Annotated in this window: 70 protein-coding genes (1 of these 70 running past the window's edge); 58 read left to right on the top strand and 12 right to left on the bottom strand. The window is 72.9% G+C overall.

Annotated features, from left to right (window positions below; all coding sequences use genetic code 11):
- Positions 1-287: the 5' portion of an AAA family ATPase gene (locus ACWCYY_RS35080; RefSeq protein WP_449798360.1), read on the bottom strand. Its footprint begins 250 nt before the window's first position; 287 of the gene's 537 nt are visible here — the first part of the coding sequence; its start codon is at positions 285-287; its stop codon lies off the left edge, out of view.
- A complete protein-coding gene (locus ACWCYY_RS35075; protein WP_449798359.1) occupies positions 284-1,036 on the bottom strand; it encodes a GntR family transcriptional regulator in 753 nt (250 codons plus the stop codon). Before ACWCYY_RS35075 ends, ACWCYY_RS35080 begins: the two co-directional genes overlap by 4 nt.
- A 327-nt stretch (positions 1,037-1,363) precedes the next feature.
- Here ACWCYY_RS35075 and ACWCYY_RS35070 point away from each other — a divergent pair, with 327 nt between their 5' ends.
- From ACWCYY_RS35070 to ACWCYY_RS34915, 32 genes are all read left to right on the top strand, one after another.
- Positions 1,364-1,897, top strand: a complete 534-nt coding sequence (locus ACWCYY_RS35070; RefSeq protein WP_449798358.1) for a hypothetical protein — start codon at positions 1,364-1,366, stop codon at positions 1,895-1,897.
- 176 nt (positions 1,898-2,073) lie between these two features.
- Positions 2,074-2,484 carry a hypothetical protein gene (locus ACWCYY_RS35065; protein WP_449798357.1) on the top strand — a complete coding sequence of 137 codons (411 nt, stop codon included), beginning with the start codon at positions 2,074-2,076 and terminating at the stop codon, positions 2,482-2,484.
- Between the two features lie 363 nt (positions 2,485-2,847).
- Complete coding sequence (locus ACWCYY_RS35060) at positions 2,848-3,102, top strand: hypothetical protein (RefSeq protein ID WP_449798356.1); 255 nt, start codon at positions 2,848-2,850, stop codon at positions 3,100-3,102.
- A gap of 113 nt (positions 3,103-3,215) precedes the next feature.
- Positions 3,216-3,476 (top strand): hypothetical protein, encoded by a 261-nt coding sequence (locus ACWCYY_RS35055; RefSeq protein WP_449798355.1) that lies wholly within the window; start codon positions 3,216-3,218, stop codon positions 3,474-3,476.
- A gap of 99 nt (positions 3,477-3,575) precedes the next feature.
- A complete protein-coding gene (locus ACWCYY_RS35050; RefSeq protein ID WP_449798354.1) occupies positions 3,576-4,091 on the top strand; it encodes a hypothetical protein in 516 nt (171 codons plus the stop codon).
- 43 nt (positions 4,092-4,134) lie between these two features.
- Positions 4,135-6,225, top strand: a complete 2,091-nt coding sequence (locus ACWCYY_RS35045) for a hypothetical protein (protein ID WP_449798353.1) — start codon at positions 4,135-4,137, stop codon at positions 6,223-6,225.
- A 231-nt stretch (positions 6,226-6,456) separates the two neighbouring features.
- Entirely contained in the window at positions 6,457-6,975 is a 519-nt protein-coding gene (locus tag ACWCYY_RS35040; protein ID WP_449798352.1) for a hypothetical protein, read from the top strand.
- 1 nt (position 6,976) lies between these two features.
- Entirely contained in the window at positions 6,977-7,168 is a 192-nt protein-coding gene (locus ACWCYY_RS35035) for a hypothetical protein (RefSeq protein WP_449798351.1), read from the top strand.
- Between the two features lie 133 nt (positions 7,169-7,301).
- Positions 7,302-9,581: a hypothetical protein gene (locus ACWCYY_RS35030; protein WP_449798350.1), complete on the top strand. Its 2,280-nt coding sequence runs from the start codon at positions 7,302-7,304 to the stop codon at positions 9,579-9,581.
- A gap of 13 nt (positions 9,582-9,594) precedes the next feature.
- A complete protein-coding gene (locus ACWCYY_RS35025) occupies positions 9,595-10,131 on the top strand; it encodes a hypothetical protein (protein ID WP_449798349.1) in 537 nt (178 codons plus the stop codon).
- Between the two features lie 100 nt (positions 10,132-10,231).
- Positions 10,232-11,068: a hypothetical protein gene (locus ACWCYY_RS35020; RefSeq protein WP_449798348.1), complete on the top strand. Its 837-nt coding sequence runs from the start codon at positions 10,232-10,234 to the stop codon at positions 11,066-11,068.
- Positions 11,068-12,552, top strand: coding sequence for a DNA/RNA helicase domain-containing protein (locus tag ACWCYY_RS35015; protein ID WP_449798347.1), 1,485 nt, complete (start codon positions 11,068-11,070; stop codon positions 12,550-12,552). Before ACWCYY_RS35020 ends, ACWCYY_RS35015 begins: the two co-directional genes overlap by 1 nt.
- 79 nt (positions 12,553-12,631) lie before the next feature.
- Positions 12,632-12,826 (top strand): hypothetical protein, encoded by a 195-nt coding sequence (locus ACWCYY_RS35010; RefSeq protein ID WP_449798346.1) that lies wholly within the window; start codon positions 12,632-12,634, stop codon positions 12,824-12,826.
- A 63-nt stretch (positions 12,827-12,889) separates the two neighbouring features.
- Positions 12,890-13,561 (top strand): hypothetical protein, encoded by a 672-nt coding sequence (locus tag ACWCYY_RS35005; protein ID WP_449798345.1) that lies wholly within the window; start codon positions 12,890-12,892, stop codon positions 13,559-13,561.
- 130 nt (positions 13,562-13,691) lie between these two features.
- Entirely contained in the window at positions 13,692-14,066 is a 375-nt protein-coding gene (locus tag ACWCYY_RS35000) for a hypothetical protein (protein WP_449798344.1), read from the top strand.
- An 83-nt stretch (positions 14,067-14,149) separates the two neighbouring features.
- Positions 14,150-14,488, top strand: a complete 339-nt coding sequence (locus tag ACWCYY_RS34995) for a hypothetical protein (RefSeq protein WP_449798343.1) — start codon at positions 14,150-14,152, stop codon at positions 14,486-14,488.
- 127 nt (positions 14,489-14,615) lie between these two features.
- Complete coding sequence (locus tag ACWCYY_RS34990) at positions 14,616-15,545, top strand: hypothetical protein (RefSeq protein ID WP_449798342.1); 930 nt, start codon at positions 14,616-14,618, stop codon at positions 15,543-15,545.
- 64 nt (positions 15,546-15,609) lie between these two features.
- On the top strand, positions 15,610-16,017 hold the full coding sequence (locus ACWCYY_RS34985; RefSeq protein WP_449798341.1) for a hypothetical protein: 408 nt from the start codon (positions 15,610-15,612) through the stop codon (positions 16,015-16,017).
- 77 nt (positions 16,018-16,094) lie between these two features.
- Positions 16,095-17,297 carry a DNA polymerase III subunit beta gene (dnaN, locus tag ACWCYY_RS34980; RefSeq protein WP_449798340.1) on the top strand — a complete coding sequence of 401 codons (1,203 nt, stop codon included), beginning with the start codon at positions 16,095-16,097 and terminating at the stop codon, positions 17,295-17,297.
- A gap of 52 nt (positions 17,298-17,349) precedes the next feature.
- Positions 17,350-18,054: a hypothetical protein gene (locus ACWCYY_RS34975; RefSeq protein ID WP_449798339.1), complete on the top strand. Its 705-nt coding sequence runs from the start codon at positions 17,350-17,352 to the stop codon at positions 18,052-18,054.
- 35 nt (positions 18,055-18,089) lie between these two features.
- Positions 18,090-18,335, top strand: a complete 246-nt coding sequence (locus ACWCYY_RS34970) for a hypothetical protein (RefSeq protein WP_449798338.1) — start codon at positions 18,090-18,092, stop codon at positions 18,333-18,335.
- 90 nt (positions 18,336-18,425) lie between these two features.
- Positions 18,426-18,665 (top strand): hypothetical protein, encoded by a 240-nt coding sequence (locus ACWCYY_RS34965; RefSeq protein ID WP_449798337.1) that lies wholly within the window; start codon positions 18,426-18,428, stop codon positions 18,663-18,665.
- 141 nt (positions 18,666-18,806) lie between these two features.
- A complete protein-coding gene (locus tag ACWCYY_RS34960; protein WP_449798336.1) occupies positions 18,807-19,214 on the top strand; it encodes a hypothetical protein in 408 nt (135 codons plus the stop codon).
- Between the two features lie 136 nt (positions 19,215-19,350).
- The gene (locus ACWCYY_RS34955; protein WP_449798335.1) at positions 19,351-20,022 is read left to right on the top strand and encodes a hypothetical protein; all 672 of its coding nucleotides are present in this window, start codon (positions 19,351-19,353) and stop codon (positions 20,020-20,022) included.
- Positions 20,023-20,149: 127 nt separating this feature from the next.
- A complete protein-coding gene (locus tag ACWCYY_RS34950; RefSeq protein ID WP_449798334.1) occupies positions 20,150-20,818 on the top strand; it encodes an OB-fold nucleic acid binding domain-containing protein in 669 nt (222 codons plus the stop codon).
- A gap of 182 nt (positions 20,819-21,000) precedes the next feature.
- The gene (locus ACWCYY_RS34945; protein WP_449798333.1) at positions 21,001-21,663 is read left to right on the top strand and encodes a hypothetical protein; all 663 of its coding nucleotides are present in this window, start codon (positions 21,001-21,003) and stop codon (positions 21,661-21,663) included.
- Complete coding sequence (locus tag ACWCYY_RS34940) at positions 21,663-22,160, top strand: protein kilB (protein ID WP_449798332.1); 498 nt, start codon at positions 21,663-21,665, stop codon at positions 22,158-22,160. The genes ACWCYY_RS34945 and ACWCYY_RS34940 overlap by 1 nt, the downstream gene beginning before the upstream one ends.
- Positions 22,157-22,642, top strand: a complete 486-nt coding sequence (locus tag ACWCYY_RS34935) for a Pycsar system effector family protein (protein ID WP_449798331.1) — start codon at positions 22,157-22,159, stop codon at positions 22,640-22,642. The genes ACWCYY_RS34940 and ACWCYY_RS34935 overlap by 4 nt, the downstream gene beginning before the upstream one ends.
- A 21-nt stretch (positions 22,643-22,663) precedes the next feature.
- Positions 22,664-23,161 (top strand): AAA family ATPase, encoded by a 498-nt coding sequence (locus ACWCYY_RS34930; protein ID WP_449798330.1) that lies wholly within the window; start codon positions 22,664-22,666, stop codon positions 23,159-23,161.
- A 115-nt stretch (positions 23,162-23,276) separates the two neighbouring features.
- On the top strand, positions 23,277-23,618 hold the full coding sequence (locus tag ACWCYY_RS34925) for a hypothetical protein (protein ID WP_449798329.1): 342 nt from the start codon (positions 23,277-23,279) through the stop codon (positions 23,616-23,618).
- Between the two features lie 43 nt (positions 23,619-23,661).
- Positions 23,662-24,417, top strand: a complete 756-nt coding sequence (locus ACWCYY_RS34920; protein ID WP_449798328.1) for a hypothetical protein — start codon at positions 23,662-23,664, stop codon at positions 24,415-24,417.
- A gap of 74 nt (positions 24,418-24,491) precedes the next feature.
- Entirely contained in the window at positions 24,492-24,794 is a 303-nt protein-coding gene (locus ACWCYY_RS34915; protein ID WP_449798327.1) for a hypothetical protein, read from the top strand.
- A gap of 117 nt (positions 24,795-24,911) precedes the next feature.
- Here ACWCYY_RS34915 and ACWCYY_RS34910 read toward each other — a convergent pair whose 3' ends face one another.
- Together ACWCYY_RS34910 and ACWCYY_RS34905 are read right to left on the bottom strand one after the other, a co-directional pair.
- The gene (locus ACWCYY_RS34910; RefSeq protein ID WP_449798326.1) at positions 24,912-25,838 is read right to left on the bottom strand and encodes a hypothetical protein; all 927 of its coding nucleotides are present in this window, start codon (positions 25,836-25,838) and stop codon (positions 24,912-24,914) included.
- On the bottom strand, positions 25,835-26,635 hold the full coding sequence (locus ACWCYY_RS34905) for a ParA family protein (RefSeq protein WP_449798325.1): 801 nt from the start codon (positions 26,633-26,635) through the stop codon (positions 25,835-25,837). The genes ACWCYY_RS34910 and ACWCYY_RS34905 overlap by 4 nt, the downstream gene beginning before the upstream one ends.
- A gap of 231 nt (positions 26,636-26,866) precedes the next feature.
- On the opposite strand from ACWCYY_RS34905, the gene ACWCYY_RS34900 reads away from it, so the two are divergent.
- The 9 genes from ACWCYY_RS34900 (at position 26,867) to ACWCYY_RS34860 (ending at position 32,672) form a co-directional block, all read left to right on the top strand.
- The gene (locus ACWCYY_RS34900) at positions 26,867-27,280 is read left to right on the top strand and encodes a hypothetical protein (RefSeq protein WP_449798324.1); all 414 of its coding nucleotides are present in this window, start codon (positions 26,867-26,869) and stop codon (positions 27,278-27,280) included.
- Between the two features lie 183 nt (positions 27,281-27,463).
- Positions 27,464-27,982 carry a hypothetical protein gene (locus ACWCYY_RS34895; protein WP_449798323.1) on the top strand — a complete coding sequence of 173 codons (519 nt, stop codon included), beginning with the start codon at positions 27,464-27,466 and terminating at the stop codon, positions 27,980-27,982.
- 103 nt (positions 27,983-28,085) lie between these two features.
- The gene (locus ACWCYY_RS34890) at positions 28,086-28,874 is read left to right on the top strand and encodes a hypothetical protein (RefSeq protein WP_449798322.1); all 789 of its coding nucleotides are present in this window, start codon (positions 28,086-28,088) and stop codon (positions 28,872-28,874) included.
- Between the two features lie 230 nt (positions 28,875-29,104).
- The gene (locus tag ACWCYY_RS34885; protein WP_449798321.1) at positions 29,105-29,368 is read left to right on the top strand and encodes a hypothetical protein; all 264 of its coding nucleotides are present in this window, start codon (positions 29,105-29,107) and stop codon (positions 29,366-29,368) included.
- Positions 29,343-29,864, top strand: coding sequence for a DUF6879 family protein (locus ACWCYY_RS34880; protein WP_449798320.1), 522 nt, complete (start codon positions 29,343-29,345; stop codon positions 29,862-29,864). Before ACWCYY_RS34885 ends, ACWCYY_RS34880 begins: the two co-directional genes overlap by 26 nt.
- Positions 29,865-29,891: 27 nt before the next feature.
- Positions 29,892-30,740: a helix-turn-helix domain-containing protein gene (locus ACWCYY_RS34875; protein ID WP_449798319.1), complete on the top strand. Its 849-nt coding sequence runs from the start codon at positions 29,892-29,894 to the stop codon at positions 30,738-30,740.
- A 167-nt stretch (positions 30,741-30,907) separates the two neighbouring features.
- Positions 30,908-31,327, top strand: a complete 420-nt coding sequence (locus ACWCYY_RS34870; protein ID WP_449798318.1) for an ATP-binding protein — start codon at positions 30,908-30,910, stop codon at positions 31,325-31,327.
- Between the two features lie 80 nt (positions 31,328-31,407).
- Positions 31,408-31,542 carry a hypothetical protein gene (locus ACWCYY_RS34865; protein WP_449798317.1) on the top strand — a complete coding sequence of 45 codons (135 nt, stop codon included), beginning with the start codon at positions 31,408-31,410 and terminating at the stop codon, positions 31,540-31,542.
- Positions 31,539-32,672, top strand: coding sequence for a methyltransferase domain-containing protein (locus ACWCYY_RS34860; RefSeq protein WP_449798316.1), 1,134 nt, complete (start codon positions 31,539-31,541; stop codon positions 32,670-32,672). Before ACWCYY_RS34865 ends, ACWCYY_RS34860 begins: the two co-directional genes overlap by 4 nt.
- 33 nt (positions 32,673-32,705) lie before the next feature.
- On the opposite strand, the gene ACWCYY_RS34855 is transcribed toward ACWCYY_RS34860, so the two are convergent.
- The gene (locus tag ACWCYY_RS34855) at positions 32,706-33,224 is read right to left on the bottom strand and encodes a hypothetical protein (protein ID WP_449798315.1); all 519 of its coding nucleotides are present in this window, start codon (positions 33,222-33,224) and stop codon (positions 32,706-32,708) included.
- Positions 33,225-33,357: 133 nt separating this feature from the next.
- Positions 33,358-33,765, bottom strand: a complete 408-nt coding sequence (locus tag ACWCYY_RS34850; protein ID WP_449798314.1) for a hypothetical protein — start codon at positions 33,763-33,765, stop codon at positions 33,358-33,360.
- A gap of 297 nt (positions 33,766-34,062) precedes the next feature.
- Here ACWCYY_RS34850 and ACWCYY_RS34845 point away from each other — a divergent pair, with 297 nt between their 5' ends.
- On the top strand, positions 34,063-34,578 hold the full coding sequence (locus ACWCYY_RS34845; RefSeq protein WP_449798313.1) for a hypothetical protein: 516 nt from the start codon (positions 34,063-34,065) through the stop codon (positions 34,576-34,578).
- 7 nt (positions 34,579-34,585) lie between these two features.
- Here the strand turns inward: ACWCYY_RS34845 and ACWCYY_RS34840 are convergent, their stop codons facing one another.
- On the bottom strand, positions 34,586-35,005 hold the full coding sequence (locus ACWCYY_RS34840) for a hypothetical protein (protein WP_449798312.1): 420 nt from the start codon (positions 35,003-35,005) through the stop codon (positions 34,586-34,588).
- 218 nt (positions 35,006-35,223) lie between these two features.
- Here ACWCYY_RS34840 and ACWCYY_RS34835 point away from each other — a divergent pair, with 218 nt between their 5' ends.
- Complete coding sequence (locus tag ACWCYY_RS34835; RefSeq protein WP_449798311.1) at positions 35,224-36,162, top strand: hypothetical protein; 939 nt, start codon at positions 35,224-35,226, stop codon at positions 36,160-36,162.
- 68 nt (positions 36,163-36,230) lie between these two features.
- Here the strand turns inward: ACWCYY_RS34835 and ACWCYY_RS34830 are convergent, their stop codons facing one another.
- The gene (locus ACWCYY_RS34830) at positions 36,231-37,178 is read right to left on the bottom strand and encodes a DUF4238 domain-containing protein (RefSeq protein ID WP_449798310.1); all 948 of its coding nucleotides are present in this window, start codon (positions 37,176-37,178) and stop codon (positions 36,231-36,233) included.
- A 150-nt stretch (positions 37,179-37,328) separates the two neighbouring features.
- Between ACWCYY_RS34830 and ACWCYY_RS34825 the strand changes: the two genes are divergently transcribed.
- Positions 37,329-38,261, top strand: coding sequence for an endonuclease domain-containing protein (locus tag ACWCYY_RS34825; RefSeq protein ID WP_449798381.1), 933 nt, complete (start codon positions 37,329-37,331; stop codon positions 38,259-38,261).
- Between the two features lie 36 nt (positions 38,262-38,297).
- On the opposite strand, the gene ACWCYY_RS34820 is transcribed toward ACWCYY_RS34825, so the two are convergent.
- On the bottom strand, positions 38,298-38,849 hold the full coding sequence (locus tag ACWCYY_RS34820; protein WP_449798309.1) for a hypothetical protein: 552 nt from the start codon (positions 38,847-38,849) through the stop codon (positions 38,298-38,300).
- Between the two features lie 242 nt (positions 38,850-39,091).
- On the opposite strand from ACWCYY_RS34820, the gene ACWCYY_RS34815 reads away from it, so the two are divergent.
- The 9 genes from ACWCYY_RS34815 (at position 39,092) to ACWCYY_RS34775 (ending at position 46,822) form a co-directional block, all read left to right on the top strand.
- On the top strand, positions 39,092-39,700 hold the full coding sequence (locus tag ACWCYY_RS34815; RefSeq protein WP_449798308.1) for a hypothetical protein: 609 nt from the start codon (positions 39,092-39,094) through the stop codon (positions 39,698-39,700).
- A gap of 13 nt (positions 39,701-39,713) precedes the next feature.
- On the top strand, positions 39,714-42,140 hold the full coding sequence (locus ACWCYY_RS34810) for a helix-turn-helix domain-containing protein (RefSeq protein WP_449798307.1): 2,427 nt from the start codon (positions 39,714-39,716) through the stop codon (positions 42,138-42,140).
- Positions 42,140-42,682, top strand: coding sequence for a hypothetical protein (locus tag ACWCYY_RS34805; RefSeq protein WP_449798306.1), 543 nt, complete (start codon positions 42,140-42,142; stop codon positions 42,680-42,682). The genes ACWCYY_RS34810 and ACWCYY_RS34805 overlap by 1 nt, the downstream gene beginning before the upstream one ends.
- A 67-nt stretch (positions 42,683-42,749) precedes the next feature.
- Positions 42,750-43,472 (top strand): hypothetical protein, encoded by a 723-nt coding sequence (locus ACWCYY_RS34800; RefSeq protein ID WP_449798305.1) that lies wholly within the window; start codon positions 42,750-42,752, stop codon positions 43,470-43,472.
- A gap of 328 nt (positions 43,473-43,800) precedes the next feature.
- Positions 43,801-44,100, top strand: a complete 300-nt coding sequence (locus ACWCYY_RS34795) for a hypothetical protein (protein WP_449798304.1) — start codon at positions 43,801-43,803, stop codon at positions 44,098-44,100.
- 39 nt (positions 44,101-44,139) lie between these two features.
- Complete coding sequence (locus tag ACWCYY_RS34790; RefSeq protein WP_449798303.1) at positions 44,140-44,673, top strand: hypothetical protein; 534 nt, start codon at positions 44,140-44,142, stop codon at positions 44,671-44,673.
- 261 nt (positions 44,674-44,934) lie between these two features.
- The gene (locus ACWCYY_RS34785) at positions 44,935-45,852 is read left to right on the top strand and encodes a hypothetical protein (RefSeq protein ID WP_449798302.1); all 918 of its coding nucleotides are present in this window, start codon (positions 44,935-44,937) and stop codon (positions 45,850-45,852) included.
- Between the two features lie 134 nt (positions 45,853-45,986).
- On the top strand, positions 45,987-46,307 hold the full coding sequence (locus ACWCYY_RS34780) for a hypothetical protein (protein ID WP_449798301.1): 321 nt from the start codon (positions 45,987-45,989) through the stop codon (positions 46,305-46,307).
- Between the two features lie 323 nt (positions 46,308-46,630).
- Positions 46,631-46,822 (top strand): hypothetical protein, encoded by a 192-nt coding sequence (locus ACWCYY_RS34775; RefSeq protein ID WP_449798300.1) that lies wholly within the window; start codon positions 46,631-46,633, stop codon positions 46,820-46,822.
- 92 nt (positions 46,823-46,914) lie between these two features.
- Here the strand turns inward: ACWCYY_RS34775 and ACWCYY_RS34770 are convergent, their stop codons facing one another.
- Genes ACWCYY_RS34770 through ACWCYY_RS34760 form a run of 3 tightly spaced genes read right to left on the bottom strand, consistent with a single transcriptional unit; the run spans position 46,915 to position 48,346 of the window.
- Positions 46,915-47,382 (bottom strand): helix-turn-helix domain-containing protein, encoded by a 468-nt coding sequence (locus tag ACWCYY_RS34770; protein WP_449798299.1) that lies wholly within the window; start codon positions 47,380-47,382, stop codon positions 46,915-46,917.
- 44 nt (positions 47,383-47,426) lie between these two features.
- Complete coding sequence (locus ACWCYY_RS34765) at positions 47,427-47,747, bottom strand: hypothetical protein (RefSeq protein WP_449798298.1); 321 nt, start codon at positions 47,745-47,747, stop codon at positions 47,427-47,429.
- Between the two features lie 56 nt (positions 47,748-47,803).
- The gene (locus ACWCYY_RS34760) at positions 47,804-48,346 is read right to left on the bottom strand and encodes a hypothetical protein (protein ID WP_449798297.1); all 543 of its coding nucleotides are present in this window, start codon (positions 48,344-48,346) and stop codon (positions 47,804-47,806) included.
- 290 nt (positions 48,347-48,636) lie between these two features.
- Here ACWCYY_RS34760 and ACWCYY_RS34755 point away from each other — a divergent pair, with 290 nt between their 5' ends.
- The 5 genes from ACWCYY_RS34755 to ACWCYY_RS34735 all read left to right on the top strand — a co-directional run bounded on the left by ACWCYY_RS34755 (position 48,637) and on the right by ACWCYY_RS34735 (position 51,843).
- Complete coding sequence (locus tag ACWCYY_RS34755) at positions 48,637-48,975, top strand: hypothetical protein (protein WP_449798296.1); 339 nt, start codon at positions 48,637-48,639, stop codon at positions 48,973-48,975.
- Entirely contained in the window at positions 48,965-49,525 is a 561-nt protein-coding gene (locus ACWCYY_RS34750; RefSeq protein WP_449798295.1) for a bifunctional DNA primase/polymerase, read from the top strand. Before ACWCYY_RS34755 ends, ACWCYY_RS34750 begins: the two co-directional genes overlap by 11 nt.
- A gap of 271 nt (positions 49,526-49,796) precedes the next feature.
- Positions 49,797-50,255 carry a hypothetical protein gene (locus ACWCYY_RS34745; RefSeq protein WP_449798294.1) on the top strand — a complete coding sequence of 153 codons (459 nt, stop codon included), beginning with the start codon at positions 49,797-49,799 and terminating at the stop codon, positions 50,253-50,255.
- A gap of 404 nt (positions 50,256-50,659) precedes the next feature.
- Positions 50,660-51,373 (top strand): hypothetical protein, encoded by a 714-nt coding sequence (locus tag ACWCYY_RS34740; protein WP_449798293.1) that lies wholly within the window; start codon positions 50,660-50,662, stop codon positions 51,371-51,373.
- On the top strand, positions 51,370-51,843 hold the full coding sequence (locus ACWCYY_RS34735; RefSeq protein ID WP_449798292.1) for a MarR family transcriptional regulator: 474 nt from the start codon (positions 51,370-51,372) through the stop codon (positions 51,841-51,843). Before ACWCYY_RS34740 ends, ACWCYY_RS34735 begins: the two co-directional genes overlap by 4 nt.
- Positions 51,844-53,111 lie beyond the last annotated feature (1,268 nt).

Here is a 53,111-nt window from a genome sequence, read left to right as displayed (position 1 = left end):
TCCCTCCACTCGGTGCGCTCGGCTGGCGTCCAGAGCCCGTGGTCGAAGACAACCGGGTGGCCTGTGGCCAGTGCTTCGGTCAGATCGCCAGCCAGGTCGTCCAAGACAGGTCGCTCCCGGACGAGGTACTCGCCGCGGGGGAAGTCCGTCCCGTAGTGACCGTGCCTTCGGAACATCTCCTCATCTGGGCAGATCCGTTTCATCCCTGCGGACTCCAGGGCTCGGGCGAGGCTGGTTTTGCCGGAACCGGGGAGGCCGGCCATCAGCACGCAGGGTGCGCTGGTCATGGGAGCAACTCCGACGACTCTTCGCGGGTACGCCCCGGTGCCCCGAGGTCGACTCCGTACTCGAGGACTCGACCGTCACGGTCGATGAAGCTCGCGGTCATAACGAGGATCGCAGCCACCGTGTTCGGGCCCAGCTCCAGCAAAACCAGGTCTTCCGCCGTAGCGATGCGTGCCCCTGTTCTGTCGCGGCGCTGCTCAGCACGGCGTCCGGTCGCGCGGGCGATGAGGTCCAAGGACGTTCCGCCCTGCAGGCGCTCGCCTCGGGCCAGCTCGGGAACTGCAGCGGCGAGCTCGCCCGGGATCCAAGAGGTGGAATGTGCGACGACTCCGTGGCTGTCGCGGTACACGCGGGTCCTGCGGACCGTCGAGTCGCCGGCCTTGATACCGAGCGCCTGGGCCACATCCTCGGGAGCCGGGACCAGGGCGCCGGTGTGCGAGTCCGACCGCTCGCCGGTCCCCCAGGATGATCCCGTCTGCTGGCCCCGGTCTTGCCGCTGCGAGCCAGAAGAGAGGGTCACGGGGTGCCCGATCACCTCGGTGCCAATGCCGTGGATGCCCCGTACGAGCCCCTCTGTGCGCAGCTTCGCCATGGCCTTTTCGACGGTGCCGGGGCTCACCTTCCACTCGGCCGCCAGGATCTTGTTGCTCGACAGCATGGTCCCGGCCGGGAGAGCGCCAGAGGCGATCAGATCCCGGTAGTGCGCTGCGATGCGCTCGTTCGGTGGTCGATTGTCGACCGGGTCAGCCATAGCCCTAGTTCCTCTGCGACTCGAAAAATGCGCCCTTCGGAACCCCACTGTACCGCTTGACACCGTGGGATGCCATGGGGCACCGTGGGGTACCACAAGGCAGTGACCGAGGCAGTACGAGCGGTCACCTCTTGTGAGATCCACCAAGTGCGAAACATCTACATAGTTCGACCTGCGCCGACTGACGGTGAAGACCAGACCCTGGGGTCGCGCAGGAGCTCCACCCATCAGCAGCTGTGCTGCCCAGGCCCCACAGGCGATTCGTCGCTCGTGAGGTGTGGAGAACACAGCCGCAAGCCTCCGCCCCTTCGTACTCGGGAGACCGTGATGCGCAGCAACACCCGGCCGGCTCTTCGGCTCAGCACCTTTCGCCCCCACCAGCTCGAGATGTCCCCCGGCCTGCCGGCCTCCCTGGTCTGCCCCGACTGCGGGGTCTGGCGCCGGATTAACCGCAGCAAGATCCAGCCGCACACCCTGGACGACGAGACGACGTACTGCCCGGCCAGCGCCCAGCGCGTCGAGAAGGACGTCACTGCCGAGCAGTGGTCGCTGGCGATCTCGGAGGGCGTCGCGGACAACGCCTCCCGGCGGCCGACCACGGTGCTCAAGAAGGTGAAGGCGCCGGCCCCCAAGGCGGTCCTCCACATCGCGCAGCGGCGCTCGGACGACCCGGCCGGGTCCGCCAGGCAGCTCGCCAAGCGGCGCACCCGCGAGTGGGCCCGCACCCTTCGGACGGTTCAGGACATCGACACCAAGCGGGCTGAGTCGGTTGAGGGCGCTCGTAGCCCGATCTTCCCGCTGACCATGCCGGAGCACACGCCCACCGAGCCGCTGACGCTGCCGAGCGGGCGTATCGCCTGACCAACCAGCAGCAGCACGAACGACCACGGCCGCCGCCCACCCCCTGAGCACGACGGGGTGGGCGGCGGCCGTGGCTGCTCGTACGCAGCACAGAGCAGCAGAAGGCCCCGGGGGCGCAACCCCGGGGCCTTCAGTCGGTCGCTCAGCCCACCAGCAGTGACGAGAGGAAACGACCTGTGGACACCATGATGGCACTCTCCGTCGACACCGCGGAGACCTCGAACACCGACTTCGACGACCTGTACGGCCGGTACTCCACCGCGCTGCTGGCCGCCGCCGCCGAGCAGCTCGCCGCGATCAGCCCCGCCGCGACCGACCTCGACGAGGAGCTCGCCGACCAGGTCTGGGACGCGGTCGAGGCCGGCCACTACCCCGACGGGCACCGCGGCCTGGATGGCCTGCTCGTCCTGCTGCGCCAGCTGGTCCGCCGCGTCCGGGCCCGGGCGGCCGCCGCCACCCAGGCGATCCGCTCCGTCGTCATCGACCTCGACCTCCTGGCCGACGCCGACACCCGCACGATCGCGACCACCCCGGCCCTGCCGGCCACCGTCTCCGCCGCCGTCCGCTACCTCGCCCTGGCCGGGTGACCCCGTGGCGTCCGACGCGCTGATCCAGCTGCTCCTCGCCAAGGCAGCTAACAAGGCCGCCGCCCAGGCCGCCAAGGCCGCCGCCGCCGCGCTCAAGAAGGCCACCTCGGGAGGCACCAAGTGACCGTCACCGACCCCAGCATCTGCCGCTCGTTCATCGGCGGCGGCACCCCGACCACCACGCCGTCCGTGCCGCCGACCCCGCCCGCCCCGGCCCCGACCGGCGGTGGCCGATGAGCGCCGACGACGACGCCTGGACCAGCCAGCAGATGGACGAGCTGCTCCGCAGGGCCCGAGAGATGCACGCCAAGGCCAAGGCCGAGAAGCAGCAGTAGCCACCACCACGACTGAGAGGACCCCGCGATGTTCGACGAGGACTCGTACGCCGCCCGCCAGGCCGAGCTGGAGCAGATGCACGCCGACTACGAGGCCGCCGACCAGGAGGAGTACCTCGCCTGGCAGATCGAGGTCGACGCCGACGCCATCCGGTACCGGGTGGACGCCTTCCTGGAGCAGCCGGCCACCGACGGCGCGGTCCTGGAGCAGCGGCACGTGCTGCACGAGGCCGCCTACCCGGAGCAGGTCGCCGCGCTGCGGCGCCTGGCCGCCCTGGCCTGACCGCCTCGGTCGCTGTCGTTCGCCACCGCGCCCGCCCCGCACCGGGGGCAGGGCGCGGCGGTGTTCGAAGGTGCCCGACGCACCCCACCACCGTCACCGCGAAGGAGAACGGGATGTTCGAGAAGCTGCGCGCCGCCGTCACCGGCACCGTCATCGACCTCACCGGTCAGCACCAGTTCACCAAGGACATCAAGGCGCAGATCGCGGGCGGCGACCAGGAGGCCGCCGCCGCCTTCCGCACCGGCACGCTCGCCGCCGCGCTGACCGAGCGGGGCCGCGAGGCGCGCGGCCAGGAGGTCGTCGACTACGTCCAGGCCGTCCAGCAGGCCGACGGCGGCAGCGCCGACCGCGTCAGCTGGTTCTTCCGCCGCTGACCGCACCACCTCACCGACCACCGCGCCGCCGTGCCCACCCCGGATTCCGGGACGGGCACGGCGGCGCACCTCTCTCCCCTATATACGGAGGCCACACCGATGCTGACCATCACCTCCCGCCGCACGCTCAAGACGCTGCGCGACCGGGCCGAGCAGGCCGAGACCAAGCTGAGCGAGACGGCCGCCGCGCTGGAGACGGCGCTGACGCTCACCGCGCCGGCCGACTGGACGCCGGCCGAGCCGCCGGTCGACGGCGACCTGGACGCCGTCCTGCGCTACATCGACGCGGGGGTCCGCGACGAGGCCGCCTGCCGGGCCGCCGACTTCGCCGAGCAGAACTCCGACTCGGTGAACGTGCTCGGCCTGGCGCTCGCCGAGCGCTGGAGCGGCCTGCCGGACGGCAGCGCCGTCCACTACCTCGGCGCCGGCCAGTGGCTGCACTACCACCCCGGCCGCTCCCGGTCCGGCACCGCCCGCTCCGGCCACTACCCGGCGGCCGAGCGCATCGGCCTGCTCACCGCCCGCTCCGTCGACTACGACGTCCAGCCGCTGAGCAGCCTGGCCGACCTGCTGGAGCGGCTCACCGCCCGCGCCACCGCCGCCTACCGCGTCTGACGACCGCCCGCGTTCCCCGCGCACGTATATAAGGAGAGCCCCTGTGGCTGCCCGCACCCGCACCCCCGCCCGCCGCCCGGCGGCGAAGACCCCCGCGAAGACCACCGCCACCACCGCCCCGGTGGCGGCCGACACGGTGCCCGCCCCCCGCGAGCCCGACGCCCCCGCCACCGACCAGGCCGCGGTCGACACCCTGCTGGAGAGCGCCCGCACCGAGGCCGACCAGCTGCGCACCACCGCGCAGGCCGACGCGGACCAGCTGCTCGCCGACGCCCGCCAGAAGGTGGCCGACGCCGAGCAGGTCCGGGCGGAGGCCGGCACGGTGCTGGCCGACGCCGAGCAGCTGGCGAAGGCGACGGCGGCCGAGCTGGAGGAGCGCCTGGCGCTGGCCCGTGACGAGCTGGCCGACGCGATCCGCCAGCGCACCGCCGCCGAGCAGCAGGTCGCCCGGCTCGCGGCGCTGACCGAGCAGCAGATCCAGGCCGCCGAGCAGACGGTGGCCCGGGCCCGCGAGATCGCCGACGGCGACCTCGCCGCCGCCGAGCAGACGGTCGCCCGCCGCCGCCAGGCCGCCGAGAAGCTGCAGGCGGAGGCGGAGGCCGAGGGGGAGCGGATCGTCGGCGCGGCCCGGGAGCGGGCGCGGCAGATCCTCGCCGACGCCGAGCAGGTCACGGCGCAGGCCCGCGTCGAGGCCGAGCAGGTCGCCGAGCACGGCGAGCACCTGGTCGCCGAGGCCAAGAAGCAGGCGACCTCCTTGGTGGAGGCCGCCGAGCAGGACGCCGCCGCCCGCCGCCAGTCGGCGGCGACGGCGCGCAGTGAGGCCGAGACCGACGCGGAGCAGCTGCGCGGTCAGGCCCGGGCGGCGCTGGACGCCGCGGAAGAGGAGGCAGCGCAGATGCTGGACAGCGCGAGGGAGCAGGCCGACTCGCTGGTGAAGAGCGCCGAGGAGCAGGCGCAGGTGCTGGAGCGGGAGGCGGAGGAGGTGCTGGCCGCCGCCGAGGGCCAGGCCGCCGAGGCGGTCGCCGGGGTGAAGGCGATGGCGGAGGCGCAGGCGTCGGGGGTGATCCGCAGTGCGGAGGCTGCTGCGGCCGAGCGGCTGGCCGGCGCGGAGGACCAGGCCGGGCAGCTCGTCGGCGACGCCGAGGTGCGGGTGCGGGAGGTGCTCGGCGCGGGCGCGAAGCAGCAGGCCGACGCGCAGGCCCGGCTGGCGGCGATCCGCGAGGAGGCCGAGGAGGCGGAGGCCCTGGTCGCCAAGACGCGGGTGCGCCAGGCGGTGGTCGACAAGTGGGGCCCGAGGGTCGCGCTCGCCGCCACCATCGTCCTCACCGCCAGCGGCGAGTTCGCGCTCGCCCGGATGTCCGGGTGGCCGTGGCAGGTCGCGTGGGCGCTGCCGCTGTCGATCGACGTGTACGTGGTGCAGAGCTTCCGTCGGCACCGGGACGTGCTCGGCGCGATCATCCTGATGGTCGCGGCGAACGCGGTCTATCACTTGGCGGCGGCCGGCCTGGTCGGCGTGCACACCTCCGGCCCCGACAAGGGCAAGCCGCTGTGGTGGCTGATTGTGACGGTCGCGGCCATCGCGCCGTGGGTGATGTGGCGCCTGCACCAGATCACCTCCACCGGTGAGAGCGGCCACGGCGACGACAAGCCCGGCCCCGGTGAGAGCGAGACCGCGCCGGGCGACAGTGAGACCGACGAGTCGGTCTACGTCGATCTCAACGACGACCTCGCCGCCCTCACTCCCGCGCCGGACGACGGCGCGGACGACGGGCGAGAGCGCCGTGAGATCGAAGCCGGGCCCGGTGAGAGCGGCCACCGTGAGACCGGCCGCCCGATGCGACTGGTTGAGACCGGCGGCGGCGAGCGTGAGACCGGCAGGTCAGCGCGTGAGACCGATCGTGAGAGCGGACCCGGCGCGGCACTCGCCAAGCGCGGCGGTGAGACCAAGAAGCGCGCCGCCGCCCAGGACGCCGAGATCGAGGGCGAGATCACCGCGCTGCTCAGTCTCATGCACCGCCGGGGCGGCACCGACCAGGTCTCACTGGAGGACGCCGAGAAGGTCACGGGCAAGAGCCGGGCGACGTCCGCCCGGCGCCTTGAGACCGCGCGCACCCGCTTCCGCAAGACCGGCTGAGACCGGACCGCCCGCCGACACCCCGCCAGGGCACGCGGTGGCCGGCCCGGTCTCACCACGGCAGTAACTGAGAGCAACCAGCGGAGTCGGACTCTCCGGTGGCCACCAGAGCACGCCTAATGCCCTGGTGACCGCCGAAGGCGCCGACAGCGCCGAGCACCACCGTAGCGACCCGGCCATCCGGCCGGAGCCCGGGTCGAGCATCCATCACCTGCACACCTGGAGGACGGCATGTCCCAGCTCAACCGGAACGGGTGGACCTCCGACCACCTGCTCAAGCCGAACGGAACGGCGCTGTTCGCCGACCAGCAGCGCGAGCGGCTGCGGCAGATGGCCAACGAGGTCCAAGGGCTCCTGCACGAATACCGGGCGTCGCTCGGTGAAATCCGGCTCGACGGCGACAAGCCCTGGGACGCCAAGACCCGGGCGAAGCGCGCGGCCAAGCCGATGGCCAGCCTGGAAAAGCACCTGCGGGAGGCGGTGGTCGACGCCGAGCGGATTCACACCGCCTACACCCGCTACTACGTCGAACTGCCCATCAAGCGGGCCGAGCGCGCGAAGGCGAAGGAGCTCAAGAAGGCCGCCAAGGCCGGGGTCCGGAGCGGTCAGGAGCAGCAGTCGCTGAACACCGCGTCTGCCCTGCACGGAATCGGTCAGGGAATCTACGTCGATCAGAACGGAAACGCCCCCGGAAACCCGGAGAAGACGGAATCCATTTCGTTCCTGAGTTTCCTGGAAAAGGGGGCGTGAAATGCCGATGACGCGCGGCCAGATCGAATACTGGCAGCGGCATCTGGCGGCGACGGAGACCAGCCCCGACCGGGCCCGGGCGCTGTGGGACCTGGCCCGGTCCCTGGCCGGCGAGGACGAGGCGGCGTGGGCCGACCTGGTCCGGCTCCTCGGGGCCTGGACGCAGGAGCGGGCGAACGCCCAGAACCGCTGAGCCGGGCGTGACGCTCCGCGCTCAGTTTTCCGGCGGGATGCGCCGATCCGGGGTCGCCACGTACGCGTACGTACGCGTACGCGAGAGGCCCCGGATCGGTGACTGACAGTGACGAACGATTGGAGGCGGCCCGATGGCCGACGAGACCACCGAGGGCGGGACCGTGCTCGGCTTCCCCGCCCTGCTGGTGCCCGGCGCCGTGACCGAGGCGGCCGGCACCCCCACCCTCGCCCCCCTCACCACGGACTACGGGCCGCCCGCGTCCCTCTCCGTCCCCGCCAATCCGGTGATTTCCGGGATGGCGGAAAACGCCGCCGCCATGGAGGCGGCACCGGCCGCCGGGCCCGGATCGCTCGGCCAGGTCGCCGCTATGTCGTCGGTCATGATGGCCGGAATCACGGTCGCGGCCCTGCGCGGTGCCTACCATGCGGTCAGCTACGTAAAGGCTCGCGCGGAGCACTTCAAATCCGTTCGGGACCAGCAGGAAGCCACCACCGGAAAGGCCAACGCCGAACTGGAGAAGGCCCGTCTGGGCGTTTTCGCGGCGCAGCAGAAAGGGCGGGTGCCGTCCGGCCAGGAATCGGGTCGGACTTCGAAGGGGCCCGGCCCGGTTTCCTCCCAGAATTCGGGCCGGACGAATTCCATGCCGCCCGCCGGACCCAAGCCCGCACCGCTCGGCAAGCAGTCCGGCGACCCCGGCAAGAAGCCTGACGCGGGCCGGAGCGGGGCCGTGGGCGGGCGAGGAGGCTCCGGGGTCACCCCGGGGCCGGGCAAGGTCTCCGACGCCCGCAGGAAGGCTCTCGAGGACTCCGGGCGCAGCCCCCGCCCGGACCGCAATTCCGGGTCGGAAAAGGGCCCCGGAAAGGGGCCCGGGAAGCAGAACGCCGCCCCTGACACGATGCGGGGCGCGGCCCGGCAGCGGGCCGCCGAGCGGATCGCGAACGGGCCCGCGCCGAAGACGCCGAAGGTGCCCAGGCAGCCGGCCGGGCCGGACACGATGCGGGGCGCGGCCCGGCAGCGGGCGGCCAACCGAATCACGAACGGGCCCACGCCGAAGACGCCGAAGCCCCCGAAGACGCCCAAGCAGCGGCCCGGCCCGGACACGATCCGCGGCGCGGCCCGCCAGCGGGCCGCCGACCGGATCACCAACGGCAACTGGAAGCCCGCCGGGCCGAACGCAGTGCGGGGCCCGGACACCATCCGGGGCGCCGCGCGCACCCGGGTGGCGGGCCGCATCCTCAACGGCAAGAAGCCCAAGGGAACCTCCGCCCAGACCCCGCCGACCACCGGGCAGGCCACCCCGGGGGCCACCGCGCCTCCCGGCCCGAAGGTGAACCTGACCAAGCAGCCGAAGCCCGCCGCCGGCACGACCGGCTCGGCGGCCGGTACGACCGGGACGACCGGAGCGGGCGCGACCGGGACGGCCGGGACGGCCTCGGGCGGTGCGAGCGGCTCCGGCCGCAAGCGGCGCGGGGGCCGCCGCTCCCCGTACATGAAGCGGGTCAACAAGACCAAGAAGAAGGCCGGCCGGGCCAAGGCCAAGGCCCGCTCCCGGGCGAAGGCCCGGATGAAGAAGGCCGGAGGCCGCCGCCACAGCGGCAGCAAGCAGAACCTGTGGCAGCGGGCCGCCACCCGCCGCAGCAGCAAGAGGAAGAACAAGACGAAGGGCAAGAGCGGCACGGCGGGTGCCGGGGCGACCGGCACAAGCTCCACCGGCACGGGCTCCACCGGGGCGCAGTCGGCCCAGGGCGGGTTCGGTCCGCCGCCCGGCTGGGGCCACACCCAGGGCCCGACGACCTTCGTCTCCCGGGCCGACAAGCCCGGCCCGCACACCGCCGGGGCGATCGCCCCCGGCACCGCCGCCCTGCCCCGCGCCCCCTACGCCAGCCCGCACGTCCGCCCCGGGACCTCCGGGCCGGATCCGACCTCACCCGCACCAACTGCACCGACCGCCGGAGGACCGCCCGTGACCGTTCCCGCACCCCGCTCGCCCGCGGCCCCGTCCGGCACCGCGCCGCGCCCGCACGGCACCCAGTACGCCGACTCCGACCTGACCATCGGCGACGTCATCGAGGCCGACGCCGACATGGGCGAGGAGATCCGCCAGGGCGCCGAGGACGCCCTGGAGGCGGCCGACGCCTGCGAGAAGTTCGTCGGCCGCCTGGAGGCCCTGCACGCCAAGATCGTCGAGCTCAAGGTGCCCGGCGTCCTGGAGGGCCTGGTCCTGATGCTGATCGACAAGACCGGCGAGGTGAAGGCCAGGGCGGAGGCCATCGCCGAGGCGATCCCCGCCGCCGCCGAGGCCATCGAGAACGCCGGCCACAACGCCGAACGCCGGGACAAGAACGTCGCCGACGTCACCCGCGACCAGGGCCACATCGCCCCGGCCGAGCGCGAGTACCACGACCAGTAGGAAGGAGAACCCGATGTCCGACAGCGATCTCGTCCCGGTCAGCACCAACGAGCCGACCACCACCTCGGCCGCCGTCAGCACCAGCGCCGCCCCGGCCGACACCGGCGGGGCGGAAGTGTCCGGCGGCGCAGCGGTCTCGGCCGGCGGCGGCATCCTGGCGGCCACCGCCGAGGTGATCACCGAGGCCGTCAAGTACGCCATCGTCGTCACCCAGCTCACCCTCGCCGGAGCCAAGCTGCTGTTCCTCGCCGAGCGGGTCCGCGCGACCTACGCCTACGTGGAGAGCTGCGCGGAGTCGGTGGAGCGCCTGGCCGACCAGGCCGCCGGGATGAACGTGGACCTCGACACCGTCAACGAGCACCGCGAGGCCGCGACCGTCATGCGCGCGGTCCTGGAGGAGGCCGAGGCGATGGCCGCCGCCACCGAGGACCTCAGCACCGCGTTCCAGCAGACCGCCGACGCCCACGAGTCGGACTACGGCCCCGTCGCCGACGCCATCGCCACCAAGGAGGGCGCGATGGCCGACCGCGAGTTCTACAGCAACCGCTGACCCAACCCAAGGGGCGGCCGGTGCCGCCCCGACCCGGGCGCGGCTCGGCCGCCCTTCACCCCGCCGCTTCCCCCGGCCACCGTGAAGGAGCCCCATCACCATGCTGACGCTCGGCCCGCTGCGCGGGCGCATCGCCGTCGCCCGCGGCCACCTGGGCCGGGCCGCCACCGTGGCCTGCGCCGCCGGCCTGGTCACCAACACCTTCGTCACCGCCGAGGCGTGGCCCTACGTCGCCACCCTGAGCGGCGCCGGAGCGGCCACCGCCTGGGGCCTGATCTGGTCCGCGACCCTGCCCAAGGGCCGCATCCGCGACATCTCCACCACCCTCTACTGCGCGCCGCCCGCAACCGCCGCCGTGCTGCTCGTCGCCGAGCGCCTGGTCGACGGCGTGCACTGGTGGGAGCTCCTGCTGGACGCCGCCTGGCCGGTCCTGGTGTGGAAGTTCCGCCCCGGCCGCACCGCCCGCGTCCTCGCCAGCCGCGAGCGCTCCCTCGCCCCCGAGGCCGTCGAGCAGCACCAGGAGCAGCAGGCCGCCGGCCTGGTCCCCGTCGGCTCCTCCCACCCGATGTCGCTGTGGTGGGCGCAGCACGTCGCCGTCGACGGCGGCGCAGCGCCGGGCACCGTGCTGCTGCAGGTGGAGCAGACCGGCCCGGCCTCGCTCCAGGCGATCATCGCCGCCGCCGTCCCCGGCACGCCGGTGCCGACCATCTCCATCACCGCGCTGTCCGCGCGTCTGGACTGGGACGAGGACGAGATCAAGGTCAGCAAGGTCGCCGGGCACGGTGCCGGGGTCCGGCGCCTGAGCATCGGCACCCCGCCGGCGACGGCCGAGGACCCGCACACGCGCTGGGCACAGCACATCGCCCCCAAGGGCATGCCCGGCACCTGGATCACCGACGTACGCATCGTCGACACCGACACGAAGGAACTCACCTGATGGGCAAGATCTACGAGCTCACCGTCCGGGTGCCGGCCGGGGACGTCATCACCTACAACCTCGAACGCCTCGCCGACGCGATGGACATCAAGGACCCCGCCCGCCTGGCGGTGGAGATCAACGGCAGCCAGGGCCTGGTCACCATCTACCCCGAGGACCCGCTGGCCGACGTCGTCCTGACCGACCCGGCGGACCTGGCGATGGACGCCACCGGCCGGATCTGGGTCGGCCGCCACCACAACGGCCGCAAGACCCGGGTGCGGCTGTACGACCCGAAGTCCGGCTCCGCGCAGCGTCTGCTCCTGTTCGGCACCACCGGCGCGGGCAAGAGCACGGGCGGGCAGATCCTGCTGGCCGGGATGAAGCGAAGCGGCGTCACCGTCTTCTACGCCGACCTCAAGGGCGGCCAGTCCGCGCCCGAGGCCCGCGCCAACTGCGACTGGTGCACCTTCACCCAGGAAGGCGCGATCGCCCAGCTGCGCACCTTCTGGAACATCATGAAGGAGCGCGAGGCCAGGTACGCGGCGGCCGGCCGCTCGAAGTTCCTGATGAACCGGCCCGATCCGCTGATGTACATGATCGTGGACGAGGCCAACCGGTTGCTGGAGAAGGGCGCCCCGTACCGGGACGAGGCGACGTTCTACATCAAGGACATCGGCCGCACCGGCCGCTCGCTCGGCATGGGCATCGCGCTGTTCGCCCAGGCCGGTCACCTCGAGGAGCTCGGCGGCTCCGACACCCTGCGCTCCATGCTCAAGGAGGGCGAGGTGATCCTGCTGCGCTGGACCTCCAACCTCATGAGGCAGCTGGTCTCGGACGGGCTTCTGCCCGCCGGGCAGAAGCTCATGCCCATCCCCAAGTACGCCGGGGCCTTCGAGCTGAAGTCGCAGTTCGACACCACCGAGACGGACGAGGACCGGCCCGGCACCCAGGGCAACGGCTACCACCTGTCCGGCACCAACCCCACCAGCCGGATGCGCTTCTTCAAGGTCGGCTCGGTGATGCCGACCGACGGCCTGGACCCCGAGATGCTCGCCCTGTACGGCGACGGCCCGGTCGCCACGCTGGAGGAAGCCTCCTGGGAGGCGGCCGGTGAGGCCTACGCCGGCCGCCTGGACGGCCTGGCCGCCTACCAGGCCGCCTGCCCGGAGAAGTTCGAGGAGCCCCAAGCCGGGGCACCCGGCCGCGGGAGGTCCGGCAGCGGCACCGGGGGCGTGCGGACCGCGCCCACCCCCGGTGCCGCTGCCGCGCGCACCGTCCCGGTGCCGGTCATCCCGGTGCCCGAGCCGGAGGAGCCGGCCAGGCCGCGGCGCCTGACCGTCGGCGACCGCGTCGCGGCCGTCCTGGAGAACACCGACGAGCACCTGGACATCTACGCGATCCTCGACGCCGTCAACGCCGACGGCGGCAAGCCCGTGAAGCTCGGCTCCATCAAGGCCGCCCTGACCGGCCTGAACACGGCGAACCGCACCGACCAGGAGTAGCCGCCGCCCATCCGATCAACCCGAAGGGCCTGCCGGAACTCCGGCAGGCCCTTCCCACACCCGCCACCAGGAGCTCCCCGTGGTCGTCTCCGCCTCCCTCGCCGTCGCCCTCGGCATCGTCGTCATCATCTTGCGCCGCAACGGGGCCTTCACCATCCCCACCGGCCTGGCCTTGAGTCTGTTCGGCTTCACCCTCGCCTCCACCGGCCTCGGCCCGACCATCAACAACCTGCTCACCAGCCTGGTCGGCCTCATCGGCAGCATCCGGTTCTGACCGCACCCGACCCGAGCCGCCGACCGCCCCGCTTCCCCGCCCGCAGTCCCGAAGGAGCCCGCCATGCCCACTCCCGACAGCACCCCCCAGCTGCCCGACCCGTCCTCGGTCATCCTGCTGGAGCCCGGCTACACCGCCGTGCCCTGGGAGGGCCAGATCGTCGCCATGGCGGTCGGCCCCGACCACGACCTCCCCGCCTTCGTCCCCGCGCTGATCGACGGCCAGGCCGTCCCCGTCCCCGTCTTCGACGCCACCGCCTACCTCGACGCCGCCGAGGTCCGCCTCGCCGAGCACCGCCGGGCCATCGCCGCCATGGACCCCATGCCCCCGACCCGGCCGGTACCCACCGCGGCCCCGGCCCTGCCGGTGGCCGACCCGGGCCTGCCACTCGCGGTGCGCCAGTACGTCCTCTACGGCTCGGTCGCCGCTCTGGCGGCCGGCGGGGCGGTGTGGATGGTCGGCGCGGCCGTCGCCGCCGTCGCCCCGCACGCCGACGAGCTCGGCGATCTCCTCAAGTGGGCGGCCGTCCTGGTCGCCGCCGTGGTGCTCGGCGTCACCGGGCTGCTCGGCAAGCTCCGCACCCTCGGCGGCAGCACCGGGGCGGCGGCGAGCGCCACCGGCGACGGCGCGACCGCCTCCGGCACCGTCCTGGCCCTGGTCCACCGCACCCACCAGACCCACATCGGCAAGCAGAGCGCCGGGTGGCGCGGCACCGTCACCAACCACAACGGCTGACCGGTCACCCGGTCTCGCCCCCAGCCGCACAGCGCCCGCCCCGCCGACACAGGCCGGGCGGGCGCGGCGCGTCCGGGGACGGGGCCGGCCGACCGGCCGACACCGCACCGACGACCGAAGGACCACAACCGTGCAGCAGCCCACCGCCCAGCCCGCCACCACCCCGGCCCCCACCAAGCCGCGCCCGGGCACGTACGTGCTCTACCGCGACATGGACCGCTACCTGACCGGCAACCCCGAGCACACCCAGCTCTGCAAGGTCCTGGCCGACAGCCACCACCTCAGCGACAAGGCCACTCTGCAGGTCCTGGGTACCGAGGAGGTCATCAGCGTCGCCCCGGTCATCTACATGCGCCCCCTCAGCCCGGCCGAGCTGATGCACGACATCGACACCGCCCCGCTCGACTCCCTCGGCAACGGCCGGCTGATGACCGCCGCCGGGGCCTGGCTCGCCAACCAGAACCGCCAGCAGACCACCACCGCGCGTCCCGCCATCGGCGACTGACCCCACACCACCCGCCGCGCCGCGCCCGCCCCGCCGCACCTCGGCCGGGCGGGCGCGCCTCACTGCGAACGGAAGGCTCACCCATGAACGGCACCACCGCGTCCCGCTGCCCTGACTGCCAGGTCGAACCTGGCGACCTCCACCAGGAGGACTGCGACATCGCCCTCTGTGCCCAGAGCGGCCGCCAGCTCCAGATGTGCGACCACGACCAGGACGACGAGCGCTGCCTCAGTATCTGGACCGGCGAGTGGCCCGGTGCGGCCGAGTGCCGCGAGTGGGGCTGGTTCGTCCGGGCCACCCCCGACCCCGTCCTGGGTCTGGTGCCCTGCCCCGCCGACGACCCCGACGCCGTCGAAGACCTCAACCGCCTGCTCACCGGTGCCCGCTGGGACCCCGCGGCCCAGCGCTACCAGAGGATCTGACCGGCCCGCCAGCCTCGCCGCCGGCCGCACCAGCGCCCGCCCCGCCGAACCCCGGCAGGGCGGGCGCGGCGCGTCCGGGGACGGGACCGGCCGCCCGGCCACCACCACCCACCAGCAGGGAGCACCGATGACCACCACCCAGAGCACCACCGCCGGTCCCGGCCTGTTCGGGCCGTACGCCGACCCGGCCCCGGTCGGCGACGAGAGCATCGAGTGGGCGCTGTGGCTGACCGCGACCGGTGAGCAGCGCCCGACCTTCAACCAGATCGCCGCCCTGATCGCCGCCTCGCAGTACGCGGCCCGGGCCGCCCTGGACCCGGGCGCCGAGCACGGCCAGGCGGTGGTCCTGCACCACGGCCGCGTCTGGACCCCGGATGCGACGGCGGTCTCCGGCGCCGTCGTCCCGGAGCTGCTCTGGTCGGCGCGCTGCTCGGTCTGCCAGCGCGAGTACGACGAGGAGAACGGCCTCCACTTCACGGTCGGCTACACGATCGAGCAGGCCGTCGACGCGGGCTGGACGCACCTCGACGGCGGCTGGCTGGTGTGCGACGAGAGCGACCGCGAGCACCGCGCCGCCCGCACCGCCGAGCGCGGCCCGGCGCCGGTCCTGCCCGTGCGCGGCCAGCGGCACCTGCCCGACGTCGTCCTGGACGACGAGCCGGTGCACACCTGGTTCGGCCTCTCCTACTCCGCCTACCTGGTGCTGCCCCGCACCCTGCTGCAGTCGATGCCCGCCTCCTGGCAGCAGCGGATGGTCGCCTGCCTCCGGGAGCTGGACGAGACGTTCGCCGACGTGGAGCGGGCACAGGCGTACGACGTGACCCCGGGCACCGTCCACGAGGTCGGTGACCTGACCGACGCCCAGCTGCGCGCGGCCGGCGTCGACGTCGAGACCGACGACCAGGACGACGAGGACGACGGCCTGGCCGAGCGGCGCTTCCGCAGCCGCGACGGCGACGAGCTGGACCGGCACGACACCGTGCTGCTCCCGGGCCGGGAGCCGGTGCCGCACTACAACCGCGGCCGCACCCGCCTCACCCCGGCCGCCAACCGGTAGCCCGTACACCGGCCACCCCGCCGACCAGCAGACCCGACCGCTCCCGACGCCCCGGAAGAAGGACATGACCATCACCGACACCCCGAGGCCCGCCGCCCCGTCCGGGTCGCTGACCACCGCCTCCTGGCGCAGCACCTGGTGCACCGCCGCGGACCTGTTGCACCACCTGGCCGACATGCCCGACAGCGTGCCCGTGCTCCTGTGCGGCGACCTGGTGGGCGACATCGACACCGACGGCGGCGAAGTGCGGCTGTACAGCCACCTCACGGCCCGCACCGCCCCCTACGTCGGCAGCCCCGCCGTGCCGCCCCTGCTCCCCCGGAGCGCCCGCACCCACCTGGTCACCACCGCCCGGCTGCGCGAGCACCTGGCCGGTGTGCCCGAGCACGCGCCGGTCACCGCCGACGGCCGGGAGCTCACCGGCACCTCCTACAGCGGCGGTGCCCTCCACCTCCACACCCCCGACGACTAGGACCAGGACGACCGCACCGAGTAGGCCCGTCCACCGCCCGCACTGTCCCCCCGAACACCAGGAAGGACCGCCCGACCATGAAGCTTCGCGTGCCCGCCGAGCACCTCGCCTCCGCCGTCGCCCACACCGCCCGCGCCCTGCCCGCCAAGCCGCCGGTCCCGGTCGTCGCCGGCATCCTGCTGCGCACCGACGCCGACGGCCTGCACCTGGCCGGCTTCGACTACGAGATGGTGGCCACCTGCCGCGTCGACGCGGAGGTCGCCGACGACGGCACCGCCCTGGTCTCCGGCCGGCTGCTGAACGAGATCTGCAAGACCCTGCCGAAGAGCCAGGACGTCGACCTCGAGCTGGACGGCTCCCGGCTGCGGCTGCTGTGCGGTGGCACCCGCTTCACCCTGCCGACCCTGCCCGCCGACGAGTACCCCGGCCTGCCCGCCGTCCCCGACACCGTGCTCACCGTCCAGGGCGACGCGCTCGCCGATGCCGTCACCCAGACCGCCATCGCCGCCGGCACCGACGACGCCATCCCGGCGCTCACCGGCCTGCAGCTCGCACTGGACGGCGACCAGCTCACCCTGGCGGCCACCGACCGCTACCGCTTCGTCATCCGCGACCTCACCGTGGCGCCCACCGGCACCCTGCCTGCGGCGCGGCCGCGCAAGCGGGACAAGGACACCCCCGAGCCGACGCCGGAGGAGCTGCGGATCGCGGCCGGCACCGTGCTGGTGCCCGCCCGCTTCCTTGCCGAGGCGGCCCGGGCCCTGGCCGGGGACCACCCGGTGCGGATCGGCTGGAGCGAGGGCCAGTTCACCCTCTCCGTCCCCGGCCGCACCATCGGCACCCGGCTGCTGGACGCCGAGTTCCCCAAGTACCGCGCCATCTGGCCCGACCCCGACCAGGCCGCGATGACCCTCACCATCGCGGTCGAGCACACCCTCGCCGCCCTCAAGCGCGTCGCCCTGGTCGCCACCCGGGAGACCCCGGTGCGCCTGACCGTCAGCGACAACCGCGGCGTGCTGCTGCTGGAGGCGGGCAGCGGCGACGACGCCCAGGCCCTGGACCGCGTCGAGTGCACCGTCACCGGCGACCTGCCCGGCGGCACCGTGCCCGTCGCCTTCAACCCCGCCTACCTCGCCGACTGCCTCAAGACGATCACCACCCCCGAGGCCCGCCTGCACCTGACCACCGCCACCAAGCCGGTGGTCGTCATCGGGACCTCCGGTGAGCACACCGACGACGACCACCAGCACCTGCTCATGCCGGTCCGCCTCAGCGGCTGACCCCGCCCGGACACGCCTGACCACCCGTCACCATCCCAAGGAGCAGCACGCCGTGACCGAGAACCGCAGCACCGAGACCGAGCAGCCCACCCTCGCCGCCGCGGCCCGCCGCCGCCTGGACACCCTCACCGCCCCGGGCGGCTGGCTCGACCAGCGCCGCCAAGACCTCGCCCACGGCCTGGACGACTTCGGCTCCGCCGAGCCGTGGGTGCGCGCCCTCGCCTACCTGACCGCGCTCGCCCTGGGCGTCCTGGTGCTCGGCACCATCGGCGGCGTCCTGCTGAGCGGCGCCGCCGCCGTCATCAACGCCATCCACCTGCCGCAGGGCCTGGGCATCACCACCGGACTGCGCGTCGCCCTCACCACCCCCGTCCACACCTACCTCGACGCGCACACCACCGACCCGCTCACCCCCGCCACCGCCTACTCCGTGTGGAAGACCGGCGGCCTGGCCCTCTTCCTGGCCGCGTTCGCCAGCCGCCGGCCGATCGCCCGGCTCGGCTGGACCACCTGGTCCGCTGCCACCGTCGCCATGGTCTGGCAGGCCAGCCCCGAGGCCGGGCGCACCGTCGCCACGGGCGCGGCCATCGCCGTCCTGACCTTCGCCAGCTTCCTCGCCCTGCGCGGCCTGGACTTCTCCCTGCGGCCGATGGTCATCAACCGCACCGAGATCCAGCCGCAGCAGATCACCATCCAGGTCCCCGAGACCAAGCCCGCCGCCCGGCACAAGCCCTCCGGCCCCTTCGACCAGCGCTGACCCCCGACCACCACGACCAGGAGCAGCCCGACCCCGTGCCCGACACCGCACTTCCCCACCCCGGCCTCCCCGGCGACCGGCTCGCCGCCGTCATCACCCAGCGCACCCACGCCCTGGCCGCCGACCTCAGCCAGCTGCGCGCCGACGCCGACCACCTCGCCGCCGGCCTGCACCGCGGATGGTCGACCGAGGACACCGCCCGCCTGACCGTCCTGGCGCAGCGCATCCACGCCCAGGCCGCCCGGATCGAGGGTCTCCAGGACGCCCGGAGCCTCACCTGACCAACCCTTCGGGGCCGGTGCCCACCGCGCCGGCCCCGGACCGCACCACCCACTCCGCCGCGCACCGCCAACCGGAAGGAACTGTGGCCGATGCCCTGGGCCATATCCCGCGACGAGCAGATCGCCGCCCGCTACAGGAGGCTCACCGAACTGTCCGCCGCCATGGTCGGCATGACCGATGGCAGCCCGCCGAAGATCGGCCTGCAGGCCAAGGCGAACGCCGTCTACGCCGAGATCGTGGAGCTGGAGAAGTCCCGCAGCATCTCCCCCAAGGCCGTCCTGGTCGGCGTCGGCATCATCGCGCTGCTCCTCTGGAACCTCCTGCACTGACCCCGTCCCGGTCCTGACGCTGCCCACCAGCACACGCCCCGCCCCGGCCACCACGGTCCGGGGCGGGGCGCTCTGGTGCGCGGCGCGGCCACCCGGCCGGCCACCCCCGCACCGTCAGATCGCACCGACCCGGAGGTATCCGTGACCCCGCTGCTCCGCCGCCTGACCGCCCGCCTGCTCCGCACCGTCGGCTACTCCCGAGTGCACACCGACCAGGCCGGCCTCACCGCCGAGCTCGCCCAAGCCCACGCCGTCGCCTGGGCGGCGCAGCCCGCCGACCTCGCCAAGGCCCTCCCCCGGCTCGGCACGGCGCTGGCCTTCCAGCCCGGCCTGATCGACCTGCACCACGAACAGGCCGACACCGCCGCCTACCTCAACAACCTGGCGGGCTGCGCCGAGACCAACCTCGACCTGGCCGACCCCGACCAGCACGTCCTGTACCTGCACCTGCTTACGGCGGCCCGCGCGGCCGAGGAGCTGCAGCGCGCCATCGCCTCCGCCGCCGCCCGCACCCTGCCCACCGCCGCCGCCGAGCTCCAGCACACCTGAGTCCGGGCACTGACGCTGCCCGCCACCGTTTCCGCTTCTCCGGCCAGCCAGGCCGGAACGGCGGGGCGCGGTGGCGGACGGCGCGGCCGCCCGGCCGGGCCCCGCCCCGCCCCGCCCCGCAGGAAGGACACGAGCGATGCGCTCCTGGAACACCCCCGACCACCACATCGCCGACACCGAGCACGGCACCCTGCACTTCGCCGACGGCGTCCAGGTGGTGATCGCCGACTGGGAGATCACCGAGGAGGCCCCCGACCGCGACGGCCGCGTGTACGCCTCGGTGCGTGGATGGCTGGCCAGCAGTGGTGGCAGCGGCCGGATCGGCGACCCGTACACCAAGCCGATCGCCGCCGGCCGGGCCCACCTGGTCACCACCGAGCTGCGCGGCCGCCAGCCCATCGAGGCCCGCGACGTCCACATCGACTACACCAGCGTCGGGCAGCCGTACCCGAACACCTGGGACCACCTCGGCTTGCTGGTCAGCGTCTCGTGGATGGACCGGCGCCTGGACGAGGGCGGCCGTCCGGTCCCCGAGACCGAGATCGGCCGCACCCACTGGACCCACCCCGGCACCGGCCGGGTCTTCGACCTGACCATCGCCTACTTGCCCAAGGGCGAGCACTACCACCCGCAGGGCTTCACCTGGCGCCACTACGACCACTGGTCCCACGGCGTCCCGCTGCTGGAGCCCTTCTACGCCGACCACACCACCCCCGCCTACGGCAGCTCCCGCTCCCTCGCCGCCGGCGAGTGGGTTCCGGCCGACCAGGCCCCGACCTTCGCCGAGGCCGCCGCCTCCCGTGCCTGAACCAACCGGACGCCGACACAGCGCACCGCGGCGCCCGCCCTCCCGGCCCACCACGCCGGCCGGGCGGGCGCCGCTGTGCGCGTCACCGAGAGCCCCCAGCCGAACCGACCACCTTCCGGAGGACCACATGACCATCACCCAGACCGTCGTCACGGCCCCGGCGCCGACCCGCCTGTCCATCGCCGACCTGCGCACCTCGGGCCGCGCCGAGGGTCAGGTCCGGCTGGCCGGCACCATCACCCAGGCCCGCCTCCACACCAACCGGGCCGGCAACGAGTGGGCCACCCTCACGCTCACCGACACCACCGGGCAGATCGACCTCAACGTCTTCCCGCGCACCTGGATGCCGCTGCGCGGCCAGGAGTTTGTGCAGCCCGGCCAGGCCGTGGCCGTCACTGGCCGGATCAACACCCGCAGCCGCGACCAGGTGGAGATCTACTGCCACGACCTCGCCCCGACCCGCCCCCAGGCGCTGCCGCCGCAGGCCGCCGACCCGGTCTCCGTGCAGACGCTGATCGGCCGCTACGCCATGGCCCTCGCCGACATCGCGGGCAGCGACGAGCCGCGTCCGGTTCGCACGCCGGCCGCGTTCACCGCGCTGGTCCGCGACGCCGCCCACCTGCTGGCCGGTAGCCGCCTCGGCGAGGCCGGCGGGCACCTCCTCGCGGCGAGCCAGTACCTGCGAGCCGTGCCCGCCACCCCCGACGAGCACCAGCGGCGACTCCTGGAGTTCGCGGCCGGCCACCTCGCCCAGGCCCAGGACCTCACCGACTGGCCGCGCGCCGAAGCGTCCTGACGGCCGGCGAACCCGCCCTTGGCCCTGGCCGCTGCCGGTGGCGTCACCCGCCTGCGTGACGCCACCGACGAGCACCGGCCCACGACCCCTGACCTCCCAGACACCACCCGCCAGAGCGTGCCGGTCCCACCCGCCCACCGGGCGGGCAGGACCGGCACGGCCCCTTCACCGAGGAGAAGCCGTTGCCGTACTCGCCCGACGCTCCGGACCTGTTCCCGCCCACCGTCACGATCTGCGGCACCACCCGCCTGTGGGAGGCGATGGCGGAGGCCGCGCTGCACGAGACCGCCGCCGGGAGGATGGTGCTCGCCCCGGCCGTCAACATGCGCACCGACCACCAGCTGTGGGCCGACCCGGCCGACGCCGACGCCCTCAAGACGCGGCTGGACGCCCTGCACCTCGCGAAGATCGGCGTTGCGGACGAGGTCCTGGTCGTCACCGACGCCGAGCTGTACCTGGGGGAGTCCACCCGCCGCGAGATCCTCCACGCCGAAGCGCTGGAGACCCCGGTGCGGTACTGGGTCGCTGGCCGCGGCCGGGTCGGGGAGTCCACCCTGACCGACACCAGCCTCCGGCGCCGCACCGCTGAGCGCTGGCAGGAGGAGTTCGCCCGGCTGGCCACCGCCTCCCCCAACGGACCGGACCGCCTCGACCTGCTGGCCCTGGCCGCCGCCGACCTCGCGCTCGCCGAGTACCTCGGCGCCACCCACGACGACCTGCTGCGCGCCGCCCGCACCCACCTCCGGATCGACCTGCCCGACACCGACGGCACCCGGGCGGCCCTGGCCACCCGCACCACCGGCACGTCCACCACCGACTACCTCACCCGCGGCGAGGAGTCCTGATGGCCGCCGAGCTCGCCCTGGCCCTGGTCGGTGTCGGCGGCACGATCGTCGGCACCCTCAGCTCCGCCGCCATCACCCACTTCTCCGCCCGCGCCAACCGGACCGCCGAGGCCGCCCGCGAGCGGCGCCGGGAGCTGATCTCGGCGGTCACCGAGCTGATGACCGCACTCGCCGCCCACCGCCGCACCATGTACGGCCGCGAGCGCCTACGGCTGACCGGTGCCGACGAGTCGGTCTACGCCGAGGCCCGCTCCGAGAGCCACCGCACCCGGGGCGAGATCACCGCACCGCTGGTGACGCTGTCGATGCTCGCCCCGGCTCTCACCGCGACGGCCGCCGAAGCCGCGCAAGCCACCTACGCGCTGCGCGGCGCGGCCGACCAGGCCGTGCTCGACGCCGCCCGTACCAAGGCCTCCGCCGCGGCCGCCGACCTGGTCGCCGCGGCCGCCCAGCACCTCGCCTCCAGCAGCAACGCAACGACGGGAGAGACCCCTTGACCACCACCCAGACCCAGCCCCCGGTCACCGAAGAAGCCCAGGCCGTCGACCGCACCGAGCGGAACCTGGCCGAGGCCCTGGCCCACGTCGTCCAGGACGTTTCGCGCGCCGACCAGAAGGGGGGCCTGGTCCTCAGCTTCACCGGGATCCTCTCGGCCTCCCTGGCGATCCTCGCCCAGGCCAAGGGGGCCAGCCTGCTCCTCCTGGCCCCCGCCGCCGGCCTGCTCGCGGTGGCCGCCCTCCTCGCCCTGCTCGTCATCCGGCCCCGCCTGGGCACCGCCGACCGCAGCTCCTACAGCCACTGGGCCACCCAGACCACCGACCAGCTGCTCACCGACCTCGCCCCCGACCGCCGCCTGGAGCGCCTGCGCGTCCTGTCCGGCATCTGCCACCACAAGATGACCCTCCTGCGCTGGTCCACCGACCTCACCGTCGCCGCCCTGGCCGCCGTCGCCGCCGCCGCGATCACCACCGCCGCCTGACCCCTCATGGAGACCATCCCGATGATCACCACCCCCGGCCCCGTCCTCGACCCCGTCCAGCCCGGCGACGTCGTCGTCCTGATCGGCTGCCCGGCCAGCGGCAAGTCCTCGGCCCTGCGAGACGTCCCCGCCCACCAGATCGTCAGCCTCGACCACCTCCGCGCGCTCGTCGCCGAACCCGGCGACCAGGCGGCCACCGCCGACGCCGTCCTCCTCCAGCACCAGATCCTCCTCGCCCGGCTGCGCCGGGGCGCCACCACCTACATCGACAACCTGTCCACCACCGCCCACCACAGGGCGCAGCTGGTGGAGCTGGCCCGGCAGCACGGCCGTCGGGTTGTCGCCGCGCACTTCGACGCCCCGCTGGCGGTCTGCGTCGAGCGGAACGCGGCGAGGCCGGCCGAGCGGCGGGTGCCGGAGGACGTCCTGCGCTACGAGCACCGCATGGCCCGGACGGCGCGCGAGCTGCTGGCCGGGGAGGGCTTCGACGAGATCAGGCAGCACCGCTCCGGGTACTGACGCTGCCCACCGGCCCCGCGGCCCGCCCCGGCATCCAGCCCGGTGGCGGGCCGCTCCGGTGGGCGGCGCGGCCACCCGGCCGGTCGCCGCCCACCGAGAGCTGGAGCCACCGACGATGAACCCCTCCTCCGACCTGGCCGCCCTGCGGGCCGCCGCGCAGCGCGAGATCGAGCGGCACGCCGACCGGCCGCTGCCCGGCACCTGGCGCCTGGTCCGCCTGGGCGGCCTGCCCGCCATCGCCCCCGCCTGCGACCGGCCGCACCCGGGCCCGGATGCCGGGTTCGGCACCGACACCGACGGCCTCTACGACTGCTGCCCCCACCCGTGGGTGCGCGTCGGGGTCCTGTCCGTCGCCGACCTGCTCCTGGTCCTCCTCAACCACCGGCCCACCGTCCCGCAGCCGGAGCCGGCCGCGCCGGAGGCGTTCAGCGACGACCCCACCGGCGCCTGGACCTGACCACCCACCCCACCCCCGCACCACCCACCGGAAGGACACCGAGATGACCGACACCTCCCGCGCCCGCCTGCTCGCCACCGCCCTGGACGCCGCCGACAACGCCGCCACCGTCCTCGCCGGGGCCGCCGCCGGCCTCACCACCTACCGCCTGCTCGCCGCCCGCCCGATGGAGACCCGCCTCGCCGTCACCGCGGCCGCCGGCGCGCTCGCGCTCTGCCTCACCGACCAGGCCACCACCCTGCTCCGCCGCCCCCTGCGCGCCCGCCTGGGCCTGCCGCCCTTCGGCTACGCCACCGCCACCGCCACCGACCCGGCCCCGGTGGCCGCGCCCACCCTGGAGCAGCTCGCGGCGGAAGCCGCCGTCGACGCCGCCCACCGCGCCGCCACCCACGCCCACCACCTCGACCGCGGCTCCGGCAGCCTCACCCAGGCCGCCAACTGGGTTGGCCAGGCCGATGGCAGCGCGGCCTGCGAGCTGGCCGACGGGGCCCGGCTGCTGTGCCTGCCCTCCCCCACCGACCGCTACGGCACCGGCCTGCGCACCTACCACCTGGCCACCGACGCCGAGAGCCCCATCGAGGTCCACACCCTCGCCGAACTCGTCGCACTCCTGGACCGCCTTACGGAGGCCGACACCCTCGCCTCCGAGCTGGACGACGACGAGGACGAGCACTACGCCTTCAGTGGCCAGGACCCCGACGCCGAGCCGGACGACGAGGGCGACCAGGAGCTCGAGGACCACCACCAGGCCGTCACGGCCGCCTCCGGCTGGGGCTACTCCGAGGAGCCCCCCTTCTAACCCGCCCCGGGGCGGCCGACACCGGCCGCCCCGCCCCGGCCCCGGACACCACGCCACGTCAGGAGACCCTCGCCATGAGCCGCCGCACCAACCGCCGCCCCCTGCGCACCCACCACGCCGTCGGCCTTCCCGACCCCCACACCACCAAGCCGCTGCGCGCGCCCGTCGCCGCCGTCTACCGCGACCCGTTCAGCGGCCCCTCCGGCCGGCGTCCGCACTTCACCTGCGAGACCTGCACCGTCAGCTGGTCCGGGGCGGAGGCCGACTGCTGGAACTGCGGCCAGCCGGCCACCGACGAGCACCCCCACCTGGTCGCCGCCCTCCAGGTCCTCCTGCACGGCCACTACCCCAGCCACCCCGCCACCCACTGCGCCTGACCGCCCGCCGCCCTCGCGGCCCGGTCCGCACTGCGTAGCAGAGAAGGGCCCACCTTTCGGGGTGGGCCCTTCTGCGTTTTCGGGGAGGTAAGAAATTCTTACCTCGGCTCCGTTCGGCTAGTCGACAACCTCGGCGTCGACGGGGATGAGCTTCCGCGCCGCGGTGATACGGACCTGCACCCGGTGAAGCTCTTCCTCAAGGCTGTCCAGGTAGCCACCAAGCGCCACCGGGTCAGCCTCGGCGGCGGCCTTCACGGCGGCCGGTGCGAGAGGCTTGTACGCGCGCTCGTGAAGCTCCGCAGTCGCCTTGCTCAACGGCAGGAGCTGCGGCAGCACCGAAGCTGGCGCGGAGCCTGCATCCGGAGCACCGCCGGACTGCGACGGAATCGACGCCTTGTCCGTGAGGATGTCCGCGATCTCGCGAAGCATGGCGGCTGTCGGCCGCTGCTTGCCCGCTCCGGCGGCCTGCTTCTGACCCTCCTCGATGACCGCCTCGGCAAGCTCAGCACCCGACTTGGTGATCACATCGGCGATCACCTTCCGGGCCGACGCCTGGGGAAGCTGCTCCCGCAGCTCCGGGCGCAGCTGCGCCAGGGCCCGGATGCGCTTCGCGTCCTTGAGGAGCTCGAAGACGTACTTCTCCGCGATGTCGAGCACTTCACCCGCCCAAGCGGCGAAGTTCGAGTTGCCGGCCACCTTGTGGAGTTCGCGCTGCTGGGCGGTCTCCAGGAGTACGCCCTTGTTGAGGACAACGAAGTCGTCAGCACGTTGGCCGATGCTGTCGATCTCCGCCAGGCGTGCTGTGACGAAGTCGAGCTGCTCTTCGGGGGTGCCCTGGATGTCGTCGGAGGAGAGGACGCGGCCTCCCGCGAAGACGCTTCGTTCGGCCCCGTTCTGCGCGCCGTCGAGGAAGAGCGCCGTCGTCTTCGCCAGCTCCTTCGCCGCCGCCTCCTGCTGCAGCGCGGCGGGCACGGCCGGGTCGATCTTGGAGTCGTCGGCCTTTTTGAGGCGGCTGTTGCCGGCGGCGATCAACTTGTTGCTCATGCGGTTGCTCCCGTGGCGACGAGGACCTGGTCGTAGGCGGCCGTCAGCGCGGCGGCTTCCTTGCCGGAGGCGGCGGTGATCGGCACGCAGGCGTACCGGCTCTGCTGGCGCACTGAGTGGCGGGGGATGGGGAGATCGCCGAGGAACAGGTCGCCGTAGAGGTCGGCCAGGTGCTTCCCTATGGTCGTCTTCAAGGCGTTGTTCCCGCCGGGGACGATCGAAGGGACGATGCCGACGATGCGCAGGTCCGGGTTCATCCCGAGGTCCTGCACCAGCTTGATCGTGGCCAGGGCCTCCTGGGTGCCGATCCGGCCGTCCTCGTCCAGGGTGGCTGGGATGACGACATCGGTCGCGGCTACCAGGCCCGCCGTGACGAGCTTGCCGCCGGCGCGCGGCGGTAGGTCAAGGATCCCTACCGCCTCGGGGCCGATGACGCCCTTGAGCGCCAGCCGCAGCCGGAAGTCCATCCCGACCGAGACGTTGTCGGTCTCCCGGTTGGCCAACGCCCGCTCAGCGGCAACGAGCCGTACCCCGGACCATGCCTCGGAGGCATCAACGAGCGCATCGGCCGCGAGGCCGGGCACGCCCTTCGGGTCGAGCGCGAGCAGGTCGTTCATGGTGAAGGCCGGCGGCTCCTCGGAGGAGATGCCCAACTCGGCGGTGAACGTGCCACGGGGGTCCAGGTCGCCAGCGATGACGGCGAGCATGCGGGCTCGAGCAGCGGCGGCGAGGCCAGCGGACAGTGCGCTCTTGCCGACACCGCCCTTCTCGCTGTAGACCGCCACGATTCTGCTCATGCTGCCCTGCCCCTCTGTACCAGCTCCACCGAAGTCACGCAGGGCAGGCTATCTGGCGGGCACCTGGCGAAGAGAAGCGGCAGCAGGTGTGTCACACCTTCGAGTTCTCGGGTGCCCGGCTCTTAGGCCGGGTACCGTCCGCGCGCCGGAGCCCGCTCTGCTTGTCTGACTTGCCGCTCGTCCCGGCGAGTCGCCGGAGGCGGCCCCTGGGCAGCGTGGCTTCCTGGCCCCATGGACACCATCCCTGACCTCATGCTCTTTCGGACAGCGCTCAACGACCTGATGCGTGAACGTTTCGGAGCCGCCGTTCCTGCGGCCTACCAGGCCGCTGTCGGCGTCACCAACGTGCTCGCCGAAGCCCTTCCCGCCGACATGCTGGCCACGTTCTTCCGTGTCGCGATCGAAGCAGATCTGGACTCCAAGCAGCCGGCCCGACTCTTGACCGGGATCTACTCGGACTACCTCGACCACGGTCTTCACCGCGCCTTCCGCGACCTCTACGACGACCGCGGTCACCCGGGCCTCACCGTGGCCTGGCATCTGGGACGGGTCTTCCCGTACTTGCTGCCCGACGGCGAGTTCGTCCCGTTCATCCGGCTCGCACAGCGGTCCCTGGAGAGGTCCGCAGTCCTGCCCACCACGTAAGCACCCGAAGACCCGTGGGCCGAGGCGAGAACGTCGCACCCCGGCCACAGGCAGTACGCGGAGCACGGCGCGGCCACCGGTCCGGATCGCCCGTTCGCGGACACGTTCGGTGGTGTTCTCGCTACGGTGGGCCAGTCCGGGCGCAGTGGCCTGGGCCTCGTATTCACGGCGAAGGGGACCACTGTGTCCAAGACCCTGCTCCAGCCCGGCTACTGGCTCGCTTACGCTCTGGCGTGGCCGCAGGGCGAGGGCCCGTACCGCGAGTGCGCTCAGACGCTCGCACCCTCGTTGGTACCCCGGCAGATGGTGTCCCGGGACGCTGCGGACATCCTGACCGTCGCGGATGCGTACCAGCAGGAGCACCCTGACCGACGCCTGGTGTTCTTCAGCGACCTGACCCTCTGGCTGGACGGGAAGGGCAGCGACTGGGGCCGCCGGGGCACCGACTGGGAAGGCGGCCTGCGCGAGCTGGAGAACGCGCCAGTTCTCGGCCTGTTCCTCACCCTCAGCGCCTACCACCACGCGATCCTCGCCGACTCCAGCCGGGAGGGAGCCACCATCTACTTCTCCGACGGCCTGGTCGAGAAGGTGACGCCCCAGGCGCGGGAGGCCGCCCGGATGTTCATGCAGCAGACGATGGAACGGGACTGGCCCGGCTACATCGGCGGCCTGATCGCCCAGGGAAAGATCCAGACCTCCTGAGGTGGCCGGCGGACGGGGGACGGAACAACCTCGGCCAAGGCCCCGTCAGCGCCGGGTACCAATCTTGTGATCGGGCCGCCACACCCCGGCTCAGGCTGCAAGCATGGCCATCATGACGGAGAGCGCTGTCACCAAGGCCCTGTACCCCCTGCACGAACTGGCCACCGATCTGGCCGCCGAGGACATCGACAACGGGGCAACGCAGTCCAACGACTTCGAGAGCTTCGGGGCCGTCCTCTTCAACCTGCTGGAAGCCCACCAGTACCAGTACGAGGTGAGCCAGGCCAAGCCAACAACCGACCCGTACGGACAAGCGGACCTGGCGCTCGCCCGCCAGAACGCGCAGGACACCATCACGCTCGCCGAACTCGCCCGGGACTTCAACGAGGTGACCCGCCTGCGGCTGCGCATGGTGGCCAGCGGCAGTCATGACCAGTACACGGATCGCCACGCCGAATCGCTGGAGAAGGCCGCAGTCGCCGTCAACAACCTCGTCCGGGACATCCTGCTGACTCTGGGGATCGCCGTGACCGCCTCCCTCTCCCACGAGGGTTTCCCGCCGGGAGAGGTGCTTCGCAACGGCCGGGCGGCCCTGGCACAGCTACTGGACCGTGATGAAGCCTTGAAGCCGACCGCTTCCTCGATCGACAACTGGCGCGACCTGCTTGTCACTGCTCACCGCGCGCTGCTGGCCGCCCCCGACTGGCCCGTGGGCTACGACCCGACGGACACCGTGCTCGACTGGGTCACCGAGAACCAGGGCCGGACCAACGCGCCGTTGACCCGGGGCCGGATCGCCGCCGGCGTCAAGGCTCAGAGCTGGGAGGTTGCCCGAGTCCTGGCAGACCCCCGGTTCACCTACACGCCCAGCACCGGCTGGACGGCCACCTGACGCAGCCCGGAACGGAAGCGGCGGGGCCTGCGTCCGTGGTCCCGCCGCCACTTCCAATACCCGCGCCGGATCGTCCGCCCGAGCCGACACCTAAGCCACACTCTCCGATCCTTCGCCCCGGGCCTTTGGGCGTGTGCCGCCCGCCCGCTCCTGTGCGCTCTTGACGGGTCGTCACCCGTGGGTGGAGCGTCGTGCAAAGCCGCGCAACCGACTTGGTACGGGAGGGCATCATGACGCTACGGTTCAGCGGAGTCGACCCCAACACCGGTGACGACGAGAGCCCGATGGTGTGGGTGGACGACGAGGCGAAGGAGTTGGTCCTCCAGGGCTACAGGCCCGGCGAGGAGCTGCTGACGACCATCGGCAGTACGCAGTGGGTGCCCGGTCACGCCGTCGGCACCCCCGACCACGAGAACGTGACCCGCATCCCGCTGCGCATGGCGGAGATCATCAGGAAGGCGCTCGACGATGCCGAACGTGCCGGACTTCTCTGAGCTGCTGGCCGGCACCCGGCACTCGGCGGTGCACCTGGAGATGCGGGACTCCTACTGGGTGGAGAAGGAGAAGGGCCCCTTCGCCGAGTGGCAGGCCGGCGTGCGGCTCGACCCCGACGACCGCTCGACCTGGTGGCGGCCCTGGCTCGACCTGATCTCCGACTCCGTCGCGCGCGGTGTCGAGATCCGCCGCGCGCGCATCGTCTCCGAGCCGGTGACCGACTACATCCGGTTCGAGCACTCGGGCACCTTCACCAACATCGCGGCCGGCGAACAGGTCCGCTGGCTGCCCCGGCGCTTCGCCTCCGACCTCGCCCTGCCCGGCAACGACTTCTGGCTGTTCGACGGCCGCCTGGTGCGCTTCAACCACTTCACCGGCGACGGCGCCTCCGCCGGGCCGGAGATGCGCGACGAGCCGGCCGTCGCGAAGCTCTGCCAGGACGCCTTCGAGGCGGTCTGGGCGCGCGCGATCCCGCACGAGCAGTACACCCTCTGACCCAAACCGGACCGGACGACCAGCACCATGCCCGCCTCCCCGTCCTCCAGCGCCCAGGAAGCCCGCCTGGCCGTCGCCGCCAGGCTGCGCGAGATCATGCAGGACGCCGGCCTGCAGGGGCAGGAGCTGGCCGCCCGGTGCGGGTGGAACGGCGCCAAGACCTCCCGCATCATCAACGCCCGCACCGCCCCCTCCGACGCCGACATCCGCGCCTGGTGCCGGGCCTGCGACGCCGACGACCAGGCCGACGACCTGATCGCCGCCAACCGCGCCGTGGACTCCATGTACGTCGAGTGGCGCCGCCTCACCCGTACCGGCCTGCGCCGCCTCCAGGAGTCCGCCGCCCCGCTGTACGAGCGCACCCGGCGCTTCCGCGCCTACTCCTCCCGTGTCGTGCCGGGCGTCCTGCAGACCGAGGCCTACGCCACCGCGCTGCTGGCCACGGTCGCCGACTTCCGCCGCACCCCGGACGACGTGGCCGACGCCGTGAAGGCACGCCTGGCCCGCTCCCGGGTCGTGCGCACCGGCAACCACCGCTTCGCGATCCTCATTGAGGAGTCCGTCCTCTACTACCGCCTCGGCACCGCAGAGACGATGGCCGAGCAGTTGGAGCACCTGCTGGCCGCGATGGCGCTGCCGGCCGTCTCGCTCGGCGTCATCCCCTTCACCGCGACCCGCACCATGTGGCCGGTGGAGACCTTCAACATCTTCGACGACGGCCAGGCCGGGGTGGAGCTGCTCTCCGCCCAGGTCACCATCACCACCCCGACCGAGCTCGCGCTGTACGCGAGCGCGTTCGACCGGCTGCGGGAGTTCGCGGTCCACGGCGCCGAGGCGCGGGCCCTGATCGCGCGGGCCGCCGACACCCTGGGGTGAATTCCTGCAAACGTGTGCAAACGCGTTGAGGCGCGGCCTGCCCGCTCCCTACCGTCGATCCGTCGCAGCTGTCGATGAGAGAGCGGGGGACCGTCGTGACCGCACCTACCGTGCCCGCTCCGCCCGCCGCCGATGCTGCCCCCGCGGCAGTGGCGGTCAGGCCCGCTGTGACCAGAGCGAGCGGCTCGTACGGCAACCGCGTCCAGGCGCTGCTGCCGTACGAGCCGCAGTCCGCGGCCGCGGCCCGCCGCCTGGTGCGCACCGCTCTGCACCGCTGGGGGCTGGAGGACCTGGTTGAGGCAGGCGAGCTCGTCGTCAGCGAGTTGGCGGGCAACGCGGTGAAGACGGGCTGCCGCTTGACGATGACGGTCACCCTCCAGCGGTTCACCCTCCGGTCGGTGCGGATCAGCGTCCGGGACGGCTCCCGGGCGATGCCCTGCCGGATCGACGCCGGGTCGGCCGCCGAGTGCGGCCGCGGCCTCGCCCTGGTGCATCACCTGACCGTCGGGCAGTGGGGCGTCATGGTCGAGCCCTACGGGAAGACCGTGCACGCAGACCTGCGCACCCGCCCGCCCGGCCCGGCCTGAATCCCTCGCTGGCAGGGGCGGCCCTCTACTCCTCCCGCGCCGGGGAGGACACCATCAGCACCGACGAGAAGGAGACCGGCATGGACCTCGGACCAGTCCGCAACGACGGTGGGGGCGAGGGGGACAAGCTCCCCGGCACCCCGTGGACGCCGCCTCCGGAGCCGCCCTCGCCGGACGGCGGTCCGCCGCCCGGGGACGGGGGCCGCAGGAAGTGACGCTCGCACCTGAGAGCGAGGGCCGCCCCGCGCCGGGGCGGTCCTTCCCTGTCGCCGAGGCGTGGGTGCCGGCCTTCGACGCGGTCCCGCGCTCGCTGTTCCTGCCCGACCTGGTGTGGGCGCACGATATGGCCACCGGCACCAGCCGGACCGTCGACCGCACCGCCGACGAGCGGGCCTGGTTGGCGGCCGCCGAGGCGGACATCCCGATCGTCACGCAGTGGGACGACGGCGAGCACCAGGGCGCCGTGCCGGGGACGGTGCCCACCAGCTCGGCCTCGCAGCCCTCGGTGGTGGCCTCGATGCTGGACGACCTTCAGGTGGAGCCGGGGATGCGGGTGTTGGAGCAGGGCACCGGCACCGGTTGGAACGCCGCGCTTCTGAGCCACCGCCTGGGCGACGCCAACGTCACCACCGTCGAGATCGACCCGGCCGTGGCCGCCCGGACCCGTACTGCGGTCATCAAGGCCGGCTACCACCCGCACCTGGTGTGCGCGGACGGGGTGGCCGGCCACCCGGCCGGGGCTCCGTACGACCGGATCATCGCCACCTACGGTCTGCGGGCGATCCCGCAGGCCTGGATCGAGCAGACCCGGCCGGGTGGGCTGGTCCTGGCGCCGTTCGGCACCCACTACTCCAACGCTGACGCCCTGGTCCGCCTCACCGTCCACCGCGACGGCACCGCCTCCGGGCCGTTCCTGCGGCCGGTGGAGTTCATGAAGATGCGCTCCCAGCGCCTGGTCTGGCCGAAGAACCCGCCGGACGGCGGCGCCGTCACCGAGACCACCACCACCCTCGCGCTGCCCGGCCACGGCAAGTTCGACCCGTTCCCGCTCGTCGCCGGCCTGCGCCTGCGCGACATCGTGCACGCCGTCCAGCAGCACGAGGACGGCTCCCGCACTCTGTGGCTGTACTCGCTGACCACCCCGGCCTGGGCCGCCGCGGCCTTCCGCGACGGCCAGGACGTCCACCAGGTCCACCAGTACGGCGGCCGCCGCCTCTGGGACGACTTCGAACGCGCTCTCACCTGGTGGCAGGACGCGGGCGAGCCCGGCGTTGACCGCCTCGGCCTCACCGTCACCCCCGACGGCTGGCACGCCTGGCTGGACAACCCCGCCCAGCCGATCTGACACCCGGTGTTCGACGGCCTGACCTGCTCCGGGTCAGGCCGTCGGCTGCTGTGCCGCGCCCGCCAGGGCCTGCACGTACGACGGGTGGTGCTGAAGCTCCTCCAGAACGATCGGGGCGATCACGGAGGGAACCCTGGTGCTGCCTCCCTTGCGGTCGCGCTCGAAGGGCCAGCTCCTCCGGTCGACCTTGCGACCGGCTAGGACAGCGCGTCGGATCGCCGCGCCGACCCGGTGCCCGGGCGTCTTCTCCTGCGGGAAGAGCGCGGCTCCAACTGCGGACGAGTCCGTCCAGCGGTCCGGCACGCCGCACAGGTGGTGGACGATCTGGACGACGTCGGGGACCTCCGGCAGTTCCCGCACCCAGCGGCGCACCTCCTGCTCCGTCCAGGGCCCGTCGTAGGTGTGCTCCGGGTCGAGCCAGATCTCACCGTCCGCCATCGGCCGGGCCTTGCTCCCGAACAGGTCGGGGTTCAGGCCGAAGGCCTCCCGCACCACCCGGTCGATAGCGCCGTAGCTGTCCTTCTCGGTGTCGAACTCGATCGTCACCTTCATGTCCTGCTGCTCCCCTCCTGCTGTCCGACGTCCGACTGCTGCTCCCGGGCCCGATGCGTGAACGGACTCCGAGCGGAGCCGGTCTCGGCCCGGGCGGCAGTACTGCCCGGGCCGAGACCGGTTGTTGGTCCCGCTACAGCTCCCGCAGTGCCTCCTCGGCGGTGGCGGCCTGGACGACGGCGTCGATGTCGACGCCGTCGGGCAGGGGCTCACGCCGCGCGCCTCCCCAGTGGATGTTCGACGCCAGCCACCCGGCGGTGAAGGCCGGCGGGATCTCGAACTCGTGCCGGGCCTGGTGGGCGATCATCCCGTAGGTGTAGGCGGCGTACTTCGGCCGGGCGGCCAGGACCCACCGCAATGCCTCGGCGATGTACGGCACGGCGTCGGGGGAGCCGCTGCGGGCACTCTCGAAGTCGCCGCGCTCCTCAGTCCAGCGTGCCAGGAACGCCTTGGTGCTGGGGTCCGTGAGCGAGCGCAGGGCCGCCTCCCGGAGCAGGTACTCCACGATGTGCTCTGGGAGGTCGGCGGGCTGGTCCAGCACGGGGTTCTCCGATCGGGTCGAGGTGTCGGCCGGTGCGGCCCGACACGGAAGGCACACTGGCCGCCACGCTACGTCGCGGTGTCGGCGTCTCGGGCAGGATCCGGAAAACCTGCGTCCCCCGGCCCGCGGCCCCGGCCACGAGGCACCTCCCCTGACGGCTCAGCGGCATTACCAGCCCGGAAAATGGCGGCCCGATCGTGGTGCTGCACCTCGAGAAGTCTTCGCGTACGGGTCCTGTCCAGTGGGCTCCACGTGCGCGGAGGGGGTGAAAGGCACACACCTCGGAAGGGGGGCGCCATGACGCCCGTTCAGTTCCTGCTCGCCGCCGTCACCGGCCTGTCCGGCCCGCAGGCCGACCACCTGGCCGACGCCTGCCACAACCTCTACCTCATCCTCCAGCCGCTCATCGCGGTCTGGACGGTCTATCGGCTGCACCGCCGTACCGCCCAGGCCGCGCCCGCCGTCCCGGCCCGCCCCGCGCAGTCGGTGCCGCTCCCGGATGCGCGGCCCAGGACCGTGCCGGAGGGTGAGGCCATGACGGTCATCGTGCTCGAGGAGTCCCGTAAGGAGATCAGCGAGGACTTCGGCCCCACCAACCTGGTCTCCCACATCGGCCAGATCCACGCCGCCCCCGCCGACCCCGCCGACCCCGACGTGCCCGCCGACCCCGCCGACCGGACCTTCTGCGGGAAGGACACCGCAGGCATGGAGACGCTCTCCTACCGGCCGGCCGGGCCGGGCTCCTCCTGGTACCCGCAGAACCTGGAGCGGTGGGTGTGCCGGGACTGCGACGGCGCGCTGCGCACCAGCTGACCTGCCGTCAGCAGTCCTTCGAGGCCGTCTCGATGCCGCGCAGCACCTCGTCGGTGCGCTCGCTCTCGCTGACCTGCTGGGCGGTCCAGTCCCGCATCCGCTGGACCGCCTGCTCGTCGGTGGCCGCCGCCGGGTCCATCGCGGCGCGCGATCCGTGGCCGACGTCGACGATGTGGTGCTCCATGGAGCCGGTGGCCATGATCGACAAGATGGCGAGCAGTTCGTCCTGGACCTCGGTGGTGACGTGGACCTGGTCCTCGTCGCTGACCTCGATCTCCCCCTCCCCGGCCGGGGAGGACAGGACGGCGAGCGCGCCGAAGACGAGCTGGTTGAGCACGCGGAACTGGTCCGGGTCCATGTGGGCACCCAGGGCGTGGAGGTAGAGGCGGACCTGGTCGGCGCGGTCGAGGGTGGGGTCGTCGTCCATCGGGTCATCCTGCCACCGGCCGTTCCTGCCGCCCAGGGGTTTGCGGATGCGCTATGTTGTGGCCGCGGCAGCAGCGCCTGCCGGACTCCCGGCCGGACCGCTCCCACGCCCCGGACCTGGACAAGGGTCACGGACTCGCGCGGCACCAAGTCGAACGTGTTGATCCTGACCGCCTTGCTGCGGCGCGGGCGTGGGCGTGCCGTGGAAGGAAGCGCGTCATGACCCAGGACCGCAAGCGCAAGCAGGCCGTCCGCGCCCGCCAGCAGCACACCGGCCGCCGCTACACCCCGCTCTCCCGCGAGGACGCCGCCCGGCACCGGCAGGTCGGCGAGGACTTCTCGCTCGGCGAGCTGCTGGCAGAGTGCACCTCCGCCCCGGTGACCGTCCCGGCCTGGTTCAAGGCCATCCCCGACAGTGAGGACGAGCCGTACTGGGAGCCGCCGAAGGCGTTCTTCTCGAAGCTGCTGGGCGTCGACGTTCCCCACGGCACCGTCCTGGAGCTCGCCGGCCAGCTGGCCCAGCTCGGCCTGGACACCAGGTGCCGGGTGGAGAGCTCGGATCCGGACCACCGGGTAGTGGTGGTTGCCGAGGGTTGGCGCTTCGACCTGTGCCTGACCCAGGAGCTGCTCGACGAGTGCTGCCGCCAGCCGGCCTGCCCCCGGCGACCCTTCGGGGACGACATCCCCTGGTGCGACGAGCACGTGCGCCAGCGCGGCCTGCCCGAACTGCTCGAGATGGCCGACCGACTCGGATACATGACCGCACAGGACGCCGAGTACGAGCCGGAACGCTGCGGCGGCGGGCCCGGCGCCGACCTCCTGGTGCAGGCCGCCGTTGCCTACGCCGGATCAGGGGAGGTGATCACGAAGCTCATCAGCTCCGGCTTCGACGACCCGGACAGCGCTTCGGAGTGGAGCAGCGACGACACGCTGGAGATGCGGCTGCGCTACGCGATCGACCGCGAACGCCTGCGTCTGCGGAAGGTCGCCGAAGCAGAAGCCGCGCGGATCAGGAAGGCCACCGACGCCTGCCCCGCCTGCGGGGCCAAGCCGACGCCGGGGCCCCACCCGACCGGCTACCCGCCGCAGTACTGCTCGGTGCGCTGCGCCCCGAAGCCGGTGCCGGCCAGTACGGCGGTGTGGTCGACCCGGTTGTAGAAGCAGACCGGCCCGGCCGCCGGGATGGCGGCCGGGCCGGGGAATGGGCCGGCTGGTGGCGTCGATCGTCAGAACCGGCCAGGCTGGTGGTGCTTGCTCATGGACTGCTGGAGCGGGCCGCCCTCGCGAGTGAAGACCATCTCGTAGCACAGGTCGATCTGCTTGTTGTTCTGACCGCGGACAGTCGCCGTGGGAACTGCCTGGTAGCCGGTCTCGCTGCCGATCGCGGCGACGTGTCGCGGGCCGATCGGCAGGAACAGGCAGTGGGCATCGACGAGGTCGACGCCGAACCGGTCAGGGGTGCCGGGCTGGTGCGAGTGCTGGACGGTGACGGTCGGCACGTCGCTGATGAGGAACTCGGCGTTGGCCTGCTCGGGCACGAAGATCGAGACCGAGCCGGTCTTCACCCAGTCCCTGGTGAACTCGAACAGCTGCTCTGCGGCGACCCTGAACAGCTGGTCATCGTCGGGCAGCTCGCCAGCGTGTCCGAGGTCGGTGAACGCGTGGTCCAAGGCCGGCCGGTTCTCCTGGAGCCAGTCCCGGAACTGCCGGTGCTGGCGGTTGTTCCGGACGTGGTGCAACGCGACCAGGTCCTTGAGGGCCTCCACCAAGTCGGGGTGGTCGAACAGCGTGCCATCCGCGACTGCCTTCCTGATCGCGTTGACCTTGTACTCCGTCTTCTCCCACAGCCGCTCGAGGGAGCCGGAGCCGAACACGACCCAGTCCGTACGAAATCCGGCCCGCTTGGCGGGGCGCAGGCTGAGCTGGTGGATCGAGCCCTTGTCTCCGATCCGGAACGGGCGCAGGGAACGCCGCCCACCCTTGGGCTCTTTGACTGCCCAAGCCTCAAGGAGCACGCGGGCGACGAGATGCTGATCGGGCCTCGGCGGGACCGGGTCCTGCTTGAGCTCGTCGATGCGCCGCAGGAACTCTGCCGCGACGGCTCGGGCGTTGAAGTGGAAGGCGACGGGGGCGGATGGGCCGCGCTGGGGCGGTACTGCATCATGCATGTCCATATGGTGACAGCTCTGACATGTGATCAGGAAACGGATATTTCGCACTAGTTGGCCGCTGCGCCGAACGGGTGAGGCCTGTCGGGGCCGCCTGTCACCGTGGTGGCGGGAAGTCAGATTCCGTCACTGGAGGCGAGTGTGGACTACCGGCAGATGTCACCCGAGGCGAAGGCCGCGTTCTTGGCAGAACGCCCGCGGTGCGAGGTGTGCGGCCATCCGTCGGTAGAGGTCGACCACGACCACGTGACACATCAGGTCAGGGGCGCGCTCTGCCGGGAGTGCAACGGCGAGCTCGGCTCGCTGGAGGCCGCGCTGCGGGTGCCGGAGCGGGAGTTCCAGAGCCGGGCCGGGGACCTGCACCGGGCGCTGTGGCGGACCGGCTCCGTCGTTCTCACCCGCTACGCCCGGGCCATCGCCTACCTCGGCCTTACCAAGGCGGAGTACGAGCGGCGGCTGCGCGCGGTCCACGCCGCACTGACGCTGCCGTACGTCTACTGGACCCCGGTGACGGCAGAGGCGGTCACCCGGCGCAGCCCGTGGACGAAGATCGGGCCGCTGTGCGACGACGAGGAGGCCGAGCGGCACCTGGTTCGGTTGCTGGCGGCCGAAGGACTGCCGCACCTGTACGTGCGGGTGACGCGGGAGCCGGACGACGGGGTGAACAGCCCGGCGCCGCGCGGGCTGGTGGTCGCCAGTGGATGGACCGAAGGCGCCCGTGAGTACCAGCGGGAGCTGCTCGCGGCGAAGCCGCCGGCCTCCACCGAGTGGGCCGACGAGCGTGATCGGGCGTTCGCGGAGCTGGCGGTGCCGGTGCTCACCAGCCGGCCGCTGACCGCCGAGCAGTTCGCCGCCGCGCACTGGCGGGACGACGAGGCGATGCCGGGTACGCCGGAGCAGCTGGCGGAGTTGCTGCTGAGCTACGGGTACCTGCCGCGCTGGCTGGACCTGGCGGTGCGGTTCGTGCTGGAGGACCTGGGCGAGGACCTCCCGGACCGGAAGTGGGCAGTACCCAGCCGGGCCCGCCACCACTGGAGGGTTCTGTTCGCCCACTGGCGAGACCGGCGGGCTGCCGAGCCCGCTGTCTGACCCGGGCCGCCCGGCCCGGCGGGGAGCGGCGCCGCGTCAGGCGGGGTCGGCCGGGATGAGGGTGATGCCGTCGTCGGTGACGATCAGGATGTCGCCGTCCTCGTCTTGGCCGCCGCAGTCGGGGCAGCAGTCGCCGACGGGTGGCAGGCCGGCCTCGTACGGGTCGGGGGCGAGCACCAGGCCGAGGGCCCACACGCAGGCGGCGCGGCGCTCGGCGGCGCTCAGTTCCACCGCGGCGGGGTGGACGACCACGTCCGGCGGGCCGGAGCCCCACGTCCGCTGGTAGAGGGCGGCCATGGTGTTGAAGGCGGTGCTCTCGGGGCTGTCGTAGGCCAGCAGTTCGTCGGGGAAGCCGCCGTAGGTCTCGGACACGATCACGCAGGCCCAGCCGACCAGGCAGGCGGTGGAGGCCGCGTCGGCGGCGACCGGCTCCAGCGCCTCGGTGATGCACGGCTTGCAGTCGTCGATCGTCGCGTCGTACAGCGCGGCCAGCGCGGTGGCGTTCCCCGCCAGCCGGGGTGAAGGGGAGGGGGCGAAGTACCGGCGGGCGCCGTCCTGGCTGTGGTCGTGCACGTGGTCCGCCGGCATCTGCCGCTCCTCGGCTCGAAGACTGTCCGCTCAGCCTCCCACTCCACCCGCGACCGGCGGGCCCAGTCACCCGATCGGGGAACCGGCGCGCTGCTTCGGCCCGTGCGTCCGGCTTGGAGAGGGGCGTGCGGCACTGCCGCGCGCCCCTCCCTTCTTGACTCCCAAAAAGGACAGGCGTACTGTTTAGTTCTGTTCTAGTCTTTGGGAGAGGTGTTGTGAGGATCGGCTTCGACGGTGAAGACGTGGACGTGCCCGACGACCTGGGCCGGGCGCTGCTGGCGGCGCTGCGGAACGAGCCGGTGCGACCGCCGCAGGCGTCGTCCTTCGGCGAGCTCATCGGCCTGGTCCAGCGGCTCGGTGACGCCACCCGTCACCTGACGGTGGTGAAGGAGCTGGCGATGTCCCGCGCGGACGCCTCTGGCGGCTACTCCAACCGCCGGGCCCTGGGGGAGGCGGCTTGGATGTCGCCCTCTCAACTGGGCCGAGTCCTGGAGGGCCACGGACTTCCGCGGGACCGGCGCAGCGGCGGTGTCGACCTGGTCGTCGCTTTCCGCGCCGCGGGCGACGAGGCACTCCACCCGCACGGCGAGCTGGACGTCGAGGGCCTGCCCGCCTTCACCCTGCCGCCCGCTCTGTCCACCCTGACGCCGGGCCCGGAGGAGTTCGCCGACCGCGCGCTGACCTTCTACTACCGACCGCAGGTCCCCATCGGCCGGGCCGACCTCGGCCGCTCGGCCGGCTACACCCTGCGCCACCCGGAGCAGGACCTGATCGCCTGCGTCACCGAGCCGGTCTTCGACGCCCTGGTCGGCGACCCCCGCCTCGACCCGACCCGATCCAACGGACGCTGAGGAGAAGCACCCGATGTCCGACGAGCTCTTCGACTCGGTCGACGCCCTGCTCTCGGGCGTGCGCACCGGCCTGCCCGACCCGGCCGAGCGCCAGCGGCTGCGCCTGGCCGCCGGGCTGACCGTGACTCAGGTCGCGGTCGCACTGCGGGTGAACTCCGCGCTGGTGAAGGGCTGGGAGGACGGCACCGCGACCCCGGGTCCGGACGTCGCCCCGGCCTACGTGCGCCTCCTGGATGGCTTGGCCGCCCGCTTCCCCGCCGCGCCGGTGGACACCGCGCCAGGTCAGTCCGGCGGTGCGCCGCAGCAGGTGATGCTCGATCAGAATCCGGACGGATCGCTGGTGATGGGCCCGGCTCAGGCCTGCGTGCAGTGCGGCCAGCCCTCGGTCTACCGCTCCCAGGGCCGTCCGATGCACCTCGGCGGCTTCTGCCGCCCCGCCACCACCCCGCAGCCCGCCGCGGCTCCGGCTCCGGCTCCGGCTCCGGCTCCGGCTCCGGCTCCGGTCGAGGCTGCCCCCGTTGCTGCTGCGGCTGCCGCCGAGCCGGTCCGGCCCGCGCCCACCGCCGCCCCGGTTCCGGTGGCCACCACGCTGGCCGCCCGGCGGCCAGCCGCGTCCCGTACCCCGACCCGCACCGGCACGTCTCGTCCGGCCGCGCCCGCCGCTGCTCCGGCGGCGGCGAAGTGGTGGCCGATGGTCGCCCTGGACACCGCGCCGGACGGCACCTGGGCGCTGGACGTCCCGCAGATCCCGGCCCCGGCCGGCACCAAGCTCGGCGACTGGTTCGCGTGGCTGGGCACCGGGCTGCCGCTGCGGATCGAGCGCGCGCACCCGGCTGGGCGGGGCGGCGACGGGACGGTGTGCCTGACCGCCGGAGCGCTCAAGCAGCTCGGCTTGCCCGCCACCCTCCCGACGACGGAGAAGGCGCTGGCCGCGCTGCGGGCGAAGCTGGCAAAGGCGGCGGCCGCTGTCGGCATGGAGGTCTCCGAGCAGGTCGGCCCGACGTTCCGCACCTTCCGCCGGGCCGGGTCGGCCGGTGGGCAGAAGACCTCGCTCGGGGTCGTCGTCGCCCCCTGGCTGGGTCAGGGCGACACCCGCCAGCAGGCCACCAACGCCCTCGCCCTCCCCTTGGCCACCGGTCAGGACGGTGCCGTGGACGGGTCGACGTTCGCCCGGCGTTTCCGGGCCTTCACCGCCGACCTCGGCGTCGCACCGGGCGCCACGACGGCCTCCACCGGGATGCTGCTGCTGGACGCGGTGCGCCCGCGGATCGAGTGGGTGAAGGACGCGGCGACGGGGGAGTGGTCCTCGCACCTGCGCGAGGGCGCGCTGCCGAGTGGCGACGTCGCGGTGCCGCCGGTCGCCGGAGCCCGCCACCCGCTCACCCGCCAGCTGCTCGCCGCGGGCGAGACGGTGTGCGAGGAGGAGGACTACAAGTGGTGGGCCCGAGAGCTCACCCCCGAGGAGGCCGCCCGGCCGTGGGTGGTCGCGGTCGACGTCTGCGCCTCCTACCTCTCGGTCACCGACTCGCTGCGCCTGCCCTCTGGGCCGCTGGAGCTGGTCGAGCGACCGGACTGGAACAAGGGCAAGGACGCGGGCTTCTGGTGGTGTGACTTCACCACCACGGCGGTGGACGAGCTGCTGCCGCACCCGGCGACCTTCCACGGCCGGCCGCCGACCGGGCCGGGCTGGTACGCCACCCCGACCGTGGCGTACATGGCCAGCACCTACGGCTTCGACCCGACCACCATCACCCAGGCGTACATCTCCACCCACACCGTCCCGCTGCTCAAGGAGTGGACCGGCCGGATCCGGGGCGGCTACAAGCGGACCTACGCCGACCTCGGCCTGGTCGACGGCCAGGGCCCGGAGGAGTTCCTGGCCGCCTACGCCCTGCACAAGGAGGTCGGCGACGACCCCGACCGGGGCGACGCCCTGGTCCTCGCCGCCGCGTACAAGAACGTCTACAAGGGCGGTATCGGGAAGTGGTCGGACTCCGCCCGCCACCTGGACGACGAGGCGTGGCTGGAGAAGGTCGCCAGCGGCTGGTCGTACCGCTCGGAGATCCGGTTCACCATCATCGCGGCGGCCCGGATCGCCGCCCACCGTCGCCTGCGCAAGACCTACCTGCTGACCGGCCGGGCCCCGTTCGCGGTCAACGTGGACTCCTACCTGTACGCGGCCGACGAGCCGTCCCCGCTGGAGCTGCTGCCGGTCAAGGACGACGGCACCCCGGTCCCGGGTGCGCTGCGGCTGGGGATCGCGCCGGGCAGCCACAAGCACGAGGCGTCGATCCCGCTGAAGGCGGTGCTCGAGGCGATGGGTCGCCGGGAGCACCCGTCCAAGCTGGTCCACCACTACGCCACCGACGGCACCTACACCGGCCCCGACCAGGCCGCCGCCGAGCAGGCCGGCACCGACGAGCAGGAAGGCGGTAACTGATGGCGAAGGGCATCTTCGGCCGGGTCCGCGAGGCGCTGTTCCCCTCGCGCAAGGCCCCGGTGCAGTCCACGACCCAGGCCGGGCAGGTCCGCGACCGCAAGTACGGCGGCAGCACGAAGGCGATGGCCGCCGCCTACGGCGTCTCCGCCCGCACCGTCCAGCGGTGGATCGACGGCTCCCGCCACCCCATCAAGCAGCAGGAGAAGCTGCGCCTGGACGCGCTGGAGGTGCAGACCACCGAGCGCGGCCGCGAGCGCAAGGCCAAGCAGCTCGCGCAGCGCGGCACCATCTCCGGCGTGCGCGCCCGGGTCGGACGGGCGATGACGTTCGAGATCCGGGGCTCGGAAGCGCTCCGGCAGCGCGATGTCCACCTCGAGCTGACCGGGGACCAGGCCGCCGCCCTGGCCCGCGCCCAGGACGAGGCGGAGGTCCGGGAAGTGATCGGCGGTGCCCTCGCCGACTACTTCAACGGCGGAGGCGGCTACGTCGGCTTCACCGCCGACGACTTCACCTTCGACCCCGACGACTTCGACCTCAACTGACCTGCCACCCGCCGGGGCGGCCCGGTGTGCGGGCCGCCCCGACCCACAACGAGAAGAGGGGATCCGCATGCGCGGTCCTGGCTACTACCGGGTGACCGACATGCTGGTGGCCGCCGGCCTCAGCCGCCAGCACGCCTCCGCCGCCGTCGCCCGGATCGAGTGGGACGTCCTCGACTGGGCCCAGGGCACCGTCTCCAGCACCGGCGTCCGCTTCCCCGACGACCGCGACGGGGACGGCTACATCGACGGCTGGCACGACAGCAGCATCGCGGTCAACGCCCGCCTGGCCGAGTTCGCCGAACGCTCCCGCCTTGAAGCCGAGCGCGCCGGCATCGCCGTCCCGTCCGCACCGAACCCGCCGATCCCCTGGTCCCCGGCCTCGCCCAGCCCCGAGCTGCGCGACGTGCGCGCGGTGGTGGAGAAGCTGTTCCACGGCCTGGTCGGCGAGCGGCCCTACGACGTGGCCGGGGATGAGCTCACCGACCAGGTCCTGTACGCGGTGCAGTGGCTGGTCACCGAGCCCGGCTACACCGACCGCCTGACGACCTTCACCAAGGCCCGGGAGCAGGAGCTGCGGCAGATGTACGCCGACTACGGCCCCGGCTCCCCGCACGACACCGACCCCGACGCCTGGCCCGCCCCCGCCTACGTCTTGGTCCGCCAGCCCGAGAGCCTGATCCTCGCCGAGCTGCTCACCCACCGGCCGCTCGCCCTCACCGGGGCATTGGAAGACACCCCGCCGGAAATCTACCTGGACGACATGGCCAGGGCCTGGCCCTTCCGCAGCTGACCGCCGGACGGCCCGGACCCCGCTCACATCAACCGTCAACTTGCCTACTGTGTAACTGAGTTCGTGGTCACAAGGGTGGCGGCGCTGCAGCCCCGCCATCCCTCGGACCGCCCCCGCGACAGCCGGGGCCCGACCTCGACGCGACCGGCCGAAGCGTGCCGTCTGAGGCGAATCAGCAGCCACCTCGGCCCGTCCTACGCTCCGACCGCCGGACACTCGAACCACCGGCGACAAATTCCAGAGGCCCCTGAAATGGCCAGCTGACAGGAATACCGGCAGGCAATAAGCGGAAGTCCGACAGAATTCCAGTGACAGGAAGGAAGCCTTCATGACCGAGGTCACCGACGCCAACACGGAGCGGCTGGCCCGCCTCGCCGCCCACCAGCTGCGCCGCGCCCTGGCGGCCGACGGCGAGGTCGAGCTGCCGCCCCGCGAGGAACTGGCCGCCCTGGTCGCCGAGTTCGACCGGATGCGGGCGCTGGTGGCCACGTCCTGGAGGACGGCCGCAGAGCAGCTGGCGGCCGTCCCGCACGAGCCCACCGCGCTGACGGGCCCGCTCTGGTACGGCGCGGGTTGGGATGACGCCGTGCACCACCTGCACGACATGGCCGACGGCATGAGGCCGTAGAGCCCGGCCGGAGAGGAGGCCGGCGCTACGCTGCGGGCCATGACCGGACGAATCGGCAGGGGCGGCCGGACGGGCCAGAAGCACACCGCCACCCCCACGCTCCGCGAGTACGACGTCGCACCGGCCTCCCCGGTCACCGTCACCAGTGCGGACGGCACCACCAGGGTGGTCCCGGCGCAGAAGGCGAAGGCCCCGCAGAAGCCGCAGCGGCGCCGCGGGCCGCTCATCTGCGCGATCTGCGGCGAGCCCGCGACGGACTCCCCGACCGTGTACGGCGTCCAGGGCCGCTCCCGGGGCAAGCCGGTCCACCGCGCCTGCGACCCGCACGCCACCGCCAAGCGGCCCCAGCCGAAGCCGAAGCCCGCCGGTCCGGCGAAGCCGCCGAAGGTGACCGGGTCCGTCCCGGCCGGCACCGATCCGGCCGACGCCTGGCGCTTCCTGTCCTGCACCCAGTGCGGTGCCCAGCCGACGGCGTTGTGCGTCCTGACCTACAGCGACACCACCACCGCCGAGTCGAAGACCCCGCACCGGGAGCGGGAAGCGGCCGGCCGCCGGGCCCTGCTCGCCCGGTAGCGGTGCTGTCCACCGGCGCCGCACCCCGATCGAGTGAACGGCACGGTAGTGAGCTTGAGAACCGCGAGGGCGCCGCAGTACGGTCTGGCTCGCGGCAAGGCACGTACGCCGCTCACCGCGCAGTACCCGGCGTCCACGCCAAGCCGGAAGCGGTCAAGGTCTCTCGGGTCCCGTGTTCACCACCGGTTGTGAGTCATCGTCAGCATTACGAGTCCTGCACGGGAAGGCGTGGTCCCGGCTCCGAAAGGCCTCGTCGTGCCCATGAACCAGCCCACCCCCGCCCGCGCCGCCCGCCGCGCAGCCCGTACCGGCACCAAGTACGGCGACGCGCTGCGCACCTTCCGCCCGCCCCGGCCCGCGCCGCTGCCGGTCATCGTCAGGTTCCTCTCGGACCGCAGCTACGACGTGCACAGCACGGTCGGGGGCATCGTCGCGAGCTGGGCGCACCAGGGCGAGCGGGTCCTGGTGCTGGAGGAAGCCGATCCGGACTGGCGGCTCTTCCAGGCCCTCACCCACAGCGGCCGCCGCAAGAAGCAGGAGCCGGTCCCGCCGGCGCCGGTGACCCGCGTGCTGTGGGAACAGCCCGGCGGCACCGGCCGGCTCACCCACCACACGTGCCTGTGGCAGCAAGGACCGATCATGCAGCGCGACCGGAGCCTGCTGCTGGACGCCCTCGAAGCAACCCGGGAGCAGCACGACCTGGTCGTGCTGCTCCCGCACGGCGGCTGGTCCTACCCGGAGGACGACGTGGCGGCGGTGCACGTCGCCCTCGGCGCGGTGGACGACTTCCCGCACACCGACTGCCGGATGACCTGGCCCGCCGGCGAGCAGCGGTCCGTTGACCTGACCCCGGAGCAGAGCGCCGCCGTTCTGCGCGATCGCTGCTTGGCGCCCCTGTTCAGGAACTGGCGCAAGCCCGCCGTGCTGGAGGGCGTGGTGTGGCGGGTGCGCGGTGACCTCCCGGTCGACGGCGGCTACCTGGAGGCGGTCGACCAGGACATGCTCCGGGCCGGGATCCGCTCGTTCGGGTGGGCCGTGACACCCCGCTTCCCCTCGACCGACACGAACCTGCCGGACGACGCCAAGCTGGCCGACCCGGCCTTCCTCCAGTCCTACCGGCCGGCCGCCGTCCAACTCCTGGGCCACCTGCGAGGCGTGACGGACCATCCGGACCTGTAGGTGGGTCTCCAAGCGGGCGGTGGTGCTGCTCGCGCCCAGGAGCAGCACCTGCCCGTCCCGACCCCGTCGTCAGCCCGGCTGGTGGCGGTGCGCGGCGGTAGGCTCCGGCCACCCTCACGGCGAAGGAGCCCACGATGCCGAAGAAGCCCGGCCTCACCCACGACGAGCACCTACGGCTCGGACAGGTGCTCGCGGGGATACGGGATCAGTTGCAGCACGAGCGCGTCACCCTGCTGGGCGCCTACCCGAAGAGCGGCCCGGTGTCGCTGCCCGCGCAGCGGCTCCAGGCCGCGATCAAGGCGGTGGACGAGGCACGGTACGCGCTGGAGAACACGAACTTCACCGAGAACCCCGAGCAGGCGTCGACGAGCGACTACTTCCCCAACCCGCAGAACCGGGCCGGGATCGCGGTGCCGCCCCTGCCCGGCCGGGAACCGCCGGAGGCCCAACCGTGAGCGGCTCCCGGGGTCGACGGGGCGGTGCGCCGCGGCCCGCCGGCGGGCTGTGCGCGATCTGCCGCCGGCCGATCGGGAACGCCCGGACACTGATAAGCAAGTCGAACAAACCGTGCCACGCCGCGTGCCTCGAGCGGGCCACGGCGGCCGGGCACCGGTCGGTGACCCCGGACACCCCTCTGCCGCCGCTGCCCAGGGCAGCCCCGCCTCCGAAGGTCGCCCGGCAGGTTCCGGCCCCCGCGCCGGAGCGCGGTCCGGGCACGCCGTCCCGGTTCCCGGGGCGGTGCCCGATGTGCGAGAAGGCGTACCCAGCGAAGACCCGGGTGACGAAGATCTTCGCCGGGTGGGCGCACACCGACTGCGTCTTCCCGCCCGCCTCCCGCAGCGACGGCAGCCCGGCCGCGGCGTTCGAGGAGAACCGGCAGGCAGTGCTCTCCGGCGAGACGTTCCGCAGCCGGGCACCCTCGACCTGGCGCCGGGGCTCCTCCCCGAGCAGCAGCCGCGGCCGCCGCTGACGGACGGCGACACGACGGTGGGCCTGGCCCGGCATCACAGCTGCCGGACCAGCCCACCGCGCATTCTGCCAACGACCCGGACACCCTGCCCACTACGACGACTGGGAGGCCGACCGCCGCCGGGGCGCGAGCGGCCGGCCGGTGATGCCGGGGACGTCCGAGTAGAGCGTCGCGCGGGAGACCTTGAGCTCCCTCGCCACCGCGGTGATGGTCTGGAAGGGATCGGCGAGCAGCTCCTGCGCCCGAGCGATCTGCTCGGCCGTCAACGTCGTGATCCGCCGCACCGCGACCGGCCGGCCCTGCTCGTCGCGGTCGATCAGCTCGTTCCGACGGCCCGTCAGCTGCTCCTGGACGACCGCGTCGACCAGGTCGCGGTCGAGAACCTGCCCGGAGGCCGCGTAGGCGGCCCAGAAGGCGTCCTTGGCCGTCCACGCGGCCTCCAGCTCGGCCAGCCCGACTTCCTGCTTCACACCGTCGACCTCGGCCCACCCGTAGGCGGCCTGGGCGGTGCCGAAGCGGACCATCACGGCGACGGCCTGGTCGAAGAGCGCGAAGTCCATGCCCCTCCAACCCGATGGAGCCGGGCGAGGTCACGCCGGAGTTGTCAGCCGGCCTTCTCGACACCGGGGACGACCTGGCCGCCGACGATGTGGATCCGGGCGGCGCGGGCGTGGCCGTCGCAGACGATGTACCGCCCGCCGTCGCCGGCCTCGACGGTGTGGGTGGCCGGCTCCACGCAGGCCGCGTCCATCCGGTCGTACGTCCAGCTCTCCAGGCACGAGGGGTCCATGCACCAGGTCCCCCGCTCGGCGTTGGAGGCCAGAGTGGCGCCGTGCACGGGGCACACCCCCCACGGCACCGAGCACCGGCTCGGCACCCGGACGCTCTGCTGCTGCGCCTGCTCGAAGGCGGTGGTGTCGCTCATGCCGGGACTCTAGCCCCTGGTCCGTCCGGCAGTCACCGGTCGGCGGTCTGCCCGGATCAGCTCGTGAGGTCGGGTTCGCCGAGGGTCGGACGGACCGGCCGCCAGGTGAGCTCGCACCGGTCCCAGCGCGTCTTCCAGCGCTCCCGGGCGGCCTTGACCACCGGCTCGGGCATGGGCATCCGCCCGACGGCGACAGCGGCCAGCAGGGCGTGCACCTCGGACTGGGTGACGTGGAAGACGGCCACGTGCTGGTCGGCCGACTCGGCGGCGTATTCCTCGGTGCGGTCGCTGCTCACCTTGGCCAGGCACAGGCGGCACCAGACGTCCCACGGCCACTCGGCCGCGCGTCGCTTCTCGTGTACGTCGGCGAGGCGCAGCTCGGCGTCGGAGATGTGCTTGACGTAGGCGATCGGCTCCAGCTCCAGCACGGGAGCCCGCTCGCCGGTGGCCAGTGCCTGCAGCTCGGCCACCGCCTGGTGGTCCGAGACGTTGCCTGACTCCGTGAGCAGCGCGAGGGCCTGGACGAGCAGTTGGCGTGCCACCGGGCTCAGCGGCGCGGCGGCCTGCTGGTTGGGCGGGTCGGCGAGGACGTCGCTCATCGGAGGCTCCCAAGGGTGAGGTGCCGGCCTCCTGCCGGTCAGCGTCATCATGCCGGACACCCAGGAGGCGGCCGCCGCGTTCCGCCGAACGTTGACGGTGCTGTCCGCTACCGTGTACGTGCGGTCTGTGACCGTGGGCCCGGCTCAGCAGGCCCGGTGACCGTCCGGCCCGTGACCGGACGCGGCCGCAGGTGCCCCGCGCCGAGCCCCGCCCCACCTCCAGCTTGTCCACCGGTCGCCTTCCTGCGCGGCGGGTCACGGGATCGCCGCAGCCCTGGGAGGGGCCCACCGTGCCGATCAACCACGCCCGCAAGAACGAGCTCGCCGCGCTGAAGACCACCTACGGCGTCAAGCACGCCGACGCGGTGGCCCTGCTGAACCACCCGAACGAGTACGAGCGCACCGTGCTCGGCAACCTGCTGGCCAACACCCCGGGCGTGAACACCTTCAAGGACGCCGTCGCCCACCTCGCGGAACAGGACCGGGCCACGACCGCCGCGCTGCAGGATGCCTGGGAGGAGGACTGGGATGACGGCGACTTCTGCGACTGCGGGTACCCCGTGGGCTACGGCCAGCGCTACCACTGCTGCGAGTGCGGCGCCGGCCACGAGTACTCGTGTGTCTGCTGACCCGGCCCCCACGACGGCCGCGGCCACCGCCCTGACGGAGCGGGGCCTGGCGGTGTTCGCCCTGCCGCCCAGCGGGCGCCGGCCCGAACCCGGCTGGACCGACCGCTGCTGGAGCGACCCAGGCCAGGTCCGCCAGCTGTGGCGGGAGGGCGACAACATCGGCGTCGGCTGCCGGGCCAGCTCCATCCTCGGCCTGGACCTGGACGTCGAAGGCGCCGGCCGCGACGTCCTGGCCGCGCTCGCCGCCCGTCTCGGCCAGCCCTGGCCGGACACCTTCACCGTCACCAGCCCCTCCGGCGGGGCCCACCTGTACTTCCGCGTCCCGCCGCGCTGCGCCCTCCCGTCGGTCTCGGGCGGCCGGACCGCGCTCGGGCCGGGCATCGACGTCCGGGGCCCGGGCCGGGGCAGCGGCGGCTACCTCATCGGCCCCGGCTCCGTCGTCGGCGGCATCCGGTACGTCATCGAACGCGACCGCCCGGTGGCGCCGCTGCCGGGCTGGATCGCGGAGCAGCTCTTGGCTGACCGCCGAGCGCCTCGCCCGGCACCGTGAGGCGAGTTTGTACCCGTCGGCGGGGACCTTTGTCCCCGTCAGCGGGGCCCCTGGTGTCGCGGGCAGCACTTCGGATCCCCTTCCCCGAGCAGCAACGCCAGGACAGAGCTGGAAGCGGCTGCGGTGCCCGACGGACCCCATCCCGGTTCGGAAGCCTCTGTCCACAGGCGGGAGTGCGCAGCCTCGTCCCATGACAAGCACCCCAGAGCCCCACGCGGGCCGCATACCTGACGGCCGGTCACCCGGGATCCACGCCGAGCGCCGCGCCCTGGTGCTCCGCCTGGCCGACCAAGGCCGGCTCGACGAGCTCGGCGTGGAGTCCGGCGACGAGGACCTCCTGGACGAGCTCGGCCGGGAAGGTCACCACGCCTGCGTCTACGTCGAGGCGTGGCTCACCGCGGCCTACCTGGACTCCACCGGCTGGTACACCTCGTCGTCCGTCTGCGCGTCGTCCCAGCTGCCCGCGCTGGTGCTCGGCCAGGCCTACCGCGGCTTCCCCTGCCCTTCGTCCTGCTCCGGCCGGGGCCCGGACTGCGACGGCTGCCAGGACGCCTGCGAAGGCGGTGCGCACCGCCACCAGGCGCTCTTGTCCCGGCTCTTCGCCCCGCTGCTCTCCCGCCGCCAGAGGGACGCTCAGCGGCGACTCCTGGCCCTCCTCCAAGCCGACGTCGGGCCTGGGCCGGACGGCCCGACCGACGGCCACCCGACCCCGCCAGCCGTCGGACGGTAGAAGTCCTGGTGGAGGCCAGGTCCGGCCGGCCCCGGATTGTTCTGCCAACGCAGAACGAACTGATCAACCCTGTGATAACGCCGACCAGCGGACTACTGGCTTGACCTGCGGTTTTCCCCTCCGGGGGAACGATGTACGCGGGATCGCGTTCGCGTCGCCGCCGCACAACGAACCGGCAGCGCCAGCGGTACCGGGACTGCCAGCGACCCAGGGCCCTGACCAGCGGCTTTCCCCTCCGGGGGAACGATGTACGCGGGGTCGGCCAACCCTTCGACCAAGCGGCAACGAGGAGTTGTGTCCCCCAGGGGGGACACAACACGCGCGAAATGTCGGCCATACCGACGTATCTGTCAGCCAGACTGACATACTGCTGCCGCACGCGATCACCAGGAGAGGAGCAGCACGTGGCCCCCGAGCCCAAGGAGGGCCGGCCGCCGACCGCCAAGCGCGCGAAGCGACCGCTGCCACCGGTCGACGACGCCCTCCAGGCGTGGAGCAGGCCCCTAGCCCCGGTGAAGGACCTGGACGAGGTCGCCCGCCGCTACCCCGGCCGCAAGCTCACCCTGGACGGCGAGCGCAACCAGCTGGAGTTCTACGGCACCCCGGACCGCCCCAACGCCTTCGCCATGGACTCGCTGGAGTTCTTCTTCCTGATCGCGCAGTTCTTCCGCGAGGCCCTGCCGCTGCGCCTGATCCTGCTGCTGATCGCCTGCCAGCGCGCCGGCGGCCGCATCCACCTCACCCAGGAGGAGATGGCCACCGTCCTGGACGTCTCCCGCACCAAGGCCACCGAGGCGTTGCAGGAGATCATGGGCCACGGCATCGCCTTCAAGGTGAAGCGCGGGGTCTACCAGTTCAACCCGCCCTTCTCCTACCGGGCGGCCGAGTTCATCCCGGGCACCGAGACCGCCGGCGGCAAGCCCGAGTACATTCGCGTGGAGCAGCACGAGACCCTCACCGCCATCCGCAAGGACGCCACCCTGCCGGAGCTGGTGCGGTTCCCGTCGCTCGAGCACATGCGCAAGGCCATCGAGGACCTGCGCAAGAAGCGCTCGGAGCAGCGCACCCAGCGCCGCCTGGAGCGCGCTGCCCGCCAAGAGGAAGGAACACTGCAGTGAGCCAACTCCGATTCGCCGCAGTCAACGCCGACGGCCTCCTGGCCGACCTCGACCTCCCCCCGGCCGCCTACCGCGCCCTCCTCAAGCTCCGGCCCCTCAGTGAGTCCGGCGGCCGCATCGCCATCGACCAGGGCAGCGTCGGCGAACTCCTCGGCCTCAGCCGCCCGAGCGCCAACGCCGCGCTGCGCACCTTGGAGCTGGCCAAGATCGTCAAGAAGGTCCGCAACGGCATCTACCAGATCAACGAGATGCTGGCGGGCTACAACACCCTGGAGGAGGCCGTCGCGGCCGTCGCCGCGATGCCGAAGGAGGACCGGCTGGACGCCCCGGACTTCATCGACTCCTACCACCGGGCCGTCGCCAACTACCAGGACCAGCTCGCCGAGCAGCGGAAGAAGCGCGCGGCCAAGGCCGCGGCCAAGAAGGCCGTCGCCGCCAAGCGCCGCAGCACGCTTCACGCCGTCAGCTAGCAGCCAACCAGCGAGGCCCCGCCCACCGGTACATCGGTGGGCGGGGCCTCGCTGCGTTCCCGGCCGGCGCCCATCCCGAGAAGGTCGAGCAGCAGCGCCGCTCTCGCAAAACGTCAGCGAGGCCGACATATTGAGGCAATTACTGTCAGTCACACCGACATTTCCCCGACGATCTGCATCCTCAGTCGGGACACATCCAAGGCGATCTGTCCCGACTCAGAGGACATATCGTCGAACCATCACCCCTGCTGACCAGCGCGAATAGAGCATCTCCCCCCTCTTAGTGGGCCTGGGCCAACGAGGCGGGGCCACAGGAGCTGCCACAGCATCGGCCTACGGCCGATCCGGCAGTGCCGCGCCCGCTTCGCTGCGCCTGGCCGGACGGCGGGTTGAATGCCCTGCCGCAGGACGTGAGGGGCTTCCAGCCGCGCGGAAGCCCCGGCGGGGGCTCCTCCGGACCCCGCCCCCGCCGGATCCACCGGGTGGCCGCACCGCGAGGTGACGGCGCGACTCCCGGCAGGTGCACCGGACAGGTCAAGGTAATCCGGTAGTTCCCACGGAATTCCGCGCCATTGAATCCGCCAATATCTACCCGCACCCCCTTCATTTCTCCCGCCCGAAAAGCAGCCACCAAGGGCATGGTGACGGGCCTTCTCCGGGCAATTCGACCAGCATATTCGGGAGCCTCCGACGAAGCCGATCCACAGCCGGAATCAGTGAAATCGAAGGGCCGCCACGGCTCCAGACTCTAGCGGCTTACTCAGTTTGATGCACTGCCTTCGGGCGAAGCCCGCCCCTCCCCACTCCTTCGAGTGACCCCACCACCTGACCACCCCTCACCACCACCCCACCCGGGCCCGCCCACCACCCCCACCCCAGCACCCGCCACCACACCGCACCCACCACCAGGCCGACCCCCAGCCCCCCGCTCACTCGGGCCGAAGGCCCCACCCGCCAACGGCCCGTCAACTCCACGGGCAAAGCCCGGAGTTGACCCCAGCACGGCCCCTGTGCCGTCACGGAACCCCGCACCCCCGCCGGGGCGGAGCCCCGGCAGGCCCGGCGCAGCCGGGCGCCGTGGCGGCGCAGCCGCCACCCAGCACCGGGCGAAGCCCGGTGCCCCCGGCCGAAGGCCGGGCAGTCCCGGCGGCTGCGCCGCCGCGCAGCGCCGAAGGCGCAAGCAACCCGGGCCGAAGGCCCGTGGTTACCCGGCTACGCCGGGGTACCCGACCGAAGAGCGGCGTGTGGGGGAAGAGGGTGCCAAAGAT

The sequence above is a fragment of the Kitasatospora sp. NPDC001664 genome, from assembly GCF_053596675.1.
This window is presented reverse-complemented; position numbering and strand designations above follow the sequence as displayed.

Bases quoted from the DNA above. Each gene is read 5' to 3' on its own strand.
- ACWCYY_RS34950 (WP_449798334.1), top strand. From the start codon at position 20,150: ATGACCATCACCCAGACCGTCGTCACGGCCCCGGCGCCGACCCGCCTG.
- ACWCYY_RS34855 (WP_449798315.1), bottom strand. From the start codon at position 33,224: ATGAAGGTGACGATCGAGTTCGACACCGAGAAGGACAGCTACGGCGCT.
- ACWCYY_RS34930 (WP_449798330.1), top strand. From the start codon at position 22,664: ATGATCACCACCCCCGGCCCCGTCCTCGACCCCGTCCAGCCCGGCGAC.
- ACWCYY_RS34955 (WP_449798335.1), top strand. From the start codon at position 19,351: ATGCGCTCCTGGAACACCCCCGACCACCACATCGCCGACACCGAGCAC.
- ACWCYY_RS34910 (WP_449798326.1), bottom strand. From the start codon at position 25,838: ATGAGCAACAAGTTGATCGCCGCCGGCAACAGCCGCCTCAAAAAGGCC.
- ACWCYY_RS34765 (WP_449798298.1), bottom strand. From the start codon at position 47,747: ATGAGCGACACCACCGCCTTCGAGCAGGCGCAGCAGCAGAGCGTCCGG.
- ACWCYY_RS34900 (WP_449798324.1), top strand. From the start codon at position 26,867: ATGGACACCATCCCTGACCTCATGCTCTTTCGGACAGCGCTCAACGAC.
- ACWCYY_RS34845 (WP_449798313.1), top strand. From the start codon at position 34,063: ATGACGCCCGTTCAGTTCCTGCTCGCCGCCGTCACCGGCCTGTCCGGC.
- ACWCYY_RS34790 (WP_449798303.1), top strand. From the start codon at position 44,140: ATGACCGGACGAATCGGCAGGGGCGGCCGGACGGGCCAGAAGCACACC.
- ACWCYY_RS34805 (WP_449798306.1), top strand. From the start codon at position 42,140: ATGGCGAAGGGCATCTTCGGCCGGGTCCGCGAGGCGCTGTTCCCCTCG.
- ACWCYY_RS35020 (WP_449798348.1), top strand. From the start codon at position 10,232: ATGCTGACGCTCGGCCCGCTGCGCGGGCGCATCGCCGTCGCCCGCGGC.
- ACWCYY_RS34875 (WP_449798319.1), top strand. From the start codon at position 29,892: ATGCCCGCCTCCCCGTCCTCCAGCGCCCAGGAAGCCCGCCTGGCCGTC.
- ACWCYY_RS35030 (WP_449798350.1), top strand. From the start codon at position 7,302: ATGGCCGACGAGACCACCGAGGGCGGGACCGTGCTCGGCTTCCCCGCC.
- ACWCYY_RS34940 (WP_449798332.1), top strand. From the start codon at position 21,663: ATGGCCGCCGAGCTCGCCCTGGCCCTGGTCGGTGTCGGCGGCACGATC.
- ACWCYY_RS35035 (WP_449798351.1), top strand. From the start codon at position 6,977: ATGCCGATGACGCGCGGCCAGATCGAATACTGGCAGCGGCATCTGGCG.
- ACWCYY_RS34890 (WP_449798322.1), top strand. From the start codon at position 28,086: ATGGCCATCATGACGGAGAGCGCTGTCACCAAGGCCCTGTACCCCCTG.
- ACWCYY_RS34885 (WP_449798321.1), top strand. From the start codon at position 29,105: ATGACGCTACGGTTCAGCGGAGTCGACCCCAACACCGGTGACGACGAG.
- ACWCYY_RS34825 (WP_449798381.1), top strand. From the start codon at position 37,329: ATGTCACCCGAGGCGAAGGCCGCGTTCTTGGCAGAACGCCCGCGGTGC.
- ACWCYY_RS34990 (WP_449798342.1), top strand. From the start codon at position 14,616: ATGACCACCACCCAGAGCACCACCGCCGGTCCCGGCCTGTTCGGGCCG.
- ACWCYY_RS35025 (WP_449798349.1), top strand. From the start codon at position 9,595: ATGTCCGACAGCGATCTCGTCCCGGTCAGCACCAACGAGCCGACCACC.
- ACWCYY_RS34880 (WP_449798320.1), top strand. From the start codon at position 29,343: ATGCCGAACGTGCCGGACTTCTCTGAGCTGCTGGCCGGCACCCGGCAC.
- ACWCYY_RS34780 (WP_449798301.1), top strand. From the start codon at position 45,987: ATGCCGAAGAAGCCCGGCCTCACCCACGACGAGCACCTACGGCTCGGA.
- ACWCYY_RS35060 (WP_449798356.1), top strand. From the start codon at position 2,848: ATGTTCGACGAGGACTCGTACGCCGCCCGCCAGGCCGAGCTGGAGCAG.
- ACWCYY_RS35055 (WP_449798355.1), top strand. From the start codon at position 3,216: ATGTTCGAGAAGCTGCGCGCCGCCGTCACCGGCACCGTCATCGACCTC.
- ACWCYY_RS34905 (WP_449798325.1), bottom strand. From the start codon at position 26,635: ATGAGCAGAATCGTGGCGGTCTACAGCGAGAAGGGCGGTGTCGGCAAG.
- ACWCYY_RS35075 (WP_449798359.1), bottom strand. From the start codon at position 1,036: ATGGCTGACCCGGTCGACAATCGACCACCGAACGAGCGCATCGCAGCG.
- ACWCYY_RS34925 (WP_449798329.1), top strand. From the start codon at position 23,277: ATGAACCCCTCCTCCGACCTGGCCGCCCTGCGGGCCGCCGCGCAGCGC.
- ACWCYY_RS34865 (WP_449798317.1), top strand. From the start codon at position 31,408: ATGGACCTCGGACCAGTCCGCAACGACGGTGGGGGCGAGGGGGACAAG.
- ACWCYY_RS34810 (WP_449798307.1), top strand. From the start codon at position 39,714: ATGTCCGACGAGCTCTTCGACTCGGTCGACGCCCTGCTCTCGGGCGTG.
- ACWCYY_RS35005 (WP_449798345.1), top strand. From the start codon at position 12,890: ATGCCCACTCCCGACAGCACCCCCCAGCTGCCCGACCCGTCCTCGGTC.
- ACWCYY_RS34795 (WP_449798304.1), top strand. From the start codon at position 43,801: ATGACCGAGGTCACCGACGCCAACACGGAGCGGCTGGCCCGCCTCGCC.
- ACWCYY_RS34915 (WP_449798327.1), top strand. From the start codon at position 24,492: ATGAGCCGCCGCACCAACCGCCGCCCCCTGCGCACCCACCACGCCGTC.
- ACWCYY_RS34785 (WP_449798302.1), top strand. From the start codon at position 44,935: ATGAACCAGCCCACCCCCGCCCGCGCCGCCCGCCGCGCAGCCCGTACC.
- ACWCYY_RS35015 (WP_449798347.1), top strand. From the start codon at position 11,068: ATGGGCAAGATCTACGAGCTCACCGTCCGGGTGCCGGCCGGGGACGTC.
- ACWCYY_RS34835 (WP_449798311.1), top strand. From the start codon at position 35,224: ATGACCCAGGACCGCAAGCGCAAGCAGGCCGTCCGCGCCCGCCAGCAG.
- ACWCYY_RS34800 (WP_449798305.1), top strand. From the start codon at position 42,750: ATGCGCGGTCCTGGCTACTACCGGGTGACCGACATGCTGGTGGCCGCC.
- ACWCYY_RS35050 (WP_449798354.1), top strand. From the start codon at position 3,576: ATGCTGACCATCACCTCCCGCCGCACGCTCAAGACGCTGCGCGACCGG.
- ACWCYY_RS35070 (WP_449798358.1), top strand. From the start codon at position 1,364: ATGCGCAGCAACACCCGGCCGGCTCTTCGGCTCAGCACCTTTCGCCCC.
- ACWCYY_RS34985 (WP_449798341.1), top strand. From the start codon at position 15,610: ATGACCATCACCGACACCCCGAGGCCCGCCGCCCCGTCCGGGTCGCTG.
- ACWCYY_RS34830 (WP_449798310.1), bottom strand. From the start codon at position 37,178: ATGGACATGCATGATGCAGTACCGCCCCAGCGCGGCCCATCCGCCCCC.
- ACWCYY_RS34995 (WP_449798343.1), top strand. From the start codon at position 14,150: ATGAACGGCACCACCGCGTCCCGCTGCCCTGACTGCCAGGTCGAACCT.
- ACWCYY_RS34920 (WP_449798328.1), top strand. From the start codon at position 23,662: ATGACCGACACCTCCCGCGCCCGCCTGCTCGCCACCGCCCTGGACGCC.
- ACWCYY_RS34770 (WP_449798299.1), bottom strand. From the start codon at position 47,382: ATGGACTTCGCGCTCTTCGACCAGGCCGTCGCCGTGATGGTCCGCTTC.
- ACWCYY_RS34820 (WP_449798309.1), bottom strand. From the start codon at position 38,849: ATGCCGGCGGACCACGTGCACGACCACAGCCAGGACGGCGCCCGCCGG.
- ACWCYY_RS34760 (WP_449798297.1), bottom strand. From the start codon at position 48,346: ATGAGCGACGTCCTCGCCGACCCGCCCAACCAGCAGGCCGCCGCGCCG.
- ACWCYY_RS34840 (WP_449798312.1), bottom strand. From the start codon at position 35,005: ATGGACGACGACCCCACCCTCGACCGCGCCGACCAGGTCCGCCTCTAC.
- ACWCYY_RS35040 (WP_449798352.1), top strand. From the start codon at position 6,457: ATGTCCCAGCTCAACCGGAACGGGTGGACCTCCGACCACCTGCTCAAG.
- ACWCYY_RS34965 (WP_449798337.1), top strand. From the start codon at position 18,426: ATGCCCTGGGCCATATCCCGCGACGAGCAGATCGCCGCCCGCTACAGG.
- dnaN (WP_449798340.1), top strand. From the start codon at position 16,095: ATGAAGCTTCGCGTGCCCGCCGAGCACCTCGCCTCCGCCGTCGCCCAC.